The 56679-nt window shown below is 68.8% G+C and carries 49 protein-coding genes (1 of these 49 only partly in view); 21 read left to right on the forward strand and 28 right to left on the reverse strand.

The features are described from left to right. Window positions 1-267: 267 nt before the first annotated feature. The gene (locus ACTJJK_RS09305) at window positions 268-1140 is read right to left on the reverse strand and encodes an NYN domain-containing protein (protein WP_223621314.1); all 873 of its coding nucleotides are present in this window, start codon (window positions 1138-1140) and stop codon (window positions 268-270) included. Window positions 1141-1297: 157 nt separating this feature from the next. Between ACTJJK_RS09305 and tal the strand changes: the two genes are divergently transcribed. Both tal and ACTJJK_RS09315 read left to right on the forward strand, forming a co-directional pair. After that, complete coding sequence (gene tal, locus ACTJJK_RS09310; protein ID WP_440730042.1) at window positions 1298-2260, forward strand: transaldolase; 963 nt, start codon at window positions 1298-1300, stop codon at window positions 2258-2260. Between the two features lie 16 nt (window positions 2261-2276). Next, window positions 2277-3557 carry an NAD(P)/FAD-dependent oxidoreductase gene (locus tag ACTJJK_RS09315; RefSeq protein ID WP_223621316.1) on the forward strand — a complete coding sequence of 427 codons (1281 nt, stop codon included), beginning with the start codon at window positions 2277-2279 and terminating at the stop codon, window positions 3555-3557. A 120-nt stretch (window positions 3558-3677) separates the two neighbouring features. Here ACTJJK_RS09315 and ACTJJK_RS09320 read toward each other — a convergent pair whose 3' ends face one another. Next, window positions 3678-4145 carry a DUF1203 domain-containing protein gene (locus ACTJJK_RS09320; RefSeq protein ID WP_223621317.1) on the reverse strand — a complete coding sequence of 156 codons (468 nt, stop codon included), beginning with the start codon at window positions 4143-4145 and terminating at the stop codon, window positions 3678-3680. 164 nt (window positions 4146-4309) lie between these two features. Continuing rightward, on the reverse strand, window positions 4310-5188 hold the full coding sequence (gene rpoH, locus ACTJJK_RS09325; protein ID WP_031373242.1) for an RNA polymerase sigma factor RpoH: 879 nt from the start codon (window positions 5186-5188) through the stop codon (window positions 4310-4312). 458 nt (window positions 5189-5646) lie between these two features. Between rpoH and ACTJJK_RS09330 the strand changes: the two genes are divergently transcribed. After that, entirely contained in the window at window positions 5647-6093 is a 447-nt protein-coding gene (locus tag ACTJJK_RS09330; protein ID WP_440730043.1) for a hypothetical protein, read from the forward strand. A 7-nt stretch (window positions 6094-6100) separates the two neighbouring features. Here the strand turns inward: ACTJJK_RS09330 and pdxR are convergent, their stop codons facing one another. Further along, complete coding sequence (gene pdxR / locus ACTJJK_RS09335; RefSeq protein ID WP_440730044.1) at window positions 6101-7564, reverse strand: MocR-like pyridoxine biosynthesis transcription factor PdxR; 1464 nt, start codon at window positions 7562-7564, stop codon at window positions 6101-6103. Window positions 7565-7671: 107 nt separating this feature from the next. On the opposite strand from pdxR, the gene ACTJJK_RS09340 reads away from it, so the two are divergent. From ACTJJK_RS09340 to ACTJJK_RS09350, 3 genes are read left to right on the forward strand one after another with little or no spacing between them, the layout of a single operon-like run. Continuing rightward, a complete protein-coding gene (locus ACTJJK_RS09340; protein WP_440730045.1) occupies window positions 7672-8376 on the forward strand; it encodes a glutathione binding-like protein in 705 nt (234 codons plus the stop codon). A gap of 41 nt (window positions 8377-8417) precedes the next feature. Further along, on the forward strand, window positions 8418-9224 hold the full coding sequence (locus tag ACTJJK_RS09345; protein WP_440730046.1) for an MBL fold metallo-hydrolase: 807 nt from the start codon (window positions 8418-8420) through the stop codon (window positions 9222-9224). A 45-nt stretch (window positions 9225-9269) separates the two neighbouring features. After that, window positions 9270-9743: a cupin domain-containing protein gene (locus ACTJJK_RS09350; protein WP_081931146.1), complete on the forward strand. Its 474-nt coding sequence runs from the start codon at window positions 9270-9272 to the stop codon at window positions 9741-9743. 47 nt (window positions 9744-9790) lie between these two features. Here the strand turns inward: ACTJJK_RS09350 and ACTJJK_RS09355 are convergent, their stop codons facing one another. The 3 genes from ACTJJK_RS09355 to ACTJJK_RS09365 all read right to left on the reverse strand — a co-directional run bounded on the left by ACTJJK_RS09355 (window position 9791) and on the right by ACTJJK_RS09365 (window position 11554). Then, window positions 9791-10102: an ArsR/SmtB family transcription factor gene (locus ACTJJK_RS09355; RefSeq protein WP_440730047.1), complete on the reverse strand. Its 312-nt coding sequence runs from the start codon at window positions 10100-10102 to the stop codon at window positions 9791-9793. Between the two features lie 37 nt (window positions 10103-10139). Then, entirely contained in the window at window positions 10140-10595 is a 456-nt protein-coding gene (locus ACTJJK_RS09360) for an SRPBCC family protein (protein ID WP_223621323.1), read from the reverse strand. Between the two features lie 116 nt (window positions 10596-10711). Continuing rightward, window positions 10712-11554, reverse strand: coding sequence for a helix-turn-helix domain-containing protein (locus ACTJJK_RS09365; protein ID WP_440730048.1), 843 nt, complete (start codon window positions 11552-11554; stop codon window positions 10712-10714). 142 nt (window positions 11555-11696) lie between these two features. On the opposite strand from ACTJJK_RS09365, the gene ACTJJK_RS09370 reads away from it, so the two are divergent. The 4 genes from ACTJJK_RS09370 (at window position 11697) to ACTJJK_RS09385 (ending at window position 15859) form a co-directional block, all read left to right on the forward strand. Continuing rightward, window positions 11697-12680, forward strand: a complete 984-nt coding sequence (locus ACTJJK_RS09370; protein WP_031373251.1) for an alpha/beta fold hydrolase — start codon at window positions 11697-11699, stop codon at window positions 12678-12680. Window positions 12681-13237: 557 nt separating this feature from the next. Continuing rightward, window positions 13238-13936, forward strand: a complete 699-nt coding sequence (locus tag ACTJJK_RS09375) for a response regulator (RefSeq protein WP_031373252.1) — start codon at window positions 13238-13240, stop codon at window positions 13934-13936. Then, window positions 13937-15313 (forward strand): ATP-binding protein, encoded by a 1377-nt coding sequence (locus tag ACTJJK_RS09380; RefSeq protein WP_440730049.1) that lies wholly within the window; start codon window positions 13937-13939, stop codon window positions 15311-15313. 102 nt (window positions 15314-15415) lie between these two features. After that, window positions 15416-15859: a hypothetical protein gene (locus tag ACTJJK_RS09385; protein ID WP_152566331.1), complete on the forward strand. Its 444-nt coding sequence runs from the start codon at window positions 15416-15418 to the stop codon at window positions 15857-15859. A gap of 21 nt (window positions 15860-15880) precedes the next feature. Here ACTJJK_RS09385 and ACTJJK_RS09390 read toward each other — a convergent pair whose 3' ends face one another. Next, the gene (locus ACTJJK_RS09390) at window positions 15881-16504 is read right to left on the reverse strand and encodes a TetR/AcrR family transcriptional regulator (protein ID WP_051885249.1); all 624 of its coding nucleotides are present in this window, start codon (window positions 16502-16504) and stop codon (window positions 15881-15883) included. Between the two features lie 772 nt (window positions 16505-17276). On the opposite strand from ACTJJK_RS09390, the gene ACTJJK_RS09395 reads away from it, so the two are divergent. From ACTJJK_RS09395 to ACTJJK_RS09405, 3 genes are all read left to right on the forward strand, one after another. Next, window positions 17277-21293 (forward strand): amino acid adenylation domain-containing protein, encoded by a 4017-nt coding sequence (locus ACTJJK_RS09395; RefSeq protein WP_440730050.1) that lies wholly within the window; start codon window positions 17277-17279, stop codon window positions 21291-21293. A gap of 10 nt (window positions 21294-21303) precedes the next feature. Then, the gene (locus tag ACTJJK_RS09400) at window positions 21304-22656 is read left to right on the forward strand and encodes a glycosyltransferase (RefSeq protein WP_051885250.1); all 1353 of its coding nucleotides are present in this window, start codon (window positions 21304-21306) and stop codon (window positions 22654-22656) included. A gap of 269 nt (window positions 22657-22925) precedes the next feature. After that, on the forward strand, window positions 22926-24194 hold the full coding sequence (locus tag ACTJJK_RS09405; protein ID WP_440730051.1) for a patatin-like phospholipase family protein: 1269 nt from the start codon (window positions 22926-22928) through the stop codon (window positions 24192-24194). Window positions 24195-24218: 24 nt separating this feature from the next. On the opposite strand, the gene ACTJJK_RS09410 is transcribed toward ACTJJK_RS09405, so the two are convergent. After that, entirely contained in the window at window positions 24219-25892 is a 1674-nt protein-coding gene (locus ACTJJK_RS09410) for a phosphoethanolamine transferase (RefSeq protein WP_031373259.1), read from the reverse strand. Continuing rightward, the gene (locus ACTJJK_RS09415; protein WP_031373260.1) at window positions 25889-26668 is read right to left on the reverse strand and encodes a phosphatase PAP2 family protein; all 780 of its coding nucleotides are present in this window, start codon (window positions 26666-26668) and stop codon (window positions 25889-25891) included. The genes ACTJJK_RS09410 and ACTJJK_RS09415 overlap by 4 nt, the downstream gene beginning before the upstream one ends. Before the next feature lie 391 nt (window positions 26669-27059). Between ACTJJK_RS09415 and ACTJJK_RS09420 the strand changes: the two genes are divergently transcribed. Both ACTJJK_RS09420 and ACTJJK_RS09425 read left to right on the forward strand, forming a co-directional pair. Continuing rightward, entirely contained in the window at window positions 27060-27767 is a 708-nt protein-coding gene (locus tag ACTJJK_RS09420; RefSeq protein ID WP_031373261.1) for a response regulator transcription factor, read from the forward strand. Continuing rightward, window positions 27751-29070, forward strand: a complete 1320-nt coding sequence (locus ACTJJK_RS09425; protein WP_081931150.1) for a sensor histidine kinase — start codon at window positions 27751-27753, stop codon at window positions 29068-29070. The genes ACTJJK_RS09420 and ACTJJK_RS09425 overlap by 17 nt, the downstream gene beginning before the upstream one ends. A gap of 278 nt (window positions 29071-29348) precedes the next feature. On the opposite strand, the gene ACTJJK_RS09430 is transcribed toward ACTJJK_RS09425, so the two are convergent. The 4 genes from ACTJJK_RS09430 to ACTJJK_RS09445 all read right to left on the reverse strand — a co-directional run bounded on the left by ACTJJK_RS09430 (window position 29349) and on the right by ACTJJK_RS09445 (window position 32356). Then, entirely contained in the window at window positions 29349-30260 is a 912-nt protein-coding gene (locus ACTJJK_RS09430; protein ID WP_081931153.1) for an EcsC family protein, read from the reverse strand. A gap of 108 nt (window positions 30261-30368) precedes the next feature. After that, the gene (locus ACTJJK_RS09435) at window positions 30369-30770 is read right to left on the reverse strand and encodes a DUF3037 domain-containing protein (RefSeq protein WP_440730052.1); all 402 of its coding nucleotides are present in this window, start codon (window positions 30768-30770) and stop codon (window positions 30369-30371) included. Further along, on the reverse strand, window positions 30748-31524 hold the full coding sequence (locus ACTJJK_RS09440) for a HipA family kinase (protein WP_031373265.1): 777 nt from the start codon (window positions 31522-31524) through the stop codon (window positions 30748-30750). The genes ACTJJK_RS09435 and ACTJJK_RS09440 overlap by 23 nt, the downstream gene beginning before the upstream one ends. Window positions 31525-31663: 139 nt before the next feature. Further along, window positions 31664-32356, reverse strand: a complete 693-nt coding sequence (locus ACTJJK_RS09445) for an FMN-dependent NADH-azoreductase (RefSeq protein WP_031373266.1) — start codon at window positions 32354-32356, stop codon at window positions 31664-31666. Window positions 32357-32494: 138 nt separating this feature from the next. Here ACTJJK_RS09445 and gcvA point away from each other — a divergent pair, with 138 nt between their 5' ends. Next, the gene (gene gcvA / locus ACTJJK_RS09450) at window positions 32495-33397 is read left to right on the forward strand and encodes a transcriptional regulator GcvA (RefSeq protein ID WP_031373267.1); all 903 of its coding nucleotides are present in this window, start codon (window positions 32495-32497) and stop codon (window positions 33395-33397) included. Between the two features lie 36 nt (window positions 33398-33433). Here the strand turns inward: gcvA and ACTJJK_RS09455 are convergent, their stop codons facing one another. Further along, complete coding sequence (locus ACTJJK_RS09455; RefSeq protein WP_031373268.1) at window positions 33434-33841, reverse strand: tautomerase family protein; 408 nt, start codon at window positions 33839-33841, stop codon at window positions 33434-33436. Between the two features lie 131 nt (window positions 33842-33972). Between ACTJJK_RS09455 and ACTJJK_RS09460 the strand changes: the two genes are divergently transcribed. Beyond that, window positions 33973-34836, forward strand: coding sequence for a LysR family transcriptional regulator (locus tag ACTJJK_RS09460; RefSeq protein ID WP_440730053.1), 864 nt, complete (start codon window positions 33973-33975; stop codon window positions 34834-34836). A 343-nt stretch (window positions 34837-35179) separates the two neighbouring features. Here ACTJJK_RS09460 and ung read toward each other — a convergent pair whose 3' ends face one another. The 4 genes from ung to ftsE form a co-directional block, all read right to left on the reverse strand. After that, window positions 35180-35884 carry a uracil-DNA glycosylase gene (ung, locus tag ACTJJK_RS09465; protein WP_031373270.1) on the reverse strand — a complete coding sequence of 235 codons (705 nt, stop codon included), beginning with the start codon at window positions 35882-35884 and terminating at the stop codon, window positions 35180-35182. After that, the gene (locus ACTJJK_RS09470) at window positions 35881-36732 is read right to left on the reverse strand and encodes a response regulator (protein WP_031373271.1); all 852 of its coding nucleotides are present in this window, start codon (window positions 36730-36732) and stop codon (window positions 35881-35883) included. The genes ung and ACTJJK_RS09470 overlap by 4 nt, the downstream gene beginning before the upstream one ends. Window positions 36733-36886: 154 nt before the next feature. Continuing rightward, on the reverse strand, window positions 36887-37900 hold the full coding sequence (gene ftsX, locus ACTJJK_RS09475) for a permease-like cell division protein FtsX (protein ID WP_223621339.1): 1014 nt from the start codon (window positions 37898-37900) through the stop codon (window positions 36887-36889). Next, window positions 37897-38583 carry a cell division ATP-binding protein FtsE gene (gene ftsE, locus ACTJJK_RS09480; RefSeq protein WP_223621340.1) on the reverse strand — a complete coding sequence of 229 codons (687 nt, stop codon included), beginning with the start codon at window positions 38581-38583 and terminating at the stop codon, window positions 37897-37899. Before ftsE ends, ftsX begins: the two co-directional genes overlap by 4 nt. A 288-nt stretch (window positions 38584-38871) precedes the next feature. On the opposite strand from ftsE, the gene ACTJJK_RS09485 reads away from it, so the two are divergent. Further along, window positions 38872-39306, forward strand: a complete 435-nt coding sequence (locus ACTJJK_RS09485; protein ID WP_031373274.1) for a hypothetical protein — start codon at window positions 38872-38874, stop codon at window positions 39304-39306. A gap of 95 nt (window positions 39307-39401) precedes the next feature. On the opposite strand, the gene rhlB is transcribed toward ACTJJK_RS09485, so the two are convergent. Further along, entirely contained in the window at window positions 39402-41192 is a 1791-nt protein-coding gene (gene rhlB, locus ACTJJK_RS09490; protein WP_440730054.1) for an ATP-dependent RNA helicase RhlB, read from the reverse strand. A gap of 256 nt (window positions 41193-41448) precedes the next feature. On the opposite strand from rhlB, the gene trxA reads away from it, so the two are divergent. Both trxA and rho read left to right on the forward strand, forming a co-directional pair. Continuing rightward, a complete protein-coding gene (gene trxA, locus ACTJJK_RS09495; protein WP_031373276.1) occupies window positions 41449-41781 on the forward strand; it encodes a thioredoxin in 333 nt (110 codons plus the stop codon). Between the two features lie 271 nt (window positions 41782-42052). Beyond that, window positions 42053-43822: a transcription termination factor Rho gene (gene rho, locus ACTJJK_RS09500; RefSeq protein ID WP_031373277.1), complete on the forward strand. Its 1770-nt coding sequence runs from the start codon at window positions 42053-42055 to the stop codon at window positions 43820-43822. Window positions 43823-44072: 250 nt separating this feature from the next. Here rho and ACTJJK_RS09505 read toward each other — a convergent pair whose 3' ends face one another. The 4 genes from ACTJJK_RS09505 to ACTJJK_RS09520 all read right to left on the reverse strand — a co-directional run bounded on the left by ACTJJK_RS09505 (window position 44073) and on the right by ACTJJK_RS09520 (window position 47806). Next, complete coding sequence (locus tag ACTJJK_RS09505; RefSeq protein ID WP_152566332.1) at window positions 44073-45869, reverse strand: XVIPCD domain-containing protein; 1797 nt, start codon at window positions 45867-45869, stop codon at window positions 44073-44075. A gap of 313 nt (window positions 45870-46182) precedes the next feature. Then, window positions 46183-47058, reverse strand: coding sequence for a hypothetical protein (locus ACTJJK_RS09510; RefSeq protein ID WP_152566333.1), 876 nt, complete (start codon window positions 47056-47058; stop codon window positions 46183-46185). Window positions 47059-47068: 10 nt separating this feature from the next. Next, window positions 47069-47389, reverse strand: coding sequence for a hypothetical protein (locus tag ACTJJK_RS09515; RefSeq protein WP_440730055.1), 321 nt, complete (start codon window positions 47387-47389; stop codon window positions 47069-47071). Between the two features lie 276 nt (window positions 47390-47665). Then, window positions 47666-47806, reverse strand: coding sequence for a hypothetical protein (locus ACTJJK_RS09520; protein WP_161786143.1), 141 nt, complete (start codon window positions 47804-47806; stop codon window positions 47666-47668). A 379-nt stretch (window positions 47807-48185) separates the two neighbouring features. Here ACTJJK_RS09520 and ACTJJK_RS09525 point away from each other — a divergent pair, with 379 nt between their 5' ends. Next, window positions 48186-50018: a monovalent cation:proton antiporter-2 (CPA2) family protein gene (locus tag ACTJJK_RS09525; RefSeq protein WP_440730056.1), complete on the forward strand. Its 1833-nt coding sequence runs from the start codon at window positions 48186-48188 to the stop codon at window positions 50016-50018. Window positions 50019-51189: 1171 nt separating this feature from the next. Here ACTJJK_RS09525 and ACTJJK_RS09530 read toward each other — a convergent pair. From ACTJJK_RS09530 to ACTJJK_RS09545, 4 genes are all read right to left on the reverse strand, one after another. Further along, on the reverse strand, window positions 51190-54531 hold the full coding sequence (locus ACTJJK_RS09530) for an ankyrin repeat domain-containing protein (RefSeq protein WP_440730057.1): 3342 nt from the start codon (window positions 54529-54531) through the stop codon (window positions 51190-51192). Beyond that, a complete protein-coding gene (locus tag ACTJJK_RS09535) occupies window positions 54524-54781 on the reverse strand; it encodes a YcgL domain-containing protein (RefSeq protein WP_031371229.1) in 258 nt (85 codons plus the stop codon). The genes ACTJJK_RS09530 and ACTJJK_RS09535 overlap by 8 nt, the downstream gene beginning before the upstream one ends. Before the next feature lie 207 nt (window positions 54782-54988). Beyond that, entirely contained in the window at window positions 54989-55993 is a 1005-nt protein-coding gene (cydB, locus tag ACTJJK_RS09540; protein ID WP_031371230.1) for a cytochrome d ubiquinol oxidase subunit II, read from the reverse strand. A gap of 63 nt (window positions 55994-56056) precedes the next feature. Continuing rightward, window positions 56057-56679 carry the end of a cytochrome ubiquinol oxidase subunit I gene (locus tag ACTJJK_RS09545; protein WP_223621346.1) on the reverse strand. 778 nt of this gene lie beyond the right edge of the window, so the window shows 623 of its 1401 coding nt (coding positions 779-1401); the start codon falls outside the window, past its right edge — the gene reads right to left on this strand; its stop codon occupies window positions 56057-56059.

The following is a 56679-nucleotide window of genomic DNA, read 5'->3' on the forward strand; positions in this document are numbered from 1 at the left end:
CGCAGGGATTTTTCATACGGGACATCCCTGTCCCGATGAAAAACGGCCCGCATCCATGCGGGCCGCCCTCCGGGTCTTCTGTGGCCTTCGCTAGTGCGAAGCTGCGCACAGCAACAGCAACAGCAACAGCAACAGTCATAAGCCAAAGCCAAGGCCAAGGCCAGGGATGGGATTCGACGCCGTCAAGGAAAGAACGTCGCCGCCCACGATTCGCGGTCGCGGCTCGCGCCGCTCCTACCCCAGCTGCGTCGCGGATCGCGCCTTCGATCAGGTCTTGGCCTTGACCTTCGGCTTGCTCGCCGCCGGCTTGTTCACCGGCGGTTTGTTCGCGGCAGGCTGGTTGGCCGACGCAGGATTGACCGCCGGTTTGTTCGCCGGCGATTTGCTCTCGGCGGCTTTCTTCGCGCCGCCCTTGGGCTTGTCGCGTACCCACACGGTCAGGTTGTCGCGCCGTATCTCGAACAGGCCCATCGCCTCGATCAGGTCGCTGAGTTTGCGGTAACCGTAATTGCGCGGATCGAACGAGGCCTGGTTGCCGATCTGCTGTCCGATCGTGGCCAACCGCGACCAGCCGTCGTCGCCGCCGGCGGCGTCGACCGCGCGCCGCAGCATCTGCACCAGACGCGTATCGCTGCGCAGGTCCTTGGCGCTGCGCACCGGCGTCGCCGCGCTGTCGTCGGGCGCACCGTCGACGCTGGCCGGCTGGGCCAGGGCCTCGACATAGGTGAACTTCGAGCAGGCGTTGACGAAGGGCTCCGGCGTCTTCTGCTCGCCAAAGCCATAGACCTTGGCGCCCTCGGTCAGCAGGCGCATCACCAGCGGGGTGAAATCGGCATCGCTGGAGACGATCGCGAAACCGTCGAGGTTGCGCGCATACAGCAAGTCCATCGCATCGATGACCATCGCCATGTCGGAGGCGTTCTTGCCCTTGCTGTAGGCGAACTGCTGCATCGGCCGGATCGCGTAGTCGTGCAGCACCGCTTCCCAGCTCTTGAGGTTCGGGCTCTTCCAGTCGCCGTAGGCGCGGCGGACGTTAGCGACGCCGTAACTCGCCACCTCGGTCAGGATCACGTCGATCTTCGCCGCCGGCGCGTTGTCCGCGTCGATCAGCAGCGCGATGCGTTTTTCCTCTGCGGCCATGCGATTCCCCTGCGGGCCGGTCCCGGCCCTGTCGCGGCCCAGCCTAGCGCAACCCCGCCGTCAGCGCCTCGGCGCCGTGCCGGCGCCGAAACGAGCGCCACGGTCATGACGCGCTAACCTCGATCAGTGAGAATGGCGGGGACCCTAACGACACGACATGACCCCCCCCATGACCAACCAGCTCGAACAACTGCGCGCACTCTCCGCCGTCGTCGCCGACACCGGCGACATCGAAGCCATCGCCCGCTTCCGTCCGCTCGATGCGACCACCAACCCCTCCTTGCTGCTCAAGGCCTCGGCCTTGCCGGCCTATGCGCCGCTGATCGAGGCCGCAGTCGCCGCGGCGCAAGGCGCCGACACCGCCGCGCGCGTCGGCGACGCCGGGCTGCGCCTGGCCGTCGCGATCGGAGGCGAAATCCTCAAGCTGATCCCCGGCCGCGTCTCCACCGAAGTCGATGCGCGCCTGAGCTTCGACACCGAAGCGACCCTGGCCCAGGCCCGCCGCATCGTCGAGTTGTACGACCAGGCCGGCATCGGCCGCGAGCGCCTGCTGATCAAGATCGCCTCGACCTGGGAAGGCATCCGCGCCGCCGAGCAACTCGAACGCGAAGGCATCCACTGCAACCTGACCCTGCTGTTCTCGTTCGCCCAGGCCGTGGCCTGCGCCGAGGCCGGCGTATACCTGATTTCGCCGTTCGTGGGCCGCATCCTCGACTGGCATCTCGCCAACGGCACGCCCAAGCCGGCCACGCCCGCCGACGACCCCGGCGTGCAGTCGGTCGCGCGCATCTGGCAGTACTACAAGCGCCACGACTACGCCACCGTGGTCATGGGCGCGAGCTTCCGCAACACCGGGCAAGTGCTCGCGCTCGCCGGTTGCGACCGCCTGACGATCTCGCCGGAGTTGCTCGGCGAACTCGAAGCCGGCCACGACACGGTCGCGCGCGCGCTCAACGACGACGGCCAACGCGCCGCGCCGAGCGCGAAGCTCGACGAGGCCGGGTTCCGCTGGCAGCACAACGAGGACGCGATGGCGACCGACAAGCTCGCCGACGGTATCCGCCGTTTCGCCGCCGACCAGCGCAAGCTCGAAGACCTGCTCACCCGCCATCTCAGCTGATCGAGGCTCCATCGTCATGAGCGACTCCCGCAAGCACGTCGTCATCGTCGGCGGCGGGTTCGGCGGTCTGTGGGCGACGCGCGCCCTGGCTTCGGCCGAGGTGCGCATTACCCTGATCGACCGTCGCAACCATCATCTGTTCCAGCCCCTGCTGTACCAGGTCGCGACCGCCGGCCTGTCGGCGCCGGACATCGCCGCGCCCTTGCGCCACATCCTGCGCAATCAGAAGAATGTCGAAGTGCGCCTGGGCGAAGTGACCGGCATCGCCGCCGACGCGCGCCAGGTGAGCCTCGCCGACGGCGACGTCATCGACTACGACTACCTGCTGCTCGCCAGCGGCGCGACCCATGCCTATTTCGGCCACGACGAATGGGCCGACGATGCGCCCGGCCTGAAGACCCTCGACGACGCCCTGCACATCCGCCGCCGCGTCCTGCTCGCCTTCGAACGCGCCGAAGCGGCCGAAACCGAGGAAGAACGCTCGGCCTGGCTGCACTTCGCCGTGGTCGGCGGCGGCCCGACCGGGGTCGAACTCGCCGGCACCCTCGCCGAGATTTCGCGCAAGACCCTGCGCCGCGAGTTCCGCCGCATCGACCCGGCACAGGCGCGCGTGCGTTTGATCGAAGCCGGCCCGCGCGTGCTGGCGAACTTTCCCGAGTCGCTGTCGGAAAAAGCCCGCGCGCAATTGCAGCGGCTTGGGGTCGAAGTCGCCACCGGCACCCCGGTCGCCGAGATCGACGCGCGCGGCTACCGACTCGGCACCGAGTTCGTGCCGGCGCGCACGGTGCTGTGGGCGGCCGGCGTCGCCGCTTCACCGCTCGGCGCCCTGCTCGCTGCGCCGCACGATCGCGCCGGGCGCGTGCTGGTCGAACCCGACCTCAGCGTGCCCGGGCATCCGGAGATCTTCGTCGCCGGCGATCTGGCCAGCGTCAAGCAAGCCAACGGCCAGCCCGTGCCCGGGGTCGCGCCGGGCGCCAAGCAGATGGGCGCCTACGTCGCGCGTGCGATACGCGCACGTCTCGATCGGCGCACGCTCGAACCTTTCCGTTACGTCGACTTCGGCAACCTCGCCACCATCGGCCGCCGCGCCGCGGTGGTCGACCTGCGCGGCTTCAAGTTCTCCGGCTTCGTCGCCTGGGTGTTCTGGCTCGCCGCGCACGTGTTCTTCCTGATCGGCTTCCGCAACCGGCTGATCGTGATGCTCAACTGGTCGTGGGCCTACTTCACCTACCAACGCCACGCCCGCATCATCTTCGGCACCGGCGAGCCTGCCCGCGCCGACACGCCGCCGCCATGAAGGCATGAAGGCGAGGCGGTGCGCACGCATCGCCTCGGCTGCAGCGGTAACGACGACGAAGGGCGCCTCGCGGCGCCCTTCGTGTTTACTGCGGACTCGGTGGCTGTCTGCAGGGACGCGTCAGACGCGATCGATCCGGCACATGAAGCAACCGGTACGGGCATTGTGCGCGTGCACTTCGGTCGTGTCCGGATCGTCGAGCAGCTCGGCCAGCACCGCATCGGCCTGGGCGCCATCGATCGCGCGCGCGCCGCGCATCCAGCCGTCGGCGTCGTAGGCGCGCAGCGACAGATGACGGGTGCGCAGGAACGGCGGCAGTGCGTCGTCGTACGAGGCCGCGGTGGCGCCCTCGCGCACGTAGATCGGGCCGCTGGAACGATAGGGGCCGTCGCAGGCGTGGTGCTCGAAGGTCAGCAACAACACCGAGTCGCCGGGCTTGGCGTCGGCCAGGCTGATCCGACAGGGGTAGCCGTTCGGCGAGTCGGCGACGATGCGGCGCATGCCGTGGGCACGCAGGCTGGCGTCGTCGAGCGCGCCGAGGGTGGCGAAGGGTTCCGGCGACAGGCCGGCGATGCGGTAGCGAGACATCGGGTAACTCCCTGGAAGACAGGGCCCCAAGTTAGATGCCGCGCGCGCGCGGCGATATCCGCTTCTTGCGCTGCGCGGTCGCGAACGCTGCGGCCGATTGCGGCGCCGCAAACGACGACGGCCCGGTTTCCCGGGCCGTCGTCGCTAAGCTTGCTGGTGGCCGATCAGGCGACGAACAGGCCGCGCATCTTCTTCAGGGCATTGGCTTCGATCTGGCGGATGCGCTCGGCGCTGACGCCGTACTCGTCGGCCAGTTCCTGCAAGGTGATCTTGCTGTCGGCATCGAGCCAGCGACGCTTGATGATGTCGCGCGAACGCGCATCCAGGCCGGCGAGGCCTTCGCGCAGCAGGCCGAGCTGGTTGTCTTCCTCGTCCTCGCGCTCGTACGACTGCGACGGATCTTCGTCGCTCGCGCGCAAGTACGCGGCCGGCGACGGCGGCGCATGATCGTCGTCCTCGTCCGAAGGCGCATCGAAACCGATGTCGCGGCCGGACAGGCGCGATTCCATTTCCAGCACTTCGCGCTCGGAGACGTTGAGGTCCTTGGCGACCAGGCGCACTTCCTCGGCGTTCATCCAGCCCAGGCGCGTCTTGCTCTTGCGCAGGTTGAAGAACAGCTTGCGCTGCGCCTTGGTCGTGGCGACCTTGACGATGCGCCAGTTCTTGAGGATGAACTCGTGCATCTCGGCGCGGATCCAATGGACCGCGAACGAGACCAGGCGCACGCCCTGGTCGGGGTCGAAACGCTTGACCGCCTTCATCAGGCCGATGTTGCCTTCCTGGATCAGGTCGCCGATCTGCAGACCGTAGCCGTTGTAGCCGCGGGCCACGTGGACGACGAAGCGCAGATGCGAGTGAACGAGTTCACGGGCCGCGTCGAGGTCTTCCCCTTCGCGGAAGCGGCGCGCCAGCGCCTGCTCGTTTTCCACGCTGAGCACCGGGATCTGGTGCACGGCGCCGATATACGCGTCCAGCGAACCGAGCGCGCTGGGCACAGGCAGGTTGTTGGCGACTAGAGCAGTGGATTGGGCGATAGAGGTCATGGGGGTCATCTTAGCAGTCGCGATATATGACTGCTAAAGGTGGGGAAAGTTCCACAGTGTTGCGGTACTGGAACGGGCGACCGGGCCTTGACCGGCCCGGGCGGCGGAGCGCCGGACCGATGAGACGGCGGCGCGGACATCAACATACCCTTTGCAATTAATAACTTATTAAAGCGAACCGACCGTCGGCGCCATTCAGCCTAGGGCCCGGGCGCTCGAATATCCGCCCGCGGCGCCTTCGGCCGCCTGAACCGGCGTGGCGAAACGCCACTATCGGCCTGATCCGGGCGCACGTTCCATCAGGACCGGGGTCCCAGATCGCAAAACCGGCGCCGGGTCGAGGGCGGCGACCGGGGCTTCGACCCCCGGTCCCGACGAAGGTTCACCCCGCAACCCTGCTCGCGCCCGCGACCGGCGCGCCACTACAGTGAGGCGACGCCGCCCGCCCCGGACTGCCCGTGATCCGAAGAACGACCCAGGAAGACGCCACCGGCTGCGGCCTGGCCTGCGTGGCGATGCTCGGCGGCATCGGCTATGCGCAGGCGCGGGTGCTGGCGCGCCGGCTCGGCGTCGGCCCGCACGACCGGGTCGTGGGCCGCGGCGACCAAGCGCGCACGGTGCGCAATGCCTATTTCAGCGATGCCAGGCAGCTGCGGCGCATGCTCAAACTGCTCGGTCTGCGCGCGGGGCCGGAACGCCGCCTGGCGCGATGGGAGGCGCTCGATCGCAGCGGCATCGCCGGCATCAATCCCAACCGCCGCGAGGGCAGCTGGCACTGGGTGGTCTATCTGCACTCGGACGAAGGCGGCTGCGTGCTCGACCCGAATCCGCGCGTGCGCAGCGAACGCAGGACCGACTTCGGCCGGATGAAGCCGCGCTGCTTCATCCCGGTGGCCCCCGCCTGAGCCGACGTCAGGCGCCGCCGAGTTCCTCCAGCGAGCGGCGGAAACGCTTCAGGGCCGGGGCGATCTCGTCGGTATCGATGACGCCGTAACCGAAGGTCAGCGCCGGCCGCTCCAAGGCGCCGATCGCATAGTCGCCGACCGACTGCGCACCGGGCAGGTGGCGCAGCATGCGGGTAAGGATCGCCGGCGCCAACCCGGGGTCGCGGATGCGCGCGGCCAGATGCAGCCCCGCTTCCGAGGGAATCGGCTCCAGCCACGGATGCAGTTCGCGGCGCAGGCCGTCGAGCAGAGCGTCGCGGCGCTCGCCGTAGATCGAACGCATGCGCCGCACGTGCCGGGCGAGATCACCGTCGCGGATGAAGGCAGCAAGCACCGACTGGGTGATCGTGTCGCAATGCGAATCGGCGCATTGCTTGACCGTGATCAGAGCGTCGCGCGCCCACGCCGGCGCGACCACGAAGCCTTTGCGCAGCGACGGGAACAGGCTCTTGGAGAAGGTGCCGACGTAGAACACCAAGGCGTCGCGATCCAGGGTCTGCAGCGCATCGAGCGGGCGCCCGCCGAAGCGGAATTCGCCGTCGTAGTCGTCTTCGATCACCACCGCATGATGCTGGCGGGCGAACTCCAGCAACGCCTTGCGCCGGCGCAGCGACAAGGCGACGCCGGTCGGCGATTGGTGCGAGGGGGTGACGCTGACGACGCGCACGTCCTCGGGCAGGCGATCCACGCACAAGCCTTCGTCGTCGACCGGCATCGGCACCAGGCGCGCGCCGGCCGCGGCGAAGGCCGCGCGCACCGGCGGATAGCCCGGCTCTTCGACCGCCACCTGGGTCACGCCCGGCGTCACCAGCAAACGCGCGAGCAGATCGAAAGCCTGCTGCGCGCCGGAAGTGACGATGACGTCGTCGGCCGCGCAGGCGACCGCACGCGCGAACGCGACGTGCTGGGCGATCGCTTCGCGCAGGGCCGGGATGCCTTCCGACGGCGGATAACTGAAATGGGTCTTCGACCATTCCCGCAGGCTCTGCGCGGACAGACGCCGCCAGACGTCGTGCGGGAAATGGCGATGGTCGGGAATGCCGAGGCGGAAGCAGCGTTCCGGCAGGCTGCGCGGCGGCGCGGGACGCATGAACGGCGTGCGCCACAGCGGGTTCAGGCGCGGGTCTTCCAGCCCCTGCTCCAGATGCGAGGGCGCGCGCCGTTCGCGACGTCCGGCGACGTCGGCCACCACGGTCTTCGCGCCCTTGCGCGGCAGCGCATAGCCTTCGGCGATCAGCAGGTCGTAGGCGGTGACGACAGTGTTGCGGGCGACGCCGAGTTCGTTGGCGACCTGGCGCGTCGCCGGCAGCGGCGCCCCGGCGGCGAGGCGGCCGTCGAGGATCGCCGAGCGCAGTTGGTGGTGCAGTTCCTGGGTCAGGGTGCCCTGGCCGCGGTCCGGCAGGGCGAGAGGAAACGGGAAAACTGGCCCCATGAAATATCACCGTTTTGGCTCATCCAGGGCGCCAGAGTACTCCTAAGCTGAGTCCATGGAAGCGGCACGACGCCGCCGCACCGCCCCTCCCAGACGAGCCCCTGCCGATGATCGACCTCTACTACAGCCCGACCCCCAACGGCCTGAAGCTGCGCCTGTTCCTGGAAGAGTCCGACCTGGCCCACCGGATCGTGCCGGTGCAGCTTTCGGCCGGCGAGCAGTTCGCCCCCGAATTCCTGGCGATCTCGCCGAACAACAAGATCCCGGCGATCGTCGACCACGCCCCGCGCGACGGCGGCGAGCCGGTGGCGGTGTTCGAGTCGGGCGCGATCTTGCTCTATCTCGCCGAGAAAACCGGCCTGCTGCTGCCCGAGGACGCCCGCGCCCGTCTCGAAGTCACCCAGTGGCTGTTCTGGCAGATGGCCGGGCTCGGCCCGATGGCCGGCCAGGCCGGTCACTTTCGCGTCTATGCGCCCGAGCCGCTGCCGTATGCGATCGAGCGCTACACCCAGGAAGTGAAGCGCCTGTACGCCGTGCTCGACCGCCGCCTCGCCGACCGCGCCTATCTCGGCGGCGACGCCTATTCGATCGCCGACATCGCTTGCTACCCGTGGATCGTGCCGCACGTCGGGCTCGGCCAGGACCTCGCCGCGACCCCGCACCTGCAGCGCTGGTTCCAGAGCATCGCCTCACGTCCGGCCACCCAGCGCGTCTACGCCGGCATCGACGACCCCTACACGAAGGCGCCGGTGCTGTCGGAGGAAGCGCGAAACGTCCTGTTCAACCAGGGCGCGACGAACGCGAAGTCCTGACTCGTCGCGCACCCGCACAGCCCACCTGCATGAGGCCTGTCATGTCCCTGCCGATCTGCGAAACCTGCGGCACCCAGTTCGCCCCTCATGCCGGCGTGCCGGCGCATTGCCCGATCTGCGAAGACGATCGCCAGTACGTCGGCTGGCAAGGCCAGACCTGGACCACCCACGAAGCGCTGGCGCAACGCTACACGCTGCGGCTCGAGGACGATGCCGGCGTGCTCGGCATCGGCCTGGCGCCGGCATTCGCGATCGACCAACGCGCGCTGTATCTGCAGACCGACGCCGGCAACATCCTGTGGGAATGCCTGGCCCTGGTCACCGACGAGGCCGTGGCCGAGCTGCGCGCGCGCGGCGGCGTCGACCTGATCGCGATCTCGCATCCGCATTTCTACGCCTCGATGGTCGAGTGGAGCGAAGCGCTCGGCGGCGTGCCGATCCTGATCCACGAAGCCGATCGCGCATGGGTGCAGCGCCCGTCCGAACGCATCCGCTACTGGAGCGGCGACGAACACAAACTCTCCGAGGACGTCACCCTGATCCGCTGCGGCGGCCACTTCCCCGGCAGCACAGCGCTGCACTGGAAGCGCGGCCCGCGCGACGGCGGCGCGCTGTTCCCGGGCGATGCGCTGCAGGTGGTGTTCGACCGCCGCCACGTGACCTTCATGTACAGCTATCCCAACTACATCCCGATGAAACCCAGCGATGTGCGGGCGATGCGCGAACGCGTCGCCGGCTACGCATTCGAGGACGTCTACGGCTACACCTGGGGCCGCAACATCATCGGCGGCGGCCGCCAGGCGGTCGACGACTCCTTCGATCGCTTCCTCGATGCGGTCGCCTGCTGAGCCGGCCGCGCCTGGCTGCCTTCCCTATCCTCCGAGGAATACCCGATGCCGCACGGACTCGATGCCCTGCACGATTATCTGCCCGCACGTTTCAGCACCAGCGCCGACCTGCCGTGGATTCCGTCCTCGACCCCGGGCAAGGCCGCCAAGCCGCTGCGCTTCCTCGCCGGCGACCAGGGCTTCGTCGAGCTGCTGCGCATGGACCCGGGCGTGGTCATGCCGCTGCACCGCCACACCGGCGAGATCCATGCCTACAACCTCAGCGGCAGCCGGCTGTTGTGCACCGGCGAGCTGATCGGCCCCGGCGACTATGTCTATGAGCCGCCGGGCAATACCGACTGGTGGAAGATCGTCGGCGACGAACCGATGATCGCCCTGGTCGTGGTCATGGGCGCGGTCGAATTCCTCGGCCCCGGCGGCGTGGTGCGGATGCGCGCTACCGCCGAGACCCAACGCGCCGAGTACGAGCAGTACTGCCGCGAGCACGGGCTGCCGCCGCGCGATCTGATGGAGCGATGACCGGCGCCGCCGGCGCTGCGCCGGCGAGCCTCGGCGGCCTCGGGGTTTCAGTCTTCGACGAAGGATTTAAGCCGCAGCAAGGCCTGGTCCCACTGCTGCGAGATCGCATCGAGCGAGCGCCGCGCCTCGTCCAATTGCGCGGGCTCGAACTCCCACAAACGTTCGCGCCCGGCCTTGAGGTCGCGCACCAGGCCGGCCTCGGCCAAGACCTGCAAATGCTTGGTCACCGCCTGGCGGCTGATGTCGGTGCCACCGGTGAGTTGCGCGATCGACATCGCACCGCCCGCGCACAAAGCCACGACCAGGCGCAGCCGCGTCTCGTCGCTGAGCGCGGCGAAGACCCGTGCCGATTTAGACAAAGCCGACTTGCGCAGGGCCGGCGTTTTCGACGCGGCCCTAGCCGACATAGCGTTCGATGTTCTTCATCTGCTCGTCCCAGCCGCCGCTGTTCATGCGGAAGGCTTCGTCGCGGCGCGAGGCCGGCACGCGGTCGAAACCGGACTCGACCACGCGCAACAAGGTGCCGCCGTCGACCTCTTCGAGAGTGAACTCGACCAGGGTCGGCGCTTCCTGCGAGTAGTCGACCTCGGCATCGACCGCATAGGGATGCCAATGGAAGGACAGCAGGCGTTCGGGCTCGACGCGCTGGACTTCGACCTGCATCAGCAGGTGCTCGTAGCCCGGATAGGTGATGTAGCCCTGGGTGGTCTGCCCGGGCACGAAGCGCTGGCCCTCGAGGCGGACGCCGAACCATTCGCCGAAGGACTCGGCGTCCGCCAAGGCCCGCCAGACCCGCGAGCGCGGCGCCTTCAGCAGGATCTGCTTCTCGATGCGATCGGTGGATGCGTTCATGGTCGTACCTCCGACCCGGAGGCTAGTCCCGCCCGCAACGAAATGCAACCATTTGGTTGCCTTACATCGCCACCGCGGCGATCAGGCCGCTCGCCGCCACCGGACCCGCGCCCGATTCAGGCCCCGAGCGAACCATCCTGCAGGGCGCGACACAGCTGCGCGGTGGCCTCGTCCATCGGGAAACAGCATTCCACGTGCAACTCGTCGATGGTGACGTCGCGCGGGGTGCCGAAGGTGGTGATGGTGGAGAAGAACCGCAGCTCGTGTTCGTCGCGGCGCAGGATCGTGGTGAGCAGCGGCGACGGCGCCGCATCGAACTGGCGCCGGCGCCAATGGCTCGGCACCCCGGGATAGGCCATGGCTTCGTCGAGCAAGGCGCGCGCCGCGCTGTCGCCGGGCGTGGCCGCGACGGCGGTATGCAAGTGACGGATCAGCTCGCCGGCCACCTCTTCCCAGTTGGCGACCGCCGGGCGCAGATCCTCGGGGTCGAAGAACTGCCGGATCATGTTGGCGTGGCGGTTCGGGCGACCGCGCATGACGAAGGCATTGGTGCGCACCGCAGCCTCGTTGGCCATCAACACGTCCCAGTGCCGGTTCAACAGGAACGCCGGATACGGCTCCTGCTGCTTGAGGATGAATTCGATCGCGCGCCGGATCTGGGCGAACTCGGGCGTCGCCAACGCGGTCTCGGGGTACTTCGGCGCGAAGCCGGCCGCGACCAGCAACGCATTGCGTTCGCGCAGCGGCATGTCGAGGGCGTCGGCGAGCTTGACGATCATCTCGCGGCTCGGCTGCGACTTGCCGGTCTCCACATAGCTCAGATGACGGGCCGATACGCCCGCGTCCAGGGCCAGGTCCAGTTGGCTCCAGCGCCGGACCGCGCGCCACTCGCGCAGCAGCGCGCCGACACTCTGGTTGCGCGGGCCGGTCTTCGGATTCGTAGCGAGGGCCATGTTCATGCGGCCATGATAGGAGCCGGCTTCAGTCAAAACCATGACCTCGCAGGTCATGCAAATTGCACCTGCGACGTCATTGCCGGCATGACTGCCGATCTCGATCATCGCCTCCCATCGAAACGCCCGTCCGGGCCTGGGAGACGACATGAACCGCAGAACCTTCATCCAACTCGGCGTCGGCGCAGCCAGCGTCGGCCTGCTCGGCGCTTGCGCCACCGGCCTGACCGGCGCCGGCGCCACCGCCGCCGATACCGCGCCGTGGAACGCGGCGGCGTTCCATGCCGCGCGCCGCTTCGTCGCGACCTCGTTCGGCGAGATCGCCTACGTCGAGCGCGGCCAGGGGCCGGCGGCCCTGTTCCTGCACGGCTTCCCGCTCAACAGCTTCCAGTGGCGCGGCGCGATGGCCTATCTGGCGCCGTACCGCCGTTGCATCGCCGCGGACTTCATGGGCCTGGGCTATACGCGGGTCGCCGCAGGCCAGAGCGTCGCGCCGGACGCGCAGGTCGACATGCTCGCGACCTTGCTCGACCGGCTCGGCATCGACAGCGTCGACCTGATCGCCAACGACAGCGGCGGCGCGGTCGCGCAGATGTTCCTGGTCAAGTATCCGCAGCGCGTGCGCAGCATGCTGCTGACCAACTGCGACGTCGAGAACGACAGCCCGCCGGCCGCGGTGGTGCCGGTGATCGAAGCCGCACGCCGCGGCCGCTTCGCCCTGGAAACGTTTCCGCCGCAACTGGCCGACCATGCCTTCGCCCGTTCGGAAAAGGGCATCGGCGTACAGTGCTTCACCTATCCCGATCATCCGAGCGACGAAGCGATCGAGACCTACTTCACCCCGCTGGTGAGCACGCCGCAACGCGTGCAGCTCACCGACGCCTATGCGATGGGGCTGGACCCGAACCCGCTCGCCGGCATCGAGGCGGCACTGAAGCGCTGCACGCAACCGGTGCGGATCGTCTGGGGCACCGGCGACACGATCTTCTCGCCGGCCAGCCCGCATTACCTGGACCGCTTGTTCCCGAAGTCGCGCGGCATCCGCTTCATCGAAGGCGCGAAACTGTTCTACCCGGAAGAGTTTCCGGAAGTGATCGCGCACGAAGCGCGCCAGCTCTGGGCGACGCTCTGATCGCAGCGAAATCTGCGTCGTATCCGTATGACGTTTGTCATCAATCGTGGCCGCGCCGGCGCGTTGCGACGACAACGATGAAGTTCATGCCTGGCCATCGCCAGGCTCGTGTCTCGACTACGACGGCGGCGCAATGCCGCCGTCGCGCGTATCGCAGCGGCCCTCGATGCGCCGTTGGTACGCTCTTGCGATCCGTCCATCGGTTTCGCCTTGTCTCTGCGTACAGCAACCGCCATTACGCTGTCGTGCAAGGTCGCCGCGCCATCGCGTCGCCGCTCACGCCGCCGTCCGCGCATCGCGCTTGCAACCCTGCGTACGATCGCGGCATCAATGTCAGCAAGCCCACTCACTGCGCCGCCTTCGATGCCCTCACCGCTGCGTTTCCGAAACGAACGTCATTCGCCCGGCCCGGTTGCGGACGCACGCGCCAGTCCGCCGCCGTGGCGTCCGCCGCGCGCGCCGCCCGACCCCGGCTTCGATACCCGGATGTGTTTATTTGTACGGTCCCGACGAGCACCACCCGCCGGCGCTACCATGCCGGCTCGCATGAGGTGGCCATGAATAAAGTCCTGCTGATAGAGGACGACGCCCGACTGGCCGGGCTGATATCCGAATACCTGCAACGCTACGACTTTCAAACCTCGGTGGTACTGCGCGGGGACCAGGCGCTGACCGCGATCGAGGACGATCCACCCGACGTCATCGTGCTCGACCTGATGCTGCCCGGCATGGACGGCTTCGACGTCTGTCGCCAGATCCGCAAGCAGTCGAGTCTGCCGATCGTGATGCTGACCGCGCGCGGCGATCTGTTCGATCAGGTCACCGGCCTGGAGGTCGGCGCCGACGACTACGTCCTCAAGCCGGTCGAGCCGCGGCTGTTGCTGGCGCGATTGCGCGCCATCCTGCGCCGCAGCCAGGCGCGGCCGCAACCCAACGGCTCCTCGATGCTGCTGTACGGTGGCCTGCAGATCGACATGACCGCGCGTCAGGTGCGCTGGAAAGGCCAGGAGATCGACCTCAAGACCGCCGACTACAACCTGTTCGTGATCCTGGCCCAGGCCGCCGGCCGCGTGCTCAATCGCGACGAGTTGCTGCGGCGCTGGCGCGGGATCGGCTTCGACGGCGTCGACCGCACCGTCGACGTCAGCATCTCGCGCCTGCGCCGGCATTTCGGCGACGACGCCAACGAGCCGCGCAAGATCAAGACCGTATGGGGCCGCGGTTACCTGTTCAGTCCGATCGCCTGGGAGGACTGAATGTTCGCGATGCTGGTGCGGCTGTATCTGACCGTGGCCGGCCTGCTGTTGTGCTCGATGCTGTTGGTGCAGCAAGCCTTTCCGTATCTGTTCCCGGACCAGTACTCGCAATCGGCGCGGCACGAGTTCAGCGGCGAGCTGGCGCTGCTGCGCGAGCACCTGCGCGGCATCGGCATCGGCGAATTGCCCGAGCGCATCGCCGCGCTCAACCGCAGCAACCCGGACCGCTACAGCGTGCTGTCGCCGGCGATGGCGCTGCGCCTGCCGTCGCGGGTGCTGGCCGAACTGGCCGCCACCGGCACCGCCAGCGACCACGTCAGCACCGAGCATCACCACGTCTATGTCCGCCTCGACCACGGCGACGTGGTCCAGATCAGCTACGACGAAAGCGATTTCCCGATCCGCTACATCGCCTATGCCACCGTATTCGCGATGGTGCTGGTCGGCCTGATGATCTGGCTGCAGCCGCATTGGCGCGACCTGGAGCAGTTGCGCGACGCCGCCGCGCGCTTCGGCGACGGCGACCTCAACGCCCGCGCACGACTCCCCGGCGGCTCGTCGATCCGCCAGCTGTGCGTCTACTTCAACAACATGGCCGACCAGATCGGCTGCCTGATCCAGTCGCAGCGCGACATGGTCAACGCCGCCTCGCACGAGCTGCGCACGCCGATCACCCGCCTGGAGTTCGGCCTGGCCAACCTCGGCGACACCCTCGACGACCGGGTGGCGCGTGCGCGCGTGCACGCCTTGCGCTGCGACGTCGAAGAACTCGACCTGCTGGTTGGCGAACTGTTGACCCTCGGCATGCTCGAACGCAGCGGCCCGATGCCGGCGTTGGAGCGCATCGACCTGTCCGCGTTCCTGCGCGCCTCGACCGGCGTGTCGGCCGAGGAGCTGCGCATCCGCACCACCCATATCGAATGGGCGCTCGCCCCGGCGCTGAAAGAGGTCGTGGTCGAGCCGCGCAGCCTCGGCCGCGCCTTCTCCAACCTCATGCGCAACGCCCTGCGCTATGCCGACGGCACCATCCGGGTCGGCGCCGAAGCGGTCGAGCACGGTTGGCAGTTGGTGGTCGAGGACGACGGCGTCGGCATCCCGCCGGAAGACCGCCTGCGCGTGTTCGAACCGTTCTATCGCCTCGACCGCAGCCGCGACCGCGCCACCGGCGGCTTCGGGCTGGGCCTCAGCATCGTGCGCCAAGTGATCGACCGCCACGGCGGCGAGGTCCACATCGAGAGCTCGCCGCTGGGCGGCGCGCGCTTCGTCATGCGCATTCCCTGGCACCAGCCCGGCGAGTGGCGCGGCCGCAACCGCCCCCCGCGCGAAGAGCCCGCGGCGGACGCCGGCCACCTCGAGCATTCGTTTCATCTGCAATGATCGGCACCGAAAGGATCGGCGCCGAGCGCTGACCCCTTTTTCCGGCGCAGTGCGTTAACCCATGCGCAGGCCGCCAATGACGGCGGCCGGGAAGGAACCGATATGCATATGGAAATGAATGCCCTCGACGACGTCGAGTCGCAGGTCCTCGACCTCGCCAACCAGGCCATCGGCCATCAGGCCGGCGGCGATTACCGCCAGGCCGCCCAGCACTGGGCGCAGGCCATCGCCTTGGCCGACACCGGCATGCACGACGACGAGATCCGCTACTGGCTGCGCAGCGGCATCGCCGACGCCCACTACCGGCTCGGCCAGGACGAAGCCTGCATCGCCGCGGCGCGCGAGGCGCGCGCCTGGTGCCGGCAGAACCAGGCGCCGCTGGCGGCCTTGCTGCTGGGTCAGGCGCTGTACCGCAGCGGACGCGTGCAGGCGGCGCTGGAAGCCCTCGACGAGGCGCGCGGCATGATCGGCGCGGAGTTCCTCGACGCGATCGACCACGCCCATCGCGACGCCATCGCCGAGCTCATGACCGCCCGCGCCGCCTGATCGCGAGGCTGCGCGGCGGGCTCAGAAGCGCGCCCACCATTGCACCGAGCGCTCGAAGTAACCGATCAGGGTCTGCACCAGGCGTTGCCGGTCCTGCGGCTCGCCGCAGGCAATGACCCGGTCGACCGCGCTGTGCATGGCGGTGAAGAAGATCACCGCGGTCAGGCGTGGGTCCGGCGCGGCCCAGACCCGCGCTGCGATGCCGCCTTCGAGCAACTCGACCAGTTGATCGACGACCGGGTTCTCCTGCATCGCATGGCGGTCGTGGGTGCGCAGGTCGTGGAAGACGACGTCGTGCAGCGCGACCTGGTCGAGATATCCTTCGACCGCGCTCTGCACCCAGGCGCGCAGGCGTGCCGGCCAATCGTTGGGCCGGCAGCGGTCCATGGCCTCGTGGAGACGGACGCGAAAGCCCTCGACGAAACGCTGCTGCAAGGCCAGCAGCACATGCTCGCGGCTGGCGAAGTGGTCGCGCAGCACGCGCAGTTCCAGGCCGGCGCCGGCGGCGATGTCGGCCAGGGCGACGCGCTCGGTGCCGCGCTCGACGAACAGGCGCGCGGCGACGTCCAGCAGCGCTTCGCGGGTCGGGGCGGCGGCCGCGGCGAAGGCGGGCTGGGGCAGAGCAAACGCTGACGGGGACGGCATCGACCGGCCTCAAATGAGAATGGCTCTCATCATATCCCAGGCCACGACGGCGCGGGCCGGCGAGACCGGCCATACCGCCTGACCGCATTCACCCGGGCGTCGCGATCCGAGCCGGCCGCGCGTCGCAGTTCGATCGTTCTGCATCGCTCGACGCGGCGGTCTGCGCGCCATGGATATTCGCTGGCGGAAAATTCGTTCGCTAAAGCGAAAATCGAAAGCGCCTCGATGCCGCGCGGCATCACAGGCGGATCGTGATTTCGAACCGCGTTGCGATACCGCGCGGATACCGATATTTCAGAGGCGCAAACGCGAAAAATCGCTGCGGCGAGAATATTCGCGCGATCTTGTCGCCTGTAGAAAAAGCTTCACATATTCGACTTGTGATCCGGCTCTCAACGGCGGCTTCGTAAATATTCGACTTGTGATCCGGCTCTCACCGATCTCGATGGACAGCGCCGGAGCGCTCAGGGATATTGAATCCGAAGCGGCAGCGAAGTGCGATGCGGATCGTCGCTGCCGCAGGCGAACCACATAAGAACTCAAGCCCGCCATCTGCGCGAATAGCGCAGCCAGCTGCTACGGACAGGGCTCAGCCCCGGCGCCAAGCGCCGCGGCGACGACGTAGTTTTATTTCGAAACAAACATGGAGAGGGGGCCACTCGTAACGACGAGCTGGCCGCGGGATCGCGCGCGAAAACAACGCGTCGTCGGGCATCGCGCCCGCCGGCCGCTGACGGCGTGCGGCCAACGGCCGCCTCAAAGGATGCGCGCCATGAATGAATCCCACTCCCCCGCCCTGCCCCTGACCACCGCCCAGCGCGGACTGTGGGTCGGGCAGAAGATCGCCTCGGCCGAAGCCTCCATGAACATCGCCGAAGCCGTGGAGATTTGCGGCCCGGTCGATACCGAGCTGTTCCTGCGTGCACTGCGCCAATTCACCCGCGAAGCCGATGCCACCCGCGTGCGCATCGTCGAACAAGGCGGCCTGCCGCGGCAGATCGTGCGCGAGGAATACGAAAGCGACTTCCCGTATTTCGACCTCAGCCTGGAAGCCGAACCGCGCGCGGCCGCGGAACGCTGGATGCAGGCCGAACTCGCCAAGCCGGTCGATTTCGTCCACGACCCGCTCTGGGTCAGCGCGCTGTTCAAGCTCGCCGACGACCGCTATTGCTGGTACCAGCGCGCCCATCACACGATCTACGACGGCTACAGCGGCGGCATGACCGTGCGCCGCATCAGCGAGTTGTACAGCGCCTACGTCGAAGGCCGCGAGCCCGAGCCCTGCGGCTACGGCTCGCTGGCGGCGCTGGTCGAAAGCGAAGCCGCCTATCGCGGTTCCGAACGTTTCCAGCGCGACCGCGCGTTCTGGCGCGAGCAACTGGCGGCCCTGCCCGAGGCGGTAACCTTGGCGCGTCGGCGCGTGCGCAACAACGGCGGCCTGCGCCGTGCGCGCGGCCTGCTCGACGACGCGGCGCGCACACGCCTGGTCGAGATCGCGCGCGACTGCGGGGTGAGCCTGCCGCAGGTGCTGATCGCGCTGATCGCCGCCTATTATCACCGCGCCACCGGCGCCCACGACCTGGTGTTCGGCATGCCGGTCACCGGCCGCGTCAATCACGCCCTGCGCAGCACCCCGGGCATGGTCGCCAACGTGGTCGCGATCCGTTTGGCGATGAGCCCGCAGACGACCATGCCGGAACTGTTCGCGCAGGTCTCGCGCGTGGTCAAGCAGGCGCTGCGCCACCAGCAGTATCGCTACGAAGACCTGCGCCGCGACCTCGGCCTGGTCAATCCCGACCAGCATCTGGCCTGGCTCGGCATCAACATCGAGCCCTTCGACTACGGCAGCTTCGGCGGCCATCGCGCGACCGGGCATAACCTGCACAACGGCTCGGCCGAAGACCTGACCGTGTTCGTTTACGACCGCGACGACGGCGAAGGCTTGAGCTTCGACCTCGATGCCAACCCGGCCCTGTACCCGGCCGCGGAGCTCGACGAACACCGGCGCCGCCTGATGCGGTTGATCGAATCGGTGTCGGCCGATCCGTCGCTGAGCCTCGGCGCCATCGACGTGCTCGGCGATCAAGAGCGCGAGCGCCTGCTGCTGGGCTGGAACGACACCGACGCACCGCTGCCGGACAGCACCGCGCTCGACCAGTTCGAGCAGCAGGCCGCGCGCACGCCCGATGCGGTCGCGGTGATCGCCGGCGACACCGTGCTGAGCTATCGCGAACTCGACCAGAGCAGCACCCGCCTGGCCCACCGCTTGATCGCGAAGGGCGTGCGCCCCGGCGACATCGTCGCCATCGCCCTGCCGCGCGACGAGGTGTTGATCACGGCCCTGATCGCGGTGTGGAAAGCCGGCGCGGCCTATCTGCCGCTGGACCCGGAAGCGCCGGCCGAGCGCATCGCCCTGACCCTCGACGACGCCGCACCGAGCCTGCTGCTGACCACCTCGAACTTCGCCGAGGCCTTCGCCGGCCGCGCGCTGCCGCTGCTGTTCGCCCACGAGCAGGACGAGGCCTACGAGATCGACGTCGACGCCGTCCTGCCGCGCGCGCGCTTCGACGCCACCGCCTACCTGATCTACACCTCGGGCTCGACCGGCCGGCCCAAGGGCGTGGAAGTCACTCAGCGCAATCTCGGCAACTTTCTGCTCGCGACCCAGCGCCTGTTCGCGCCGACCGCGGCCGATCGATTCTTGGCCCAGACCACGGTCGCCTTCGACATCGCCTGCTTCGAGCTGTTCCTGCCGCTCAGCGTCGGCGCGCGCATCGTCGTGACCACCGCCGAGGTGGTGCGCAATCCGCTCGCGCTGGCCCGCTTGATCGCCGAGCACGGCCTCAACTTCGTCCAGGCCACGCCGTCGCTGTGGCGCATGCTGTTGGCCAACCCCGAGCTGCGTCTGGACGGCGTGCACGCGTTGTCGACCGGCGAAGCCTTGCCGCCGGAACTCGCCCAGCGTCTGGTCGCCGCGGCCGCGCGGGTGACCAATCTGTACGGGCCGACCGAGACCACGGTGTGGGCCAGCGCGATCGAGATCACGGCGGCCGACCTCGCCGACGGTGCGCCGCCGCCGATCGGCAAGCCACTGGCGAACACCCGCGCCTACGTGCTCGACACCACGCTGAGTCCGGTGCCGACCGGCAGCGTCGGCGAGCTCTACATCGGCGGCGCCTGCGTCGCCAAGGGCTATCTGGGCCGCGACGAGCTCACCGCCGAGCGCTTCATCGCCGATCCTTTCGCCGCCCGCCGAGCCGATCCGCTCAGCGCCACCGATGCGCGCCTGTACCGCACCGGCGACCTCGCGCGCTGGCGCGACGACGGCGTCATCGAATACCTGGGCCGCGCCGATCAGCAGGTCAAGATCCGCGGCCACCGGGTCGAGCTCGGCGAAATCGAAACCCATCTCGGCGCCGAAGAAACCGTAGCCGAGGCCGCGGTCGCCCTGCACAGCGACACCGCGGGGCACGCGCTGCTTGCCGCCTATCTGGTGCCCGCGACCGGCCTGCGCCTCGACAGCGACGGCCTGCGCCGCCGTCTCGCCGCCAAGCTGCCCGACCACATGGTGCCGAGCGTCTACGTCGAATTGGCGGCGCTGCCGCTGACGCCGAGCGGCAAACTCGACCGCAAGGCGCTGGCGCCGCCGGAACGCAGCCGCCAGGCTGCCTACGCCGCGCCGCGCAGCGAGATCGAACGCAAGCTGGTGGCGCTGTGGCAGCGGATCTTCGGCCTCGAACGCGTCGGCATCCACGACAACTTCTTCGAGCTCGGCGGCGATTCGCTGACCGCCGCCGAACTGGTCGCCGCCTTCCCGCAGCATTTCGGCAGCGAGCTGTCGCTCGGCGCCCTGTTCGAGGGCTCGACCATCGCCGGCCTAGCCGCGTATCTGGAACGCAGCGGCGGCGAGAACGATCCGCTCGGCGCGTTGCTGTCGCTGCGCCTGTCCGACCGCGAACGGCCGCTGTTCTGCATCCACCCGGTGACCGGCTTCAGCTGGTCCTACGCCGGCATGCTGCGCCACCTCGACGAGACCCTGCCGGTGTACGCCCTGCAGTCGCGCGGCCTGCGCGGCGGCGGCGCCCTGCCCGGCAGCATCGAGGAGATCGCCGCCGACTACATCGCGCAGATGCGCCGGATCCAGCCGCAGGGGCCGTACCGCCTGCTCGGCTGGTCGCTCGGCGGCCTGATCGGGCATGCCATCGCCGCGCAGTTGCAGCAGGTAGGCGAACGCATCGAACTGCTGGCGATGATGGATTCGTATCCGTTCGTGGCCGATGCCCACGACGCCCAGAGCGAAGCCCAACAGGCCGTGGCCGTGCTCAAGTTCCTCGGCTTCCACCACCGCACCCGCGACAACCCGCCGCAGGACATGCGCAGCTTGGCCGACTTGTTGTGCCGCGAGTACGAGGTGTTCTCGATTCCGCTGGTGCAGGAAATCATGAAGGCCGACGCGCGCCTGATCGAGAACGTCACCGCGGTGACCCGCAACAACCTGATGCTGGCGCGGCGCTACCGGCCGGCGCCGATCGAGACCGACGTGGTGTTCTTCAACGCCGGCCTCAAGGAGCACGTCGACCTGGACGGCCTGCTGCATTACCACGCCGCGGCCTGGCAGCCCTTCATCGGCGGGCGCATCGAGATCCACGACGTCGACTGCCATCACCAGTCGATGCTCGAGCCGCGCGCGGCCGCCCACATCGGCCGCGTGCTGCGCGAGCGGCTGGACTCGCGGCCGCTGCCTTCCCCGCCATCGACGCCGGCCGCGCTCGCGGTCGCGTACTCGTAAGGAGACGCCCGTGTCCGATGCCATCGTCATCTTCACCGTCGGCACCCAAGGCGACGCGCGTCCCTGCGTCGCCCTCGGCGTGGCCCTGCGCCAGGCCGGCCACCGGGTCCGCATCGTCACCAGCGACAACTTCGCCGGCATGGTGCGCGAAGCGGGGCTGGAGTTCTTCGCCCTCAGCGCCGACTTCAGCGATCTGCTGACCAACAATCCGGAAACCGTCGACAAGGCGCTCAACCCCTTGTTCCTGGTCAAGCACACGCGCGAGAAATTCGCCTCGATGGCCGCGACCTGGGTGCGCGAGACGCGGCCGGCCTGCGAGGGCGCGGCGCTGCTGATCGGCAACGGCATCGCCACCCAATTGGCGAAAGCGCTCGGCGAGGCCGAGGGTATCGCCTTCGTGCAGGCGCAGTTGCAACCGTTCACGCCCTCGCGCGAACTCTCGCCGCTGGCGTTCTGGTCGAAGGCGCGGTTCCCGGGCGCGGTCAACCTGGGCCTGTACCAACTCATGAAGTTGTTGGCCTGGTACACCCTCAAGCCCGCGGTCAACGACGTGATCCGCCCGCAACTCGGCCTGCCGCGCTATCCCTGGTACGGCCCTTATTTCGAGCGCGATCGCTTGCGCAAACGCGTGCTGTATGGCTACAGCCGGCACATCCTGCCGCGACCCAGCGACTGGCCCGAGGAGGCACGCGTCACCGGCGGCTGGTTCCTCGACCAGGCCGAGCAGTGGCAGCCGCCGCAGGCCCTGCAGGATTTTCTCGACGAGGGCGAGAAACCGATCTACATCGGCTTCGGCAGCATGCTGGCGAACAACGCCGAGGCCTTCACCGCGACCGTGCTCGAGGCCGCGCGCATGAGCGGTCGCCGCGCGGTGCTCGCGACCGGCTGGGGCGGCCTGCGCGGCGAACCCGGGCGCCGCGACGAGCGCACCTACGTGATCGACAACGCGCCGCACGACTGGCTGTTCCCGCGCATGGCCCTGGCCATGCATCACGGCGGCGCCGGCACCACCGCGGCGGCGGCGCGCGCCGGCATCCCTTCGGTGTTCGTGCCGTTCTTCGGCGATCAACCGTTCTGGGCGCGGCGCATGCACGAACTGGGCGCGGCGCCGCCGGCCCTGGACCGCGTGAGCGTGACCGCGACGCAGATGGCGCAGGCGATCGGCGCCGGGCTGCAGGCGCCGATGGTGCAGGCCGCCGCGCAACTCGGCCAACGCATCCGCGCCGAGGAAGGCGGCGCGACCGCGGTGCGCGCGTTGGCCGAGTGGGGGCTGTTGCCGGCCGCGTCGGGCCCGGCCGCGCAGGCCGCATCGGCGAAGGAAACACCGGCGCGGCTGCGCGCGGTGGAAGCCTTGGAGGCCTGAGGCGCGGCCCATCGGCGTCGGCCTCGCGGCCCGCCGCCCTCATCCGGCCCTGCGGGCCACCTTCTCCCGCAAACGGGAGAAGGAAGGCGCCGTCGCCCTCGCTAGCGCCTGAAGCCACAAGGCGAGACGTTTGGAGAGGCGGGCCCGGCTTGCGACGGGCTCCCCACGACGCCAACCACCCATTGCAGCCTGCAAGACGCGCTTCGGCGAGAATGAGCGGCTGATCGCGCGATGTTCTCGTCGCGCCTCAAACCGCCGAGGCGTCCTCCATGAAAAGCACCGATGTCGAACTCGAGCGCCTGCGCATCCGCCGCGAAGCGCGCCGCGCTGCGCTCGCCGCCGACACCCGCGTCGCGGTCGAACGCGAGGGCCGCGCCGTCTGCCTGTCCGGCGGCGGTTATCGCGCCGCGTTGTTCCACCTCGGCGCCTTGTTGCGTTTGCACGAGAGCGGATTGTTGGCCGGGGTGACCATGTTCAGCTCGGTCTCGGGCGGCAGCATCGTCTCGGCCTGGCTCGCCTGCCGTTATCTCGACACCCGCCTCGACGGCGAAGCCTTCGCTGCCTGGAGCGACCGCATCGATTTCCGCGCGGTGGTGGTCGAGCCGTTCCGCGCCGTCGTCGCCCGCGACATCCGCACCGCACCGGTGCTCGCCACCGTCGCCTACAACTGGCTCTGGCCCTCGCACCGCATCGCCCTGCTCAAGCGCCGCTATGCCGGGGTCTTCGGCGAACGCACGCTCGACGAATTGCCCGAGTCGCCGGCCTTCGTGTTCTGCGCGACCGATCTGACTTTCGGAGTGAACTGGGAGTTCTCGCGGCGCCGCGTCGGCGACTACCTCGCCGGCTATCTGCGCGACGGCGCACGGCGCGTCGGCCTGGCCTGCGCGGTCGCCGCGTCCTCATCGTTTCCGCCGGTGTTCGGCCCGGTCCGCTTCGACACCGAAGCCGGCGACTACCAGCACGGTCATTACCAGGGCGACGACGGCGACGAACTGCGCGCACGCATCGAGCTCAGCGACGGCGGTGTCTACGACAACCTCGCCACCGAGCCGGCGCTGCGCCGTTACCGCGAGGTGCTGGTGTCCGACGCCGGCGGCCCATTCGCGTTCGAGACCCGGCGCTGGTGGCTGCAGCGGCTGCTGCGCTACACCCAGGTCGTCGGCAACCAGGCCGAGGCCCTGCGCAAGCGGCTGTTCTTCGGCCAGGCCGAGAGCGGTTCGCTGACCGGCGTGTACTGGAGCTTGAACGGCTCGCGCGACGAAGGCGCCGACGGCTACAGCCCGGCGCTGGTGCGCGAGGTGATCGGCCGGTTCCGCACCGATCTGGATCGCTTCCTCGACCCCGAGTTCGAGGTTTTGGTCAATCACGGCTACTTCGCTGCCGTCGACGCGATGTGGCGGCAGAACGGCTGGCATCCCGACAGCACCCAGAGCGCGAACTGGCCGTATCCGCAGCGCGCCGACGAGAGCGAAGTCCGGCGTCTGTTGCGCCACAGCCACCGGCGCGTGCTGCACCGGCGCTGGTGGGGCGCGAGCTGAGCCGATCGCGTTCGGCGCGCCCCCTCAAGCAGAGGCCGTGGCTCCACGCTCGCACGGCGCGAACAGGTCCAGGCGTTTGCGATACACGGAAGTCTCGACCTGCATCAGGCCGAGCACCGAATGGAACAGGTTGTCCTGGCTGGCCGGCCGCCGTGCTTCGTTGCGCAGGCACCGCAGGTCGAGGCCGCGCGCGGTGCTGAAGCCCGGCGACATCCACATCACCATCGGCACCCGGGTCTGGGTCTTTGGCGCGATGGCGTACGGCACGCCGTGCAGGTACAGGCCGTTCTCGCCGAGCGACTCGCCGTGGTCGGACAGATAGATCAGCGCGGTGTCGCGACCGGCGTCGCCGGCCAGGTAACGGATCGTGCGGGCGAGGAATTCGTCGGTGGCCAACACCGCGTTGTCGTAGGCGTTGACGATCTGCTCGCGGCTGCAGCGCCCGAGCTCGTTGGTGTCGCAGGTCGGGGTGTAGCGGCGCAGGCGCTCGGGATAGCGACGGAAATAACTCGGCCCGTGATTGCCGAGCTGATGCAGCACCACCACCGCATCGCCGCCGCGCACGTCGAGGCGTTCGCGCAGGCCGCGCAACATGACCTCGTCGAAGCAGCGCTCGGCATCGCAGAAGGCCGGATCGCGGTCGTGCTCGAACGACTCGAACGCCAGGCCCTTGCAGACGTTCTTGCAGCCGGTCTGGTTGTCGCGCCACAGGGTCTGGATGCCGGCGTATTCGAGCACGTTGAGCAACGACTCCGAGCCCTCGATGCGACGCTTGTCGTAATTCTCGCGGCCGTACGGCGAGAACATGCACGGCACCGACACCTCGGTGCTGCTGCCGCAGGCAGTCATGTCGGGGAAATTGATCGGCTGGATCCGCGCCAGCTCCGGCGTGGTCTGGCGCTGGTAACCGTTGAGGCCCCAGTTCTGCGCGCGCACGGTCTCACCGACCACCAGCACCAGCAGGCGCGGCTTGGCCCCGGGCGCGCGGGCACCGACGCGTGCGTCGGTGCCGATCGGCGCGCGTCCGCGCACCCGCGAAGCCGAGTCGTCCAGCGCGACCCGCGCCAGCGAGACCAGATAATTCGCCGGCGTCACCAGGTGGCGGATCTCCTTGTGATTGCGCATCAGCGCCGATACGTCCTGGAACGACAGCATCAGCGCCAGCACGCCGACCGCGAGCGCGGCCGACAGCGTGCCCAGGCGCACCAGCACGGCGCGCCCGAGCGGCCGCGGTTTCAGCTTCACCCGCCACAGCAGCAGCGACGGCAGCACGCCGTACAGCAGCATCGGCAGGATCAGACCGGCACTGAGCAGTTCGCCGGATTCTTTGCCGTCGGACTGCAGCACGTTGCGCACCATGCCGGTGTCGAGGTACACGCCGTACTGGCTCATGAAATGCGCGGCGGCGGCGGTGATCAACAACAGGAGAGTCAGCAGCGGCTTCACCGTCCAACGGTTCAACAGCATCCCGAGCAGAAGCAGAGTGATCGCGACGATCGCCACGAACATGCAGGCGGCGATCCAGGCGCCGTCGCCGGCGCTCAGCGCCCCGGCGGCCGAAGCCGCGTGCCAGAACGCGCCGTTGGCGAACACCGCGAAGAACAGACTCGCGGCCAGGGCGATGCTCTCGACGCTGGCCTCGGGCCGGTAAGCGAACCAGGCCGGCCAACGCAGCCGCGAACGGACGATCGCGTTCATCGGCCGGCCCCCGGCGCCAACGGCAAGGCGACCGCCGCGGGCGCCGCGCGCTTGAGCGGCGCCATCGCCAGGTACAGCGTCAGCGCCGCCGACCAGGCGATGCCGAGGGTCCACAGATCGTGCGAAAGAAAGTGCGCGCCGCGCAGCTGTTGCGCAAAACCGAACAGCAAACCGAGGCCGAGGCCGACCGACAGCCCGAGCCAACGCAGCCGCGGCTGCACGGCCAGGAAGAAGAAGTACAAGGCGACCCAGGCATAACCCGCGCTGGCATGGCCGGCCGGAAAACAGCGTCCGCGCGCCAGCCCCGACGGGCGCTGGGACAACAGGCCGAAGAACTCGTTGGCGCCGCCGTAGCGGCTCAAGTCCCAGGGGCAATCCATGTCGGTGAGCGACTTCAGCGCCGACACCAGCGCGATCGCCAGCACGGTCGACAGCAACAGATACGCCAGCGGCCGCCGCCATTCGCTCAAGCCCGGGCTCAGGCGCGCGACGAGCCACGATGCGAGCACGCCGAACCAGGCCGCGGTGCTGGCGTCGCGGCCGAAACGATGGACCAGATGCTCGGTCAGATAGGCGTTCTGCAACGCCCAACGCCCGCCTTGCCAGGCATACAAACGGTCGGCCAGCCAGAAGTCGCCGCCCGTCGTCGCCCAGGCCGTCACGGCGAACCAGAGCAGCAGCGGCGCGGCGAGATGCGTCCGCAGGAAACGGCGATGCGACGGGTAATACCGCGGCGAGAGCGCGGAACGGGCGAGGAAATAGGCGGAGGGGTTCATCGACGGCGGCGGGCTCGCAGGGCGGCGAAGGCGGTCCCGCGATGGGATCGGCCGGACCGGCGGCGATCATCGAAGCGCCGCTGTCGGAGAGCGGTCGGAGCCAGGTTCGCGCTTCGTTAAAGCGCAGCCGATGGCGCAGGCCGCAACCGCCGGCGTTCAGCTGCCGGCGTGGGCGGCGGCGTGCTTTGCGAGGCGCTCCGACATCGCTCCGACGCGACCTGGGCGACCCTGGCGGTTTGGTCCAGTGGTTTGGTCCGGTGGTTTGGCGGTGGTTTGGGCCCGGCGCCCGGGCCAGGTCGGGCCGATCACGGCCGGCGGCGGCCACGGGCCGCGCCGGTGCGAATCGGGCACTATCGCAACGAGCCGCGAACGGCGGCGGGAGATTCGGCGCATGCGCCTGTTGGTGGTGGAAGACAATCGCAGCCTGGTCGCCAACCTCTTCGATTATTTCGAGGCGCGCGGCTACACCCTGGATGCCGCGCCCGACGGCCCGACCGGCCTGCACCTGGCGGTGACCCAACATTACGATGCGATCGTGCTGGACTGGATGTTGCCGCGCCTGGACGGGCGCGAGGTGCTGCGCTGCCTGCGCGAGGAAGCCGGTTCCGACGTGCCGGTGCTCATGCTGACCGCGCGCGACGAACTGCCCGACAAGATCGCCGGCTTCCGCGCCGGCGCCGACGACTACCTGACCAAGCCCTTCGCCCTGCCCGAACTCGAAGTGCGCCTGGAAGCGTTGGCCGCGCGCGCAGCCGGACGCGGCCGCAGCCGGGTGCTGCAACTGGCCGATCTCAAACTCGACCTGACCACCCTGGAAGTCAGCCGCGGCGGGCGCGCGCTGCACCTGTATCCGGCCTGCCGCAAATTGCTCGAAGTGTTGATGCAGTCGAGCCCGGCCGCGGTCACCCGCGAACGCCTCGAACATGCCTTGTGGGGCGACAGCCCGCCCGACGGCGACATGCTGCGCTCGCATATCTACGAACTGCGCCGCGCCGTCGACGGCCCTTATCCGGTCAAGCTGATCCAGACCCTGCCGCGCGTCGGTTATCGCATCGCCGTGCCGGCCGCCGAGCGCGACAACGATGCCCACGCCGACTGAATTCAACGGGCCCGCCGCCGGGACCGCAGGCGCTCGCGGCGGATTCCGTTCGAGCCTGCAGCGCCGCATCCTGCTCGGCGTGCTCGGCTATACCGCGTTGCTGTCGATCGCGGTGGTGGTGCAGGGGTTCGTCGTCAACGAGCACGCCGAACATCTGGTGTGGACTTCGCTGATGGATTCCGAGCTCGATCACTTCATCGAGCGCCGCCGGATCGAACCCGACTATCGCTGGATCGACACCGAATCGCTGAGCCTCTACGACAGCCGCGGCGACCGCCCGATCCCGGCCGACCTGCAGGCGCTCGGCCCCGGCGTGCACGACGACATCCTGGTCGACGGCGGCGAGCGCGTGGTGATGGTGCGCGACGTCGACGGCGGACGCCTGACCCTGTCGCTCGACATCACCGACATGGAGCACAGCGAATTCGACATGGCGCTGACCATCGCCGGCGCGGCACTGACGACCTTGCTGCTGCTGGCGGTGATGATCGCCTGGGGCGTGCACCGCCTGGTGCGCCCGCTCAGCCACATGGCCCAGCGCATCGGCGGCCTGCAGCCCGATCGCGCCGGCCAGCGCATCGAGGTGCCTGAAGCGGCGAGTTCGGAACTGGTGGTGATCGCCGATGCGGTCAACGACTACCTCGAACGCAACGACCGCTTCGTCGAACGCGAGCGCGCCTTCATCGACAGCGCCAGCCACGAACTGCGCACGCCGATCGCGGTGATCGCCGGTTCGACCGAACTCGCGCTCGAACAACGCGAACTGCCGCCGGGCGCGCAACTGCAGTTGGAACGGATCCGTCGCACCGCCCGCGACGTCGAGCAGCTAATTTCGCTGTTGCTGGTGCTCGCCAAGGACCCGCAGCGCCTGGCCGCGAGCGCCGACCGCGTCGCCCTGGATCAGTTGCTGCCGGAGATCGTCGAAGACCACCGTCACCTGACCCGCGACAAAGACCTGAGCCTGGCGCTGGCGCCGATGCCGCATTGCGAGATCGTCGCGCCGCTGCCGATCGTGCAGGCGGCGATCGGTAACCTGCTGCGCAACGCCATCGAGAACAGCGACCGCGGCGAGATCGCGATCCGCCTGTCCGCGGATGCGACCGTGATCATCGAAGACCCGGGCCACGGCATGACGCCGGAGGAGATCAGCGCGATCTACGCGCGCGTCGCGCGCGGCGGCCGCGAAGGCGGCGGCATCGGCCTGGACCTGATCTCGCGCCTGTGCGAGCACCTGGGCTGGAGCCTGCGTTTCGATGCCGCCGAACGCGGCACGCGCACCACGCTACGCTTGCGGCCGGATTGAACGGCAGCCGCTACGAATACCTCCAACCGTCATCCCCGCGAAGGCGGAGTGAATGGATGCTGCTCGCGAGCCACTGGCTCGCGCATCCACGAACGCCAGGGCGCTATGCGCCCTGGCCGGCTCGCAGAGACCTCAGGTGTTCCCGCACGAAAATCCGACTGCTCGACCACTCGCCATCGACACGTGGAAGTGCACGGTCGCGGCTCGCGCCGCTCCTGCCCTTGGCTGCGGGAAGTGATGCCGCCAGCCGGTCAGTGCCGCCGGTCTCACTCGTCCAGTTAATCGCCCGCAGCATCGTCCGCCGGCGGCGCCGGCAAAGCCCGCGCCGCTACCGCTACCGGTGCCGACAGCGACGCCGGCGCGGTGCGCTGGCGTTCGTAGGCGCGCGCGACTTCGGCGTGGCCGTACTTGCGTTCCAGGCGCTTGACGATGAAATGGCCGCGCGCCATGTCCTGATAGTGATTGGTGAACAGCATGTTCATCGTCGCCGCGGTGGCCGCGCCGATCACCGGCACCAGCTGCGCCGCGGTCTTCTCGCCGACGACCACGCCGAAGCGCGTGGCGACCACATCGACCAGCTTGCTCATCCACGCCGTGGCCTGCTTCTTGGCGTAGGCATGGGTGGCATGCTGGGCACCGCGCCGGCCGGCCAGCCCGGCCAGTTCCAGCCGGCCGACTTCGGCCAGGGCGGTACGCACGGCGTAGTAACCGGATGCGGACGCATCGTCCTCGTCGCTGCCGCCGCCGAAGGCGAACACTTCCACGCACGCGGCCTGCACCTCGGGATCGGACAGCGAGAACCCCTCGCTGCGGGCGATGTCGGCGACCGCGCGCATCATCACCACGGTCGACACCGGAAGCTCCGCGGCCAGCCCGGCCGCGCCGAAGAAACCGCCGACCGCACCGACCGCGCCGGCGACGAGCTTGTGGCTCTTGGTCGAGGAGGCCTTGCTCGGCTGATCCTTGACCGTCCACAGCGCCGCCGCGGCCGCCTTGTGCAGGGCCCCATGCACGATGTTCTGGATCCTGCGGCTGACGAAGCCGGGCAGCTTGGACATGCCGAACTCGATCGGCGCGCCGACGAAGGCGGTCATGCGCGCGGTGATCGACGGGGTTTCCAGCAGCGCCACCGCGCGCTTGAGATCGGCCGCGTCGGCGGTGTCGTCGAAGATGTCCTGGCCCTGCTCCATTCGCTCTCGCTCCGTCTCGGCTTGTCGCTCGCTGCCGTGATCGGACGATCGCGGTAAGGCGAACATAGGGGCGCCGGCGCCGCGCAACAAGCCCGCGCCGGCGCGGCGTCAGTCCCGCGCCGGGATCGGCCGCACCATGCGTTCGAGCAGGTGCTCGACGATCCGCTCGGGTTCGAGGCAGCGGCCGGTGTGCACCGGCGACATCTGGATGATCGAGCTGCGCTTGGCGGTGAGCCAGTGGAAACGCGCCCGCGCCGGCAACTGGCCGATCGGGCCGGCATCGCGGCCGCCGCGGCAGATGCATTCGATCGCCTGCAGGTGCAATCGCACCGCCTCGATGTCGACACCGGGGTCGAGCGCACGCAGCCGCGCCGCATCGAGTTCGATCCCGGCAACCAGCAGACTGGAACCCGGACACGAGACCAGCACGCCGACGTTGACGAACTCTTCGCGTTCGACCCGCGGCACCACGCGGATCACCGCATAGTCATACGGAGAGCGAGCGGGCATGGATCGCCTCCTCCACGAATGCGCGCGGCGCTTGCACGCGGCGGTTCAGATAATCGGCATAGGCCTGTCGGTGCGCGGCTGCATCGGCGAAGCCGGGTTCGTCGGTCAGCCAACTGTCGGGCACCAGCTCGACGATGGACCGCACCAGCGCGGGCGTGACCGCCGCGGCCATCGCCGCGTCGACTTCGGCGATGTCGCTGGCGAACGGCAGCAGCACATGGTCCTTGACCGGCGCGAAGCGGCTGCCCGCGGCGTTGCCGGCGTTGGCCCAGTCGTGATGGAAGTACAGGGCGGCGCCGTGATCGATCAGGGTCAGGCGGCGATGCCACAGCAACATGTTGGTGTTGCGCGCGGTGCGGTCGACATTGGTGACGAAGGCGTCGAACCAGGCGATGCGCGAGGCCAGCTCGTCGCTCGGACGGTCGACCAGCGGATCGTAGTTGACCGAACCGGGCAGGTAGTCGAGCGCGAGGTTGAGACCGGCGCTGGCGCGGATCAGGTGCTGGATCTCCGGATCGGGCTCGGTGCGGGCCATGTCGGCGTCGAGCTCGATCAGGACGATTTCCGGCACCGGCAGTTCCAGCCGGCGCGCGAGCTCGCCGGCGACGATCTCGGCGATCAGGGCCTTGCGGCCCTGGCCGGCGCCGCGGAATTTCATCACGTACAGGCCGTCGTCGTCGGCTTCGACGACGGCCGGCAGCGAGCCGCCTTCGCGCAGCGGCGTGACGTAACGGGTGGCGCAGACGGTCCTCAACACGGACGTTCCATTGCGGTCGGCTCGGCGGTGACGGGCGATCGCGGCGATGCGCGATCAGGCCGCCCACCTTAGGTCGAGCGAGGCCAAAAGCAAAATCCGCGGTTCGGATTCGCCACCGAAGGCCGCCTCCGCCGTCTCAAGCCGCCTTGCGCGTTTCGCCCTGGCGCGACAGACGCTCGACCAGCGCATCGACCTCGGCTTCGGCGCTTTCGATCGAGCAGCGCAGGTCCTCACCGCCGAACTCGTCGTACTCGATGGCCACGCCGTGCGCGTCGGTGATGCCCATGTAACCCATCGGCGTCAGCACCGAGGGTTCGACGTGGTTGATCGACTCCAGGCGTTCGCCCTTGCCGTAACCGTAGTCGCCGCGCGAGCTGAGCAGGACCAGACGCTTGCCGGCATCGGCCAGCATCGGCCAGTACGGCTCGCCTTCGCGCGAACGGTCGAAGCCGAAGGTGCGGCCGACCCGGACGACGTTGTCGATCCAGGCCTTGAGCGGGGCCGGCACGCCGAAGTTGTACATCGGCACGCCGATCACGATCAGGTCGGCGGCGATCAGCTCGTCGATCAAGGCATCGCTTTCGGCCAGCACCTCGTGCATCCAGTCCTCGCGCTGCGCGAGCGGGGTGAAGGCGGCATGGATCCAGCGGCCGCTGACCGGGGTCGGCGGGGCGACGCCGACATCGCGCTGAACGATGGCGTCGTCAGGATGGCGCTCGCGCCAGCGGCGCACGAAGCGGGCGCTGAGGCGGCGGCTGTGCGAGCCGTGGGCCGCGGCGTCGGAGGCGTGCGGGCGGGCGCTGGAATCGATATGCAGGAGTCGGGTCATGGCGGTTCTCGTGGCGGGCCGATGGATGAGCCCTGATCATGTTCAGGCCGGAGTGGCGCTGGCTGCCGCCATGTTGATCCCGCCTTACGAACCCGACAAACTCCGATTACTCAGCCGATAAGAGAATTTTTCTCATCCATGTCCGGACGCCGCCTGCCCCCGCTCGGTTCCCTGCGCGCCTTCGAGGCGGCAGCGCGCCTGCACAGTTTCAAGCGCGCCGCCGAGGAGCTGTCGGTCACCCCCACCGCGATCAGCCACCAGATCCGTGCGCTGGAAGCGCAGATCGGCGTGCGTTTGTTCGAGCGCCAGACCCGCAAGGTGGCGCTGACCGCCGAAGCGGCCGCGCTGTATCCGGTGCTGCGCGACGGCTTCGACGCCTTCGCCGAGGCGATCGCGGCGATCGCGGCGCGGCGCCAGCGGCGCGCCCTGACCTTGTCCGCGCCGCTGTCGTTCACCGCCAAATGGCTGGTGCCGCGAGTGGCCTCGTTCCGTGCCGCCTACCCCGATCTCGATCTGCGTCTGCACGCCTCCGACGACCCGGTCGACCTGCATGGCGGCATCGCCGATGCGGCGATCCGCTACGGCCGCGGCCCCTATCCGGGACTGGTCGCCGAACGCCTGATCGAGAACCGCTTCGCTCCGCTATGCAGCCCGCGCCTGGGCCTGCGCCGTCCCGAAGACCTGCGCGCGCAGTCGCTGCTGCATTCGGAATGGCGGCATCCGACCGAGGACACGCCGACTTGGCAAGCCTGGTGCGCGCGCGCCGGCCTGGCCGGGCTCGATGTCGAGGCCGGCCTGCGTTTCACCGACGAAAGCCATGCGATCCAGGCGGCGATCGCCGGCCACGGCGTGGCCCTGCTGAGTCTGGCGCTGGTCGCCGACGATCTCGCCGCCGGCACGCTGGTGCAGCCCTTCGGCCCGGCGCTCGACGGCTATCCGCATTGGCTGCTACGGCCGGATACGCCGCCGAGCGAGGAAGTGCTGGCGCTGCGCGATTGGCTGCGCAGCGAGGCGAAGGTCGAAAGCGCGCCCGCGGGCTGAGACCGCGGACGGCACATCGGAACGCGCCCGATCGCCTCAGGCCGCAGCGATCCGCGCCGCCTGATAACGCTGCTCCTGGGTCAGCCCGCCATAGCCGTAGGCCGCGGCGCGCGCATCGATGACGTGGATGTAGGAGGTCTCGTGCACCTCGCCGATCAGTGCCGACAGCTCCGCATGCATCCGCTGCAGATAGCGCGCCTTCTCGGCCTTGGTGTTGGTCTCGTCGGTGATGCTGATATCGAGATGAAAGGCGTTGCGCCCCCACTGCGCCAGCGAACGACCGTCGATGAACCAATGCGGGCGGTCCACGTAGTGGATCGCGACCGCGACCAACTCGCGGGGCTTACCGAGAATCTCGACGGTCAGATCGGCGACCACCGCCGCGGCGCGGCGGCTGAGCTCGGCATCGGGGGTTCCGGAGAGTTGCAGGTTGATGTGCGGCATGGCGGCGTTCCTGTGAGGGCCGAGACGGTTCGGCGTGATTCGATGGGCTCAGCTTAGGCTTGCGCCCGCCATCGGAATAGCGGGAAGATCCGGCCCTATCCATCGGATTCACCGATGGCTAAAGGATCGCCATGAGCACCCTCGACCTGGAACAGCTGAAGGCCTTCGTCGCGGTCGCCGAGGCCGGCAGCATTTCCGGCGGCGCCGAACGCGTGTTCCGTTCGCAGTCGGCGGTCAGCGAACAGATCCAGAAACTCGAACGCGCGGCCGATACCGCCTTGCTGCTGCGTTCGCGCCACGGCGTCGTCCCGACCCCGGCCGGCGAACGCCTGATCGGCCACGCGCGGCAGATGCTCGCCCTGGGCGAATTGGCCTTGCACGATGTGCGCCGCGAGCTGCGCCGCACCGAAGTGCGGCTGGCGATCAGCGATTACTTCCGCCCCGACGAGATCGCCGACCTGTTGCGCCACCTCGCCCGCCACTGCCCGCAGTTGCAGATGCAGGTGACGATGGGCCAGAGCGCGGCGCTCGCGCAGGGCCATGCCGAGGGCGCGTTCGACCTGGCGCTGACGATGGAGGTCGAATCGATCGCGCGACCGCGCCGTCGCGCGACGCAGGGCGAGTTGCGGCGCGAACCGCTGGCCTGGGCAGCGGCGGCCGGACTGGATCTGCGCAATGAAGCGAGCTTGCCGCTGGTGCTGCTGCCGCAGAGCTGCAGCCTGCACCAGACCGCTTTACGTGTGCTGCAACGACAGCGCGTCGGCCATCGCATCGCCCATCTCGGCAGCGGCGTGGCCGGCGTGCAGGCAGCCTTGCGTGCGGGCCTGGGCGTGGGTTGCCTCAATGCCTCGGCGATCGGCGAGGACCTGATGGTCGCGCGTTCGAGCCGGCTGCCGGCCTTGCCGTCCTGCGTATTCCGACTGTTGCCGCCGCCGGCCGATGCGAACCCGGCCCTGCGCGAAGCCGGCGAGGCCCTGCAGACGTATTTCGCCTGAGCGAAGAAAAGCGGCACGCGCTTTCAGGGCAGGAACGACGCAAGCCGCGACCGCGGCGCATCCGATCGCGCCGATAGCAGCGCGAATCGCGGCACGCATGCATCCAGATATCGTGATTACGCCGCGCGCCGGATATGGCGGTCGCGGCTTACGCCGCTCCTACAAAAGCAGCGGGTGTAGAAGCGAGGTGAGTCGCGACCGCGGTGCATCCGATCGCGCCGAAACCGTCACGGAAAGCAGGGCGGCAATGCATGCAGACCTCGTTGTTACGCCGCACGTCGCATAGCGCGGTCGCGGCTGGCGCCGCTCCTACCCCTTGGAGCCTTCGGCCACGCTTACGCGCTCAAAGCGCATCGCGCGCCGGCAAGGTCCAATCGATCGGGCCCTTGCCGTGGCGCGACAGGTACTCGTTGGCGGTCGAGAAATGCCCGCAGCCCATGAAACCGCGATGCGCGGACAAGGGCGAGGGGTGCGGCGCCTTCAACACGCGATGGCGGCCGGCGTCGATGACCTTGCCCTTGGCCTGGGCATAGCTGCCCCAAAGCAGGAACACCAGGCCCTCGCGTTCGCGATTGAGGGTGTCGACGACGTGGTCGGTGAAGCCTTCCCAGCCCTTGCCCTGATGCGCGCCGGCGCGGCCTTCCTCGACCGTCAGCACGGCGTTGAGCAGCAACACACCGCGTTGCGCCCACGGCAGCAGGCAGCCGTGATCGGGCCGGGCGATGCCGAGGTCGCGCTGGATTTCCTTGAAGATGTTGTCGAGCGACGGCGGCACCGGCACGCCGGGCTGGACCGAGAAACACAGCCCGTGCGCCTGGCCATAACCGTGGTACGGGTCCTGGCCGAGGATGACGACCTTGACCTGCTCGAACGGCGTAGCGTCGAAGGCCGAGAAAATCTGCGCGCCGGGCGGGAAGATCCGCGCGCCGGCCGCCTTGCGCTCGCGCAGGAAGCGCGACAGCGACTGCATGTCCTCGCGCGCGAACCAGTCGCCGACGCGGGCTTTCCAGGAGGCTTCGAGCTTGGGCTCGCGATCGACGTCGTTCATGCCGGCAACGCCGTCGGCTCGAGCCGCGACAGGCGCAACTGGAACAGGGTCTTGGTCACCAGCAGGCGCTCCTCGATCGGCTTGAGCACCAGGTCGTTGGCGCCGGCGCGCAGCAGCTCGCTCTGGTTGTCGCGGTTGGCGTCGCCGGTCATCACCAACACCGGCAGACGGCGCTTGCCGTAAGCGAAGTCGTTACGCAGCCGGGCGAGCAGATCCTTGCCGCCGAGCTCGCCCTTCAGATACACGTCGGTCAGCACCAGGTCGGCGCCGGCATCGCCGCCGGCCGCGCCGCTGGCGCGGTGCGCCTCGAGATGTTCGAGCGCTTCCTCCACGCCGATGAAGTGCAGCACCTGCAGGGCGTGGCGCTCGAGCATGCGCTTGGTCGCCACCGCGACCACGCGGCTGTCTTCGACGTAGAGCACGCGCGCGCCGGGAATCGGCTGCGGCTGCACATAGCCGCGGATGAACTCGGCCAGGGCGTTCGGGCCGAGCGCCTTGTCGAAATAATCGGTGACGTCTTCGGTGAAGCGGCGCGCTTCCAGATGCGCCTGGGCATCGCCGGAGACCACGATCACCGGCACATAGGCCTGGGCCGCGGCTTCGCGCACGGCGCGCGCCAGGGCGATGCCGTCGCCGTCGGGCAGGACCAGGGCGGTGGTGACCAGATCGACCTCGCCGTGGTCGAGGGCGACGCGCGCCTCGATGATGCTGCCGCATTGGACGATGCGGGTGTTCGGCAGCTCGCGCATCAGCACGTCGGCGATGAGCTTGCGCACCAGCTTGGAGCCGTCGACCACCATCACCCGCGGTGCGGTGTTTTCGAAGTGACGTAGATTCTGGCTTTGCATATCAGGAACGGTACCGTGTCGGCGACGCAGGGCCGACGCCCGAGGGCATCGACGCCAAGCGCACAGGCGGGGGAACCCGATTCTAGGCGGAAGCGGCCGCCGAATCCGAGTCTCAAGCAACATCCTGACAACCGCGCGACAAGGCGCGGACCGCTCAGCCTTGGCCGGAGCGGTTCTGGCGCAGGTAGTGGCCGGTCACGAAACCGGCGCCGAGCCAGCCCAGCGCGGCCGCACCGGCCAGGATCGCCAAGGCCTGCGGCAGGTCGAAGCCCTGCAGCTCGAAATGACTGCCGTAACTCGTGGCCAGGGCCGTCAGCGGTTCGCGCAGGGTGCGGTCGGCCGCGGTCAGCAGGGCCAGCGCGACTGCGCCGGCGGCCAGGCCGTAGCAGGCACCGAGGTACAGGAAGGGCCGGCGGATGAAACCGTCGGTGGCGCCGAGCAATTGCAGCACCCCGATTTCTTCGCGCCGCGACTGGATGTCCAGGCGCACGGTGTTGCCGACCACCAGCAGGGCGCCCAGGCCCAGCATCGCCGCGAGCAACCACGCCAGGCGGATGCCGAACCGCAGCCAGCCGTCGAGGCGCTGGCGCCAACCGGCGTCGTGCTGGACCACGTCGGTCTCGGCCAGGGTGCCGAGCGATTCGGCCAGGGCCAGTTCGTCGCCTTTCGGCGTCACCAGCAACAGGCTGGGCAACGGATTGCCTTCGATCGCGCTCAGGCTGTCGCCGAGGCCGCTCTTCTCGCGCAGATCGGCCAGGCCCTGCTCGGGCGTGCGCAGCTCGATGGCGCCGATCTCCGGCCGCGCGCGCAGCTCTTCGGCGAGGGCGCGGGCGCGTTCGAGCTTGATCTCGGGCTTGAGGAACAGGCTGATCTGGCGCGACTGCTGCACTTCGCCGGCGAAGCGTTCGATGTTGCTCAGCGCCGCCCACAGGCCGAGCGGCAGGGCCAGGGCGACCGCCATCACCCCGATCGTCAGCAACGCCGCCCAGGGCTTGCTCAGCAATCGGCCGACGCTGGCGACCAGGCTGTAGAGGTGATGATCGAACCACACCCCCAAGCGCGACTGCACCGCCGACTCGACTGCGAGGTCGTCGTCGTGCGACGCCGGGGCCTCGATGCGGGAAGGCGCCCCGCCATGGGAAGACTCTGGGGTCGGAAAGGAACTCATTCGGCCAAGTCCTCGGGCGCGATGTCGTCGACCAGGCGGCCCTGGTTGAGCACCAGCACGCGCTTCTTCATGCGCTTGACCAGGGCCAGGTCGTGGCTGGCGACGAGCACGCTGGTGCCGCGCTCGGGCAGCGACTGGAACAGGGTCATGATTTCCGCCGACAGGGTCGGGTCGAGGTTGCCGGTGGGTTCGTCGGCCACCAACAACCGAGGCTCGCCGATGATCGCCCGGGCAATGCCCACGCGTTGCTGCTCGCCGGCCGACAGCTCGCCCGGCAGAGCCGAAGCGCGCGCACCCAGGCCGACCTTCTCCAGGGTCATGCGCACGCGCCGGCCGATGTCGGGGCGGCGCAGGCCGCGCAGCAACAGCGGCAGGGCGACGTTGTCGGCGACGCTGCGGTCGGCGAGCAGGCGGTGATCCTGGAACACCACGCCGATCTCGCGCCGATGCAGGGCGATGCGACGGCCGCCGACCTTGAGCAGGTTGCGCTCGCCGAACAACACCGCGCCGCGGCTCGGGCGTTCGCTCAGATGGATGAGCTTGAGCAGGGTGCTTTTGCCGGCGCCGGAGTGGCCGGTGACGAACAGCATCTCGCCGGGAGCCACCTCGAAGCTGACTTCGCTGAGGGCCTCGTGCCCGCTGCTGTAGCGTTTGCTGACGTTGTCGAAGCGCAATACGGTCATGGCCGGAAGTATCGCAGAGCGAATCGCCGGAGACATCACGTTTCGGCTCCGGCGTTTGGCCTATGTTCGCGCTGCGGTCGTCGCGCGGCTTCGACGACGAATCGACGGCACCGACCGGCCTCGCAGGCCGGCCGGCGCAGCACGACCGCAGCGGGCCCGATCTCGGCACAGCCGTCCGAGCCACCCGCGCAATGCCTTGCAGCACCTTGATCGTCCGACACAGGAAGCACCGCCGCCGGCCCCGATGGCCGGCGCGGACCGTCGTCGAATTCATCAAGGAGCACCACCATGCAAACGACCAAGGCCCACCTGGCACTCGCCCTGCTCGCCCTCGGCCTGTACGCGCAGAGCGCCCGCGCCGAGCAATACGACCCGCCGCTCAACGTCGCCACCCTGGCCTGCCCGGCCGGCTCGACCGGCTACGGCAACGCCCGTTTCATCGTGTTTCCCTCGTTCGGCAGCGCGCCGCCGAACTGGCGTTTGACGATCTGGTGCAGCGCCGGCGGCAGCGGCCGCCGCGGCCACTTCGAGCCCGGCAGCAGCGGCGTATACACCACCTGGCCGTATGCCGGCGGCGCCTTCGGCATCGGCTGGCCGGCCTCGCCGAACTACAGCAATCAGCTGCAGTTGCTCGACATCGACATCGACGGCGATCTCGACGTGTTCCAACTCGTCGAGACCTCGGCCAATACCTGGTCGGTGTTCGTCAGCAGGACCCTGTGACGAAAGACCGCCGCGAACCTCGTCGAAGCGACGAGGTTCGCGTGCGGGCTCGACGGCAGGCGCGGGCCTGCCGTCGACGGATCGCTATGCGCTGATCAGTGCTGCGAACGCGGCGGACGCGCGACCAGCGACTTGAGCTTGCGGCCGATGCGGCCCAGCAGCGAAGGCTTGGCCTCGCCGGCCGGCGCCGCGGCAGCCGCCGCGGGCTTGTGCACAGGCTTGTGCGCAGGCTTCGACGGCGCCGGCTTGGCGGCCGCGCTCTCGCCCTGGCTCGCGGTCGGCGCGCCGTTGTCGGTCTCGGCGCCTTCGATGCGACGGCCGCCGCGACGGCGACGGCGCTTGCGCGGTGCGCGCTCGCCCTCGATCGCCGGCACGCCGGTGGTCGCGGTCGCCTCGCCTTCCGGCTTGGGCTTGCGCGGCGGACGCGGCGCAGCTTCGACTGCCGCGGCGACACCGGCTTCGGCAGGCTTGGCCGCACCGGCCTCGACCGGCGCGCGTTCGCGACGCGGTGCGCCATCGCGACGGCCTTCGCTGCGCGGACCGCGGCTCGGGCCGGAACCGCTGCGGCTGCCGCTGCGGCCGCCGGGACCGCCGCCACGGCGCTGTTCGTCGGCGGCGCGTTGTTCGCGCGCTTCCTTGAAGATCGAACCGATGCTCTCGTTCTCTTCGCCTTCCTCCGACGCCGGAATCTCGCGCGGCGTGCGCGGCAGGGCGATCAACAGTTCGGCGTCGACCGGCGCGGTCGGCAGCTTCTGTTCGATGTAGGCCTCGATGTCCGGCAGGCTCATCGCATAGCGTTCGCAGGCGAAGCTGATCGCGTCGCCCTCGGCGCCCAGGCGCGCGGTGCGGCCGATGCGGTGGACGTAGTCCTCGGCATCGAACGGCAGGTCGTAGTTGTAGACGTGGCTGACGCCGTCGATGTGCAGGCCGCGTGCGGCGACGTCGGTGGCGACCAGGATTTCGAGCTGGCCCTTCTGGAACTTGTTGAGCAGCGACTCGCGCTTCTTCTGCGGCACGTCGCCCGACAGCACGCCGACGCGGTAACCGCCGCGTTCGAGCGAACGCGCGACGCGCTCGACCCAGGCCTTGGTGTTGACGAACACCATCGTCCGCGCGCCTTCGCTGCGCGACAACAGGCCCAGCAACAGCGGCACCTTTTCCTCGTCGGCCGGGAAGTAGACCTTCTGGCGGACCTTGGCGGCGGTGATGAACTCGGTCTCGACGACGACCTTCTCGGGCTCGTTCATGTGCTCGTAGGCCAGCTCGAGCACGCGATGGCTCAAGGTCGCCGAGAACAGCAGGGTCTGGCGCTCGGTGCGGATCGGCATGCGCCGCAGCAGGAAGCGGATGTCCTTGATGAAGCCCAGGTCGAACATGCGGTCGGCTTCGTCGAGCACGCAGATCTCGCAGGCGTGCAGCGAGACGACCTTGTGCTGCTTGACGTAGTCGATCAGGCGGCCGGGCGTGGCGATGATGACGTCGGCGCCCTTCTGCAGCAGTTCGCGCTGCTTGTCGTAATCGACGCCGCCGTAGACCAGGGCGAACTTCAGGCCCAGGTCGGAGCCGAACTTGACCGCGTCCTTATGGATCTGAATCGCCAGCTCGCGGGTCGGCGCCAGGATCAGCGCGCGCGGGTCTTCGGGCTTGCGCTCGGCCAGGGCCGGGCGGGTCAGCAGGCGGTTGATCACCGCGACCAGGAAGGCGAGGGTCTTGCCGGTGCCGGTCTGGGCCTGGCCGGCGACATCGCGCCCGGTCAGCGCCAACGGCAGGGTCAGCGCCTGGATCGGCGTGCAGCGCGAAAACCCGGCGGCCTCGAGGCCGGCCAACAGGCTCGGGTGCAGGTCGAACGAAGAAAAGGTGATATCGGTTAAAGGCTTGTCGCTCATGCTTCTCAGAGATCCGCGCGCACTGGGCGCAGTAGGTGGTCGCTTGCGTGGGTGGCGTCGGCGAAGCAGACTGCCGGGGCCGAGCCGGCGCCCGAGTTGAACTCTGAAGGCAGGCTCGATGAGACCGTGGCGCAGCCCTTGAAGGTGCCGCGTAACGCCCCAGTTTAGCGTAAGCCCCCGCCCGGCATGGCCCGCCCGGGGTTCCGTTCAAGAATAGCCCGTTCCGTACGGGCGAGTACCCCCGCAGGAGACCCCCGTGAGCGAAAAAGTTCTGCATGCTGGCGATTCCGACTTCGACGCCACCGTGCTGCAGTCGTCCGAACCCGTCCTCGTCGATTTCTGGGCGCCCTGGTGCGGCCCGTGCAAGGCCATCGGCCCGATCGTCGAACAGCTGGCCGACCAGTACGAAGGCAAGGCCAAGGTGGTCAAGGTCGACGTGCAGGAATTCCCGGCATTGGGCGTTCGCTACAACGTGCGCAGCATCCCCATGCTGTTGATGTTCAAGGACGGCCAGGTCCATTCGAGCCAGCTCGGCGCGCCGCCGAACATCAAGTCGCTGTTGACCCAGATGATCGACAAGGCCATCTGAGGCGGCCTGCTCTGAAGCGGCCCGCCATGTGAAGCCGCCTCGCTTACGCCCGCCCCGCGCGGGCGCAAGCGCTCCGGGCCTTGCCCGGTAACGTGAACGGCCCGGCTCGGGAAGCTTGCCGCCACGCAGCAGCAGTGCTAGTTTCGCAACACCCGGCGTCGGACCTCGCGTCCCACCCGCCGCACCCCGTCTGATACCCATCTATCAACCCACGTCCCTGACGTCCCGCTCGCCCGATGCGAGCGCTCGCCGCTTAGCGAGGAACCTCCGCTTGTCCGATAAGACCCCCGACGCTGGCGATACCGCCGAAAAGCGCGTGCGTAAGCCGCGCGTCAGCAAAGCCGCCGAGTCCGCTCCGGCCGCTGCCAGCGATGCCAGCCCCCTGATTCCTGCCGCTCGACCTGCCGCGCCTGCCGCGCCGTCCGTCGCGCCGCCTCCCGCCGCACCGGCTCCCGTGGCCGCCGCACCCCGCACTCCCGCCCCCGCACCTGCTCCGGCCGCCAGCGCCAGCGAGTCCGCCCCGGCCGCCTCCGGCGCCGAGAGCGCCGCGCCGCAAGGCCAAGGCAACGACCGCGGCAACCCGCAGTCGCAGCAGGGCCAGCAGCGCGACGGCGGTTTCGACAACCGCGGCGGCAACCGTCGCGACCGTTTCCGCAACCGCCGCGACCGCGACCGTAACAACCGCCCGCAGCAGCGCGACGAAGACGGCTCCTTCGACAACGGCAACGGCGAGAACTTCGTCCCGCGCCCGCACCCGCAGGTGCCCGAGGGCTTCCCGCAGTACTCGCTGGGCGACCTCAAGCGCATGCCGGCGCCGAAGCTGCTGGATCTGGCCGACCAGCTCAGCATCCAGGAAGGCGTCGCCCGCGCCCGCAAGCAGGACGTCATCTTCGCCCTGCTCAAGGTGCTGACCCGCCACGGCGAAGGCGTCGCCGCCGACGGCGTACTGGAAATCCTGCCCGACGGCTTCGGCTTCCTGCGCGCGGCCGAGGCTTCCTACCTCGCCGGCCCGGACGACACCTACATCTCGCCGAGCCAGATCCGCCGCTTCAACCTGCGCACCGGCGACCATCTGTCGGGCCGCATCCGCTTCCCGAAGGACGGCGAGCGTTACTTCGCCCTGTCGGTGGTCGACAGCATCAACGGCGAGCCGTTGGAAGCGTCGAAGAACAAGGTCCTGTTCGAGAACCTGACCCCGCTGTTCCCGCGCCGCAAGTTCAAGCTCGAGCGCGGCGACGGCTCGACCGAAGACATCACCGGCCGCATCCTCGACCTGATGGCGCCGCAGGGCAAAGGCCAACGCGCTTTGATCGTCTCGCCGCCCAAGGCCGGCAAGACGATGATGATGCAGCAGGTCGCCACCGCGATCACCCACAACCATCCCGACGTGCACCTGATCGTGCTGCTGGTCGACGAGCGTCCGGAAGAAGTGACCGAAATGCAGCGCACCGTGCGCGGCGAAGTAGTCTCCTCGACCTTCGACGAACCGGCCGCGCGTCACGTCCAGGTCGCCGAGATGGTGATCGAGCGCGCCAAGCGCCTGGTCGAACACAAGAAGGACGTGGTGATCCTGCTCGACTCGATCACCCGCCTGGCCCGCGCCTACAACAACGTCGTGCCGAGTTCGGGCAAGGTGCTGTCGGGCGGCGTCGACGCCAACGCCCTGCACCGTCCGAAGCGCTTCTTCGGCGCCGCGCGTAATGTCGAAGAAGGCGGCTCGCTGACGATCATCGCCACCGCGCTGATCGACACCGGCAGCAAGATGGACGAGGTGATCTACGAAGAGTTCAAGGGCACCGGCAACTCGGAAGTCCACTTGAACCGCCGCATCGCCGAAAAGCGCGTGTACCCGGCCATCGACATCAACCGCTCCGGCACCCGCCGCGAGGATTTGCTGATCGAACCGGAACTGCTGCAGAAGATCTGGATCCTGCGCAAGCTGCTGCACGGCATGGACGAAATCGGCGCGATGGAATTCCTGCTCGACAAGATGAAGACGACCAAGTCGAACGACGAGTTCTTCAGTTCGATGAAGCGCTGAGTTTCACCGGCGCGGTAAAGAAAACGCCCCGCGATGCGGGGCGTTTTCGTTGGTGGGAGAGCGTTCTTGCGTTGGCAAGAGGCGTCAACGTTTTGGCATGGCGGTCGCGGCTTGCGCCNNGACACCGCTCCTCGGGTAGGAGCGGCGCGAGCCGCGACCACGCAGCCTCCGGGTCGCGACGAAACTACTGCCCCGCTTCTCCCACAGGCCGCATGCACGATCCGCATGCGGCCCGTGCGCGAACGAGCGCTTAGAACCCGCGCCCGCCGCCCTGGTTGACCTGCACCGTCGGCGCCTCGGCCGTGGCCATCGCGCGCGCGGCGAGCTGGCTGCTGGCTTCCACGCTCTGCTGCGAAGCCGCGGCGACGTCGAGAGTGACCATGCGCCGGCTCGGCGATTGCGGATCGCCCTGCACCGCGAACAGTTTGCTGCCGTCCTTGCTCGCCAGCAGATGATCGACCTGGGTCAGGCCGCCGTCGCGCATGGCCGGCACCAAGGCCGCGGCGAGGTTCTTCTGCTGCTGTTCGTTGAGCTTGCCCTGGCCCAGCTCGCTGCCCTGGACCTTGCCGAGCATTTCCTTGTACATGCCGTTGAGGGCGTTGGCGCCGCTGCTCAGGATCGCCGCCACCCGCAGGCCGTCCTCGACCGCGCCGCCGACCGGGTTGTTGTTGCGATTGGCGACGTCGCGCAGTTCCGGCGGCAACAGATACGTGCCGCGCTCGCGATCGCCGTCGCGATCGCGGACGTAGCGCTTCACGTCCTGCAGCTCCAGATCCATGAACTCCTTGGCCGAACCCTTGGCCGCCTGCGCCAACTGCATCGCCTCCTGCGTATTCAAACGGCCCAGGTCGCCACGGGCGAGCGTGTCGACCAGCGACTCGGGCTGCACCTTCTGCTTGAGGAAGGCGAGGAAACGCTCGCGGGTTTCCGGGTTCTGGCCGAGCCCGTCGAGGATGCGCGTCGCCGTCGACAAGGCATTGCCGGCATCGACCGGCATGCCGGCGATCTGCCGCAGCACGCCGTTCATGGCGCGCTTGGGCTCCATGCCTTCGGCGAACGGGAAGCGCTCGCGGAACTCGTCCCAACGCGGCGCCAGCAGGGCTTCGCGTGCGCGCTTGATCAACTCGAACGCGCCCGCGGCGAAGGCGACGATGGCGGCGCCCATCGGGGCGATGCCGATCAGGGTGCCGACCAGGCCGGCATTGCGCGCGCCCATCATCAGGGCGACGTTGCCGATGCCGCCGGCAAGCTTGAAGCCGCCGTCGAGCAGGTCGAACGCGGCGTCGACGCGATCGTCGGTGCGCAGCGCCTTGCCGGTGACCGGGTCGCGGCCGTTGAACACGCGACCGGCGTTCTGGCCGAGGGTCTTGACGCCAGCGGTCACGTCCTTGATCGCGCTGTAACGTTCCAGCAGTTTCGCCGCTTGGCGCTCGTGGCCGCTGCGGGTCGCGAATTCCAATACCGCGCTCATCGCCACCGCATCGAGCGGACGGCCGGCCTGGCTGGCCGCGCTGCCGGCTTTGATCGCGGCGTCGATCGCTTCCAGGGTCTGTTCGATATCGCGGTGACCGCCGCTGCGGGCGAGGGTCTTGAGCTCCATCACCGCGCCGTCGATCGGCGCCGGCGGCGCCGCATCGCGCTGCGCCGACCAGGTCTTGGCGTAGCCGACCAGCGAGGTCTGCAGTTCGGCCGGCACTTCGACCGCATAGCCATGGAACGGCGGCGACACGCGGCCGTCGGCGCGGGTTTCGCCGGGGTGCAACTTCCAGCTCAGCGCGGCCTGTGCGAGCGCGCCGCCAGGTGCGGCGACCGAAGCCACGGTCGCCTCGAGGGTGTCCTCGTCGACCACCTGGCCGTTGCGCTGCAAAGCGTCGGCGACGATCGCCCGCAATACGGTGTCGCGCGACCACTCGTCGTCGGCGGGCAGCAAAGCGGTATAGCCCGAGGTCCCGTCCTGCGCTGCGGGCTGTCCGGCGTACCAGCGCGGTGGGTGGGAGGCGCCGGTCGGCGTACGGCCGCCGGGATTCGAATCGACTGCTGCATTCATATGCACTGCTCCTTGTCGGTGACCCGGGTCCCCTAGAACCCGGTCGCCCGCGGCCAGGCCGCCGGCGGACCCGCATCATGCCTCTCGTTCAGCTTCGAGGGCAATTCGGTGCCGAATGGAAACAGCGACCGTGGCCGGCAAATCGGCCGGAAAAGCAGTGCCGGCGGACAGGGCCGAGTTCGATCGGCCGACGGACGGCGCTCGCGCGCGCCGGAAACGCATCGCGAGAGGCGCAGCGGCAAGCGAGCGCTGATCGAGATTCCCGGCGGGACCCACGCCGAAACGCGGACCCGCCGGGGCAAAGCCCCGATGATCAGGGATACAGCGTGTACTGCAACACCGGTGCGACATCGACGAGCACCTGAAACACGCTCTCGCCCGATGCCGCACTGCAGGACCCATTGCTGCAGGCGGAGACCCGGTAGCGATAGATCCCGGCCTGCATGTCCACGGCGGTCCAGGCATTGGCCGGGCCGCTGTACACCCGGCTCCACGAGTTGTCGCCGGCGCTGCGTTCGAGCACGTAGTTGTCGGCGCTCGGCGAGGCGTTCCAGGTCACGGTATGGGTCGGGGCGACGAGGCTCGGCGCGACCGGCGGTGGCGGCGGCGGCGGCGCGGTCGATACCGCGATGCTCACGATGCCCGAGTACACCTCATGGGCATTGGTGATCAGCTTGACCCGATAACGGTAGTTCGCCGGTGCAGCCAACTGCGCCGTCCAGTTGGTGCCGTAACCCTTGTAGCGCTCGGTCCAACCGCCGCCGTTGACGCTTTGTTCCAGGGCATAGCGGGCCGGTTCGGGCGTCGACCAGCTCACGGTGTGGTCGGCGCCGTTATTGCTGCGCACCGGTTCGTAGATCGCCGGCGGTGGAGGCGGCTGGGTGGGCGGCTGCGTCGGCGGTGGGCCCATGTTCTTGTAACAGACCACCGTGGCCGAGGCCTGAAAGACTCCGCCGTATTCGTACCAGGTATAGCCAAGGGTGCTGCAATTGAAATAGCCGGCCTGATTGCCCCGGGACTTCGCCGCGGCGATCGCCTTTTCGATCGCTTCGGTGTCGCTGTAGCCGCTCGCTCCCGCGAAGAACTCCATCGGAACCGGGTCCGACGACTGCGCGAACACGACCTGCGGCGCCGCGACCGCGAGACAGGCGCCAAGACCGAGTGCGCTCAGCATGATCGCTCTGTTCATGGCGTCATGCTCAATTCGTACTCGCCACGGCGGTAATCACCGGAAAGCCCTGCTGATCGCAGCCGGTGATATGCACTTGGACTTGCTTGTTGGAGGCATGCGCGGACACCAGCAGTGCGTAGAACTCCTTGAACATCGGGCTGCCCTGGCGGATCAGAAAGAAGTCGTTACGCGTACATCCCTCGGGATTGATCATGGCCTGGTGACGCACCAGCACACCGTCGTGCGCGGGCCAGACCTGCACTTCGGTAATTTTTCCGTGAACGGTCACGGCGGCCTGAGCGGCAAAAGCGGACAGGCACAGGCTTGCGGCCATGAAGAAACGACGCATGAATTTCTCCTTGAGTTGATGAGGCGACGCGGTCGACCGCGTCCACGCACGAGTGGATGCGAGTACCCGGGATGCGGAGCTCATCCGAGACTCGACGAAACGGCCCATGGCTCCGAAGTGTTGAAACAGCGCACGGCTCCCCTGCCGGCGGTCCCGCATCATGCCGCTCGTTCAGCTTCGCGGACAATGCCGTGTCGATGCGCCGTTACGGCGGTCGCGACCCGACCCGACCCGGCCGGGATGCCTGCCCGCGAAAGATGGATCGGGTGCGCCGCACTATCTGAGCCGGCGCACGGATTCGCCTCCGCCCTGCCGATCCTGCGCGGCGAAAGCCACATCGCCGCGCAACGGCTCTTCCCAACCCGGCTGACAACCGCTCAGCCACAACACCGTCAACAGCACCAGCAACGATCGCATGATGAACCTCCCTGTTCGAAGACGGACTGCGCTCCTGCGCGCCGCGGACGCTTCGATGCCCCCGGCGACTCGTCCGTCATTGTGATTGGCAGCCCTCGCACAGACTGCGATTGAGGGCCGCGCAGGCGGCCGGCCGTACCGGGGCGTCCCGCTGAAGGACTCCGGCGGACGGGTCTGCAACCTCCGGGCCAATGGCGATGGAACGATCCGCAACGGGAGGTTTGAGCCGCCGTCGCCGCAGCGATTGAAATCCGGTCAGCGAGCAACCATTGCAAAGTAACGACGTCATCCTTCCCGGCTACGCAGCGTTGCGTAATGCAGCGCAGCGGCGGTCGTCGCACCCCGGCGTATCGCGCCATAATCCCAGCCGGAGGTGCTCATGCACGGTGGCGGTCTAGAACTCGCGTTGTTGTTCCTGCTGGCCGCGGTCATCGCCGTGCCGGTGTTCCGTCGTTTCGGCCTGGGCGCGGTGCTCGGCTATCTGACCGCGGGCGTGGTGCTGGGCCCGTACGGGGTCAAGGTGATCCGCGACGCCGAGCCGGTGCTGGCGGCGTCGGAAATCGGCGTGGTGATGATGCTGTTCGTGATCGGCCTGGAGCTGTCGCCGGCGCGCCTGCGGGTGATGCGCAAGCCGGTGTTCGGCGCCGGCGGCCTGCAGGTGCTGCTGAGCGGCCTGGCCTTGGGCGCGCTGGCGATGTTCGGCGGCCACATGGGCTGGAAAGCGGCGACCGTGGTCGGCCTCGGCCTGGCCCTGTCGTCGACCGCGGTCTGCCTGCAGCTGTTGTCCGAGCGCAAGGGCCTGGCCAGCGATTACGGCCGCCTCGCCTTCGCCATCCTGCTGTTCCAGGACCTGGCCGCGATTCCCTTGCTCGCCGCGATTCCGCTGCTCGGCAAGGCCGCCGCGGTCGAAGGCCTGAACTGGATGGCCGTGGCCAAGGCGGTCGGCGCGATCGCCGCGGTGGTGTTCGGCGGTCGCGTGCTGCTGCGCCAGGTGTTCCGCGTGGTCGCGCGCACGCAGATGCCCGAGGTGTTCACCGGCGCGGCCCTGCTGACCGTGCTCGGCTCGGCCTGGATCCTGCAGACCGCCGGGCTGTCGGCCGGCCTCGGCGCCTTCCTCGCCGGCGTGCTGCTGGCCGATTCGGAATTCCGCCACGAGCTCGAATCGCAGATCGAGCCCTTCAAGGGATTGCTGCTGGGCCTGTTCTTCATGGCCGTGGGCATGAGCATCGACCTGCAGCGGGTGCTGGCCGAGCCGGGCACCATCGCCAGCATCGTGCTGGTGCTGCTGTCGGTGAAGTTCATCCTGCTGTTCGGTGTCGGCATCAGCGCCGGCGGGCTGGAGAAACGCGGGGCCTTCCAATTGGCGACGGTGATGTCGCTGGGCGGCGAGTTCGCCTTCATCGTGTTCAACGAAGCGGTCAAGGCCAACCTGCTCGACGACCCGACCCGCGACCGCCTGATCGCCGCGGTCGGCGTGTCGATGGCGCTGACCCCGCTGTTGATGATCGGCGCCCAGCGCATGCTCGACGCGGCGCCGGCCGAGAAGCCCAAGCGTCCCTACGACGACATTCCCGACCATCACCCGCAGGTATTGATCGCCGGCATGGGCCGTTTCGGCCAGATCGTCGCGCGCCTGCTGGTGGCGCACCGCACGCCTTTCATCGCCATCGAGAACAGCGCCGACCAGGTCGACTTCATGCGCCGCTTCGGCAACATGATCTATTACGGCGACCCGGCCCGGCCCGAGTTGTTGCGTTCGGCCGGCGCGGCGCAGGTGAAGATCTTCGTGATCGCCATCGACGACCGCGACAGCGGCATCCGCACGGTGCGCACGATCCGTCGCCTGTACCCGAAGGCGAAAGTGTTCGCCCGCGCCCGCGACCGTCGTCATGCCTGGGACCTGATGGACCTCGGCGCCGAGCCGATGCGCGAGACCTTCCATTCCAGCCTCAAGCTCGGCGAAGACGTGCTGGTCGAACTCGGCGTCGCCCCGGAGACCGCGCGCGACCATGTCGAACGCTTCCGCGAACTCGACGAACGCATGCTCAACGCCCAGTACCTGGTCCACGACGACGAAGACGCGTTGATCCAGACCGCACGCGACGCGCGCAAGGAATTGGAAGAGCTGTTCGACGCCGACCGAGGCGAGGGCATGCTCGCCGATATGGTCGAGAAACAGGGCCCAGTGCCGGAGCATGTGACGCGGCATTGAGGGTGCTGCAGTGTCATCGATGGAAAGGTGCGCACCGATTCGCACCGCATTGAACCGATGCGGATGGATGCTCTGCTCTTGCTCGAGCAATGCAGCGCCGCGAATCCATCCCTGTAGGAGCGGTGTCCTACTGGATTTGCTTCGGTCATGAGCAGCGACCGCCTCGTTTCAATCTCGCGTCGATGCGGGCCGAAGCCCGTCAGGGTAGGAGCGGCGCGAGCCGCGACCGCGTCGTTTCGGTCTCGCGGCGTAACGCTCACGCAAGATCAGGATCAGGATCAGGATCAAACGCCAAGAGCTTCCGCCACTAAAGCGGCGGGTTACTTTCTTTTGTCTAAAGCAACAAAAGTCCGTCTGGATTCCCTTCGGTCAAAGGTAACCAAAGAAAAATGCTCTCTTTGAATCAAGGGCCCGCACGATCGATGTCGGCGCAGGGATCTACATACGGGACATCCCTGTCCCGATGAAAAACGGCCCGCATCCCTGCGGGCCGCCCTCCGGGTCTTCGGTGACCTTCGCTAGTGCGTAGCGGCGCACAGCAACAGCAACAGCGATCTTGCGTCCACGACGATTCAAGGGGTAGGAGCGGCGCAAGCCGCGACCACGCAGTCATGATCGCCCGCGCCGGCGGCCGTAGATTCGCGGTCGCGGCTTACGCCGCTCCTACCCTAAGAGCACGGCAACCGTGGTCGTAATGAGCTTGGCGCAGTTCCGAATTTGCGAGAACACCTGGAGACCCGGAGGGCGGCGCACAGGACGTGCGCCGTTTTCCGATAAGACAGGGATGTCTTATCGGAAAATCCCGGCGCTAGCTGCGTACTCGTGGCCTGTGCCCTTGCAAGGAGAGCCCTTTTCTTTGGTTACTTTTCTTTTGGGCTTAGCAAAAGAAAGTAACCCGGCCGCGTCAGCGGACGGAAGCTTTGCTATTGATGTTGCTTCACCGCTCTGTGATAACAAACACCGCAACGGCAAGCCACGCGGTCGCGGCTCGCGCCGCTCCTACCCTGTGGAGTTTCACTTCGATCAATAACGGCGTAGTTGCTGTCTCTGCGCGTTCCGTGGTCGCGGCTTACGCCGCTCCTACAGGGACATCCGACGATACGAGGCGAGACCGCAGCCGCGCGGTCGCGGCTCACGCCGCTCCTACAGAAAACCCCTCACGGCGAACCGCTCAGCCGCCCGGGCCGCGCAGGAAGCGCGCCATCGACACGTTGCTGCCGTTGCCCGGCGCCGGCGGGGTGAACTCGGCGGCGATATCGATGAAGCCGCGCATCACCGCGATCTCGCGCGGGGTGCGGTTGAGGGCATCGCGCATGTCCGGGTTGGCGCCGTGGCGCATCAGGCGCTGCACCACACGCAACAAACCGTGCAGCGCCGCCAGGTGCAGCGGGCCGAAACCGCGCGGGTCCTGCACGTCGAGCGAGGCATCGTGATCGAGCAACAGTTCCAGGCCGGCGATCAGCACGTCTTCGTCGGCCGCGGTACCGGGCTCGGCGCGCGCGCCCAACAACAGCAGCAACGGAGTCGCGCCGGCCGCGGACTGGTCGGCATCGACGCCGGCCAGCAGCAAGGTGTCGAACAAGGCCACCAGGCGGCTGCGCTCGCGCGCGGTAAAGCCGAACATCGCGGCGCAATGCAGGGCCATGCGGCCTTGCGCGTCGCGGGCATGGACGTCGGCGCCGGCGGTCAGCAGGCGCGCGGCCAGGTCGGTGAGGCCGAGCGCGCAGGCCACCATCAGCACGGTCAGGTCGCCGGGCAGGCGCTGTTCCAGCGAGGCGCCGGCGGCGACCAGGCGGTCGACGATTTCGGCATGGCGCATGCTGACCGCGGCCGACAGCGGGGTCGCACCGGAATGCGCGGCGAGCTGCGGGTCGGCGCCGCGCGCGAGCAGCAGGTCGACGACCGCGCGATGGCCGCCACCGGCGGCGCGCAGCAGCGCAGTGCAGCCCTGGCTGTCGAGCGCATCGACCGGCAGGCCGAGGTCGAGCAGGCGGCGCACCGCATCGGCGTCGCCGACGATGGCCGCGGCCGGGACGTCCTGCGCGTGCAGAGCGCGGCGCGGCAGGGCCCAGCCACGCCAATCCAGCCAGTCGGCCAGATCGCGGCGGCCCGAGGACAGGGCCACGCCGAGCGGGGTCTGGCCGTCGGCGGCGAGCAGGTCGGGCGCGGCGCCGTTGGCGACCAGGCGCTTGAGCATGCTCTCGCGGCCCAACGCGGCGGCCAGGTGCAGGGCGCTCATGCCGTGGCTGTCGCGGGTATTGAGGTCGACGCCGGCGGCGAGCAGGCGTTCGAGCAAACGCGACCAGCCCAAGCGCACCGCGATCGCCAGCGGCGGATCGCCGGCCGGGGTCGGCGAAAACACGTCGGCGCCGCGCTCGATCAGGTCGAGGGCGAACTGCTCCAGGCCGCGGGTGGCCTGATCGCCGGCCGAACAGGTCGCCAGGAAGCGGCCGAGGCCGCCGCGACCGGCCGGCGAGACGCCGTGGCGCAGCAAGGCCTGCAAGGCCGGCATCGCGGCCGGGGTGCGATCGAGCAGGGCGAACACCACGGTGTCGCCGTTCGTGTCGCGCACGTTGACGTCGGCGCCCTGGCCGAGCAACCAGTCGATGCGTTCGGCCGAGGGGATCTGGCCGTCTTCTTCGTGCAACTGCGCGCCGAGCTCGCTCGGGCTCAGCAACTTGGCCAGGCCGGTCAGTTCGGCGGCGCGGCCTTCGCGCAGGCCGTCGCGCAGCAGCGCGGCCGGCATGCGGTCGACGATCACCCGCTCGCCCTCGCCGTCCTCGCTGTCGCCTTCGCCGCTGACCGCGGCCGGCAAGGGATAGGCGCGGTCGAGCGCGGCCACCAACGACCAGCGGCCGGCCTCGGCGGCGCGGTCGACCGCGCGCTTGCCGTGGCGGTCGCGCAGTTCCGGGTCGATACCGAGGTCGAGCAAGCGCACCACCAGCGGCGGCGAGGCGGTCTCGGCCTGGCAGGCCAGGATCAGGGCGCTGGCGCCGTCGGCATCGAGCGCCGCGGCTTCGGCCGCGCCACCCTGCGGCAGGTGTTCGAGCAGGCGTTCGAGCACCGCCGGGCGCGCACCGCGCGCGGCTTCGAGCAGCGGCGTGCGCTGTTGGGTGTCGATCGCGCCGGCATCGGCGCCGGCGGCGAGCAAGGCAGTGACGATATCGAGGTGGCCGGCGAACGCGGCCACGTGCAGGGCGCTGCGGCGCTGACCGTCGCGGGCGTCGATGCGCGCCTTGTGCTTGAGCAGCAATTGCACGCCGGCCGGATCGTCCTCGTCGCCGCCGGCCGCGGCCAGCAGCGCCGGGGCGCCGCCGGGCTGTTCGGTCTTGGCGCCGCGTTCGAGCAGGAACTTGGCCAGGCGCCAGTTGCCGCTGGCGCAGGCCACGCCGAGCGGAGAAAAGCCGTCGTGGTTGACCGGGTCGAGTTCGGCCTGGGCGTCGCGCAACAAGGCGGCGACGCCGGGGTCGGAACTGCGCGCGGCGTGGTGCAGCGGGGTGTTGCCTTCGTGATCGGCCAGGCGCGGGTCGGCGCCGTTGGCGAGCAGGGTCATGACCGCGTCGGGACGGCCGTGCCAGCTGTCGCGGGTGGCGGCCAGCAGCGGGGTCATGCCGGCGGTGGCGGCGTTCAGATCGACGCCGGCGCCGATCAGGGCGCGCAGCAGGCGCAGGTCGGGCAGCACCGCGGCCAGCACCGGCAGGCTGCGGCGGTCGCGATCCTCGGCGGCCGGCAGCACGTTGACGTCGGCGCCGAGTTCGATCAGCTCCAGCGCGCGCTCGACCTTGCCGGCGCGCGCGGCCGCGTACAGGGCCGGCTCCAACGCTTCGTCGTCGCCGAGTTCGTCGACCTGGGTGACGGTGTCGAGTTCCGGGTCGAAATCGACGCCGGGCAGGTAGTCGGCCGGGGCGATCCGCTGCAACAGCACGTGCAGGGCCGGCGAGACCAGGGCGAACACCACCGCCAGGGTCCAGCGCAGGCCATCGCTCAACAGACCCGGCCAGGCCAGCACCAGGATCAGCCCGACCAGGCCGGCGACGATCGCCGCCACGCCGAGGCCGCGCCAGGCGCCGAGATCGAGATCGGGCAAGCGCGCCCATTGCGGCGCCAGCGCCGCGCCTTCGCGCTCGGCCTCCTGCCACAGCGGCCACAGCCGCCACAGCGCCAGCAGCACCAGCCCGGCGACCACGCTCAGGCCCAGCACCGCCAGCAGCGAACCGCTCTGCAACAACGCGCTCAGCGGCCAGGCCACCAGCACCGCGGTGGCCGCGGTCGCGCCGCCCCACAGCGTCGCCAGCACCGGCCATTCGCTGCGCCACTGTGGCGCAGCGTCGCGCCGCTGCCACAGGCGCGCGGCGATCGCGAACGCCGGCTGCGCCAGCGCGCCGCCGATCAGCGCCGCCAACGCACCGCCGACGCTGCCGCCGAAACCGGTCGCCAGGGCCAGCACCAGGCCGGCGGCGAGCGCAAGGGCGAGATCGCGGGACGGGGCGCGCGGAGTCTGGGCGTCAGGCATCGGGTGTCCGCGCCTCCTCGAGGGCCGGCGGGAACTGGAGATGGAAACCGCGCAGGCGCAGATTCTCCCGGACCGCCGCGGCATCGGCGCGGGCGAGTTTGCGTTCCGGGGTCAGCGCGGTTTCGAGCACGAATTGCAGGGTGCCCAGTTGATCGCGGACAGCGTCGGGCAAACGGGCGAAATCGTCGCGCTCGCTCAAAAACACATAGGTGTCTGCCTTGCGGAGACTTTTGTAAACGTAGGCTTGCATTAGGGCGGGCGGGTACGGCCGGGGGACGGGTTTTTCTGCGCCGCAGATGTGATGTACAGCATACCCGCCCGTCCGGGTGTCGCGAACCTGGGCGTTCAGCGCCAGGCGCAAGCCGAAGTGTTAGGACCGCCCCGTCGACGATCCAGTCGTGCGGACGGCGGCCCCGATGGGCAGCGTCCCGGTCCTATCTGCGAACGCCGGGCCGTATCAATGATACCCGGCGTCGGCGGCGATCTTGCCGCGGAACACGCGATACGACCAATACGTGTAGCCCAGGATCGCCGGCAGCAGCACCACCAGCCCGGCCAGCACGAAGCCCTGCGACGACGGCGGCGAGGCCGCATCCCAGATCGACAGCCCCGGCACGATGTTCGGCCAGATCCCCAGCACCAGGCCGAGGAAGCCGAGCACGAAGAACAACAAGGCGTAGACGAAAGGCTGGGCGTCGTTGCCCTCGCGCATCACCGCGCGCCACAGGGCATAAGCGTTGCCGATCACCAGCAGCGGCACCGGGAACAGCCAGTAGAAATTCCCGCCCTCGAACCAGCGCGCCATGATCCGCGAATCCAGGAACGGCAGCCAGGCGCTGACCAGACCGATGAACACCGCCACCACCAACACCAGCGGCCGCGCCAGGGTGCGGGCGATCTGCTGCATGCGGCCGTCGGTCTTGAGGATCAGCCAGGTCGAACCGAGCAGCGCATAACCGAACACCACCGCCGCGCCGGTCAGCATCGAGAACGGGCTGAACCAGTCGAACACGCCGCCGACGTACTTGCCTTCCTGCATCGGCATGCCCTCGACGATCGCGCCGAGGATCAAGCCTTGCGCGAAGGCGCAGAAGATCGAGCCCAGCGCGAACGCCGCGCCCCAGGCCGGCTTGGCGCGCCGCGCCTTGAACCGGAACTCGAAGGCGACGCCGCGGAACACCAGCGCGATCAGCATCAGCAACACCGGCAAGTACAGCGCCGACAGCACCAGCGCATACGCCTTCGGGAACGCGGCAAGCAGGCCGGCGCCGCCGAGCACCAGCCAGGTTTCGTTGCCGTCCCAGATCGGCGCGGCGGTATTCATCATGTGATCGAGCTGGCCTTCGTCCTCGGCGAACGGCGCCAGGATGCCGAGGCCGAGCACGAAACCGTCGAGCAACACGTACATCAGCACGCCGAAGCCGATCACGCCGAACCAGATCACGGGCAGCCAGTATTCCATCGTCCTACTCCATCGTGCTTTGCATGAGCGCGCGCGGCCTCGCCGGCGCGCACCGGGCCGCGCCTAGGCGCCGGCTTCGCTGGATTCGTCCGGCAACGACAACGGCCGCGCCGGGGTCTTCTCGCCCTGCTCGCTGCGCGGTGGCGGTTCGTGCGGATGCGGGCCCTTGCGGATCAGCTTGACCAGATAGCCGATGCCGGCGCCGAACACGACGAAATAGACCACCGCGAACACGATCAGCGAGGTCATCACGCTGGCCGCCGCGATCGGGCTGACCGCATCGGCGGTGCGCAACAAGCCGTAGATCACGTAGGGCTGGCGGCCGATCTCGACCACGTACCAACCCGACAGCAAGGCGACGAAACCGCTCAGGGTCAGCACGCGCCAGCCCCACAGCGCCGCGCGCGATTGGTACAAGCGCCCGCGCCACCACTGCCACAGCGAGAACAGCACCAGCAGCAGCATCGCCACGCCGAGCCCGACCATGATGCGGAAGGCGTAGAACACCGGTTTCACCGGCGGCCGTTCGCTGGCCGGGACCGACTTCAGCGGCTGGATGTCGCCGTCGAGGGTGTGGGTGAGGATCAGGCTGCCGAGCTTCGGCACCGCGATTTCGTAGTCGTTGCGTTCGGCTTTTTCGTTCGGCACCGCGAACAGGATCAGCGGCACGCCTTCGCCGGGCGCGC

The sequence above is a fragment of the Lysobacter sp. 22409 genome (assembly GCF_052045105.1).
Lineage (GTDB): Bacteria > Pseudomonadota > Gammaproteobacteria > Xanthomonadales > Xanthomonadaceae > Lysobacter > Lysobacter antibioticus_B.

Excerpts from the sequence above, each read along its gene's own strand:
- ACTJJK_RS09305 (WP_223621314.1), bottom strand. The coding sequence starts at position 1,140 with ATGGCCGCAGAGGAAAAACGCATCGCGCTGCTGATCGACGCGGACAAC.
- tal (WP_440730042.1), top strand. The coding sequence starts at position 1,298 with ATGACCCCCCCCATGACCAACCAGCTCGAACAACTGCGCGCACTCTCC.
- ACTJJK_RS09315 (WP_223621316.1), top strand. The coding sequence starts at position 2,277 with ATGAGCGACTCCCGCAAGCACGTCGTCATCGTCGGCGGCGGGTTCGGC.
- ACTJJK_RS09320 (WP_223621317.1), bottom strand. The coding sequence starts at position 4,145 with ATGTCTCGCTACCGCATCGCCGGCCTGTCGCCGGAACCCTTCGCCACC.
- rpoH (WP_031373242.1), bottom strand. The coding sequence starts at position 5,188 with ATGACCTCTATCGCCCAATCCACTGCTCTAGTCGCCAACAACCTGCCT.
- pdxR (WP_440730044.1), bottom strand. The coding sequence starts at position 7,564 with ATGGGGCCAGTTTTCCCGTTTCCTCTCGCCCTGCCGGACCGCGGCCAG.
- ACTJJK_RS09340 (WP_440730045.1), top strand. The coding sequence starts at position 7,672 with ATGATCGACCTCTACTACAGCCCGACCCCCAACGGCCTGAAGCTGCGC.
- ACTJJK_RS09345 (WP_440730046.1), top strand. The coding sequence starts at position 8,418 with ATGTCCCTGCCGATCTGCGAAACCTGCGGCACCCAGTTCGCCCCTCAT.
- ACTJJK_RS09350 (WP_081931146.1), top strand. The coding sequence starts at position 9,270 with ATGCCGCACGGACTCGATGCCCTGCACGATTATCTGCCCGCACGTTTC.
- ACTJJK_RS09360 (WP_223621323.1), bottom strand. The coding sequence starts at position 10,595 with ATGAACGCATCCACCGATCGCATCGAGAAGCAGATCCTGCTGAAGGCG.
- ACTJJK_RS09365 (WP_440730048.1), bottom strand. The coding sequence starts at position 11,554 with ATGAACATGGCCCTCGCTACGAATCCGAAGACCGGCCCGCGCAACCAG.
- ACTJJK_RS09370 (WP_031373251.1), top strand. The coding sequence starts at position 11,697 with ATGAACCGCAGAACCTTCATCCAACTCGGCGTCGGCGCAGCCAGCGTC.
- ACTJJK_RS09375 (WP_031373252.1), top strand. The coding sequence starts at position 13,238 with ATGAATAAAGTCCTGCTGATAGAGGACGACGCCCGACTGGCCGGGCTG.
- ACTJJK_RS09380 (WP_440730049.1), top strand. The coding sequence starts at position 13,937 with ATGTTCGCGATGCTGGTGCGGCTGTATCTGACCGTGGCCGGCCTGCTG.
- ACTJJK_RS09385 (WP_152566331.1), top strand. The coding sequence starts at position 15,416 with ATGCATATGGAAATGAATGCCCTCGACGACGTCGAGTCGCAGGTCCTC.
- ACTJJK_RS09390 (WP_051885249.1), bottom strand. The coding sequence starts at position 16,504 with ATGCCGTCCCCGTCAGCGTTTGCTCTGCCCCAGCCCGCCTTCGCCGCG.
- ACTJJK_RS09395 (WP_440730050.1), top strand. The coding sequence starts at position 17,277 with ATGAATGAATCCCACTCCCCCGCCCTGCCCCTGACCACCGCCCAGCGC.
- ACTJJK_RS09405 (WP_440730051.1), top strand. The coding sequence starts at position 22,926 with ATGAAAAGCACCGATGTCGAACTCGAGCGCCTGCGCATCCGCCGCGAA.
- ACTJJK_RS09410 (WP_031373259.1), bottom strand. The coding sequence starts at position 25,892 with ATGAACGCGATCGTCCGTTCGCGGCTGCGTTGGCCGGCCTGGTTCGCT.
- ACTJJK_RS09415 (WP_031373260.1), bottom strand. The coding sequence starts at position 26,668 with ATGAACCCCTCCGCCTATTTCCTCGCCCGTTCCGCGCTCTCGCCGCGG.
- ACTJJK_RS09420 (WP_031373261.1), top strand. The coding sequence starts at position 27,060 with ATGCGCCTGTTGGTGGTGGAAGACAATCGCAGCCTGGTCGCCAACCTC.
- ACTJJK_RS09425 (WP_081931150.1), top strand. The coding sequence starts at position 27,751 with ATGCCCACGCCGACTGAATTCAACGGGCCCGCCGCCGGGACCGCAGGC.
- ACTJJK_RS09430 (WP_081931153.1), bottom strand. The coding sequence starts at position 30,260 with ATGGAGCAGGGCCAGGACATCTTCGACGACACCGCCGACGCGGCCGAT.
- ACTJJK_RS09435 (WP_440730052.1), bottom strand. The coding sequence starts at position 30,770 with ATGCCCGCTCGCTCTCCGTATGACTATGCGGTGATCCGCGTGGTGCCG.
- ACTJJK_RS09445 (WP_031373266.1), bottom strand. The coding sequence starts at position 32,356 with ATGACCCGACTCCTGCATATCGATTCCAGCGCCCGCCCGCACGCCTCC.
- gcvA (WP_031373267.1), top strand. The coding sequence starts at position 32,495 with ATGTCCGGACGCCGCCTGCCCCCGCTCGGTTCCCTGCGCGCCTTCGAG.
- ACTJJK_RS09455 (WP_031373268.1), bottom strand. The coding sequence starts at position 33,841 with ATGCCGCACATCAACCTGCAACTCTCCGGAACCCCCGATGCCGAGCTC.
- ACTJJK_RS09460 (WP_440730053.1), top strand. The coding sequence starts at position 33,973 with ATGAGCACCCTCGACCTGGAACAGCTGAAGGCCTTCGTCGCGGTCGCC.
- ung (WP_031373270.1), bottom strand. The coding sequence starts at position 35,884 with ATGAACGACGTCGATCGCGAGCCCAAGCTCGAAGCCTCCTGGAAAGCC.
- ACTJJK_RS09470 (WP_031373271.1), bottom strand. The coding sequence starts at position 36,732 with ATGCAAAGCCAGAATCTACGTCACTTCGAAAACACCGCACCGCGGGTG.
- ftsX (WP_223621339.1), bottom strand. The coding sequence starts at position 37,900 with ATGAGTTCCTTTCCGACCCCAGAGTCTTCCCATGGCGGGGCGCCTTCC.
- ftsE (WP_223621340.1), bottom strand. The coding sequence starts at position 38,583 with ATGACCGTATTGCGCTTCGACAACGTCAGCAAACGCTACAGCAGCGGG.
- ACTJJK_RS09485 (WP_031373274.1), top strand. The coding sequence starts at position 38,872 with ATGCAAACGACCAAGGCCCACCTGGCACTCGCCCTGCTCGCCCTCGGC.
- rhlB (WP_440730054.1), bottom strand. The coding sequence starts at position 41,192 with ATGAGCGACAAGCCTTTAACCGATATCACCTTTTCTTCGTTCGACCTG.
- ACTJJK_RS09505 (WP_152566332.1), bottom strand. The coding sequence starts at position 45,869 with ATGAATGCAGCAGTCGATTCGAATCCCGGCGGCCGTACGCCGACCGGC.
- ACTJJK_RS09510 (WP_152566333.1), bottom strand. The coding sequence starts at position 47,058 with ATGAACAGAGCGATCATGCTGAGCGCACTCGGTCTTGGCGCCTGTCTC.
- ACTJJK_RS09515 (WP_440730055.1), bottom strand. The coding sequence starts at position 47,389 with ATGCGTCGTTTCTTCATGGCCGCAAGCCTGTGCCTGTCCGCTTTTGCC.
- ACTJJK_RS09520 (WP_161786143.1), bottom strand. The coding sequence starts at position 47,806 with ATGCGATCGTTGCTGGTGCTGTTGACGGTGTTGTGGCTGAGCGGTTGT.
- ACTJJK_RS09525 (WP_440730056.1), top strand. The coding sequence starts at position 48,186 with ATGCACGGTGGCGGTCTAGAACTCGCGTTGTTGTTCCTGCTGGCCGCG.
- ACTJJK_RS09530 (WP_440730057.1), bottom strand. The coding sequence starts at position 54,531 with ATGCCTGACGCCCAGACTCCGCGCGCCCCGTCCCGCGATCTCGCCCTT.
- ACTJJK_RS09535 (WP_031371229.1), bottom strand. The coding sequence starts at position 54,781 with ATGCAAGCCTACGTTTACAAAAGTCTCCGCAAGGCAGACACCTATGTG.
- cydB (WP_031371230.1), bottom strand. The coding sequence starts at position 55,993 with ATGGAATACTGGCTGCCCGTGATCTGGTTCGGCGTGATCGGCTTCGGC.